The organism is Streptomyces africanus (genome assembly GCF_002150735.1).
Taxonomy (GTDB): domain Bacteria; phylum Actinomycetota; class Actinomycetes; order Streptomycetales; family Streptomycetaceae; genus Streptomyces; species Streptomyces africanus.
Window position 1 is genome coordinate 1 of sequence record NZ_MUKA01000067.1, and the last position, 51065, is coordinate 51065.

Genomic DNA, 51065 nt, shown 5'->3' on the forward strand with positions numbered 1-51065 from the left:
CCAGAGCCCGGGAGATGCCGCGCGCCGCCACCCGCACCGCCGGGACCAGCACCGGCACCTGGGCGTCGGCGCGCGGCATCTCCCGGGCTCTGGGGTGGCGGCCGGAGCGGGCCTGACCGGGCGGGATCAGCAGGCGCCCGGCAGCGGCTCGCCGGCGGATCGGCCGGTGACACTCAGGCCACGCAGAACTCGTTGCCCTCCGGGTCCCGCAGGACAACGCCGTAGTAGTCCATGTCCGGTTCGTCCATGACCCGCAGCACGGTCGCTCCGGCCGCGGTCAGCCGGTCCACCTTCGCCGTGACCCTCCGGGTGCGCTCCGGCAGGGCAACGCCTCTGCCGCCGCCGACCTTCAGGTCGAGATGCACCCGGTTCTTGACGCTCTTGCCCTCCGGCACCTGCTGGAACCAGACGCGGGGCCCCTGCCCCTCCGGGTCGACGATCGACTCGGGGGTCTCCCCCGACCCCTCGGGCAGTTCCTCCGCGGGCACCCCCATGTCCTCCCAGTAGGCCCGCCAGGTGGGGTGCCCGCCGGGGGGCGGTTCGGGCACGTATCCGAGGGCCTCGGCCCAGAAGGTCACGAGCTTCGCCGGGTCGGCGCAGTCGATGGTCAGCTGCAAGGTGACGTCCATACCGTGAGCATCGCAGCAGGGTCTGACAACGGCCCCCAACAACCCGGTCTCCAGCGACCGTTCAGAACGTGCACTCATCGGCCGCACCGCACTTTTTCCGGCTTCACCTCTTGACGGCCCGGGTGACGTGGAGCACATTGACGACACTCTGAGAGCGCTCTCAAGCTCCCCGCACCCGCACCCGAGAGGCATCCCCACATGCGTGACACCTCCGGCAGACCCCGTGCACGGCGCCCCTTCCGGCGGGCGCTCGTCGCCGTCGTCAGTACGCTCGGCCTCGCCGCGGTCGCCGCCACCGCCGCGACGCCCTCCGCGAGCGCCTCCGCGCCGCCGCCCCCGTCGGGTTGGAACCAGGTCTTCCTCGACGACTTCAACGGCCCGGCCGGCAGCGGCGTCAACACCTCCGACTGGCGGTACGCCACCGGCAAGGGCTATCCGGGCGGCCCCGCCAACTGGGGCACCGGCGAGATCGAGACGATGACGAGCAGCACCGACAACGTCGCGCTCGACGGCAACGGCAACCTCCGCATCACTCCCCGGCGGGACGGCGCCGGCAACTGGACCTCCGGCCGCATCGAGACCAACCGCACCGACTTCCAGCCCCCGGCCGGCGGCAAGCTCCGCGTCGAGTCGCGCATCCAGGTGCCGAACGTCACCGGGGCCGCGGCCAAGGGCTACTGGCCCGCGTTCTGGATGCTGGGCGCCCCCTACCGCGGCAACTACTGGAACTGGCCGGCCGTCGGCGAGCTGGACATCATGGAGAACACCCAGGGCCAGAACACGGTGTTCGCGACGATGCACTGCGGCACGTCGCCGGGCGGCCCCTGCAACGAGACCAGCGGCATCGGCAGTTCGACGACCTGCCAGGGCACCACCTGCCAGGCCGGCTTCCACACCTACCGGATGGAGTGGGACCGCTCGACGAGCGTCGAGGAGATCCGCTTCTACCTCGACGGCGTCAACTACCACACCGTGCGCGCCGACCAGGTCGACGCGACGACCTGGCGGAACGCCACGGACCACGGCTTCTTCGTCATCCTGAACGTCGCGATGGGCGGCGGCTTCCCGGACGCGTTCGGCGGCGGCCCGGACGCGGGGACGCAGCCCGGTCACGCGATGGTCGTCGACTACGTCCAGGTCCTGTCGTCCGGCGGCGGCACCACACCTCCCCCGACCGGCAACCGCGACGCCTACTCCACGATCCAGGCCGAGTCCTTCGACGGCCAGTCCGGTGTGACGACCGAGACGACGTCCGACTCCGGCGGCGGCCAGAACATCGGCTCCCTCGCCAACGGCGACTGGCTGCACTTCAAGGGCGTGAACTTCGGCTCCACCGCGGCCCGGCAGTTCAGCGCCCGGGTCGCGAGCGGTGCGGCGGGCGGCGTCAGCGGACTGGTCGAGGTGCGGCTGGACAGCCGGAGCAACGCGCCCGTCGGGAGTTTCGCCGTGGGCAACACCGGCGGCTGGCAGGCGTGGCGGACCGTTCCGGCGAACATCTCCTCCGTGACGGGCACGCACGACGTGTATCTGACCTTCACGAGCGGGCAGCCGGCGGACTTCGTGAACGTCAACTGGTTCACGTTCGGGCACTGACGCGTACGCGTCGGCAAGCGCCCCGTGTGCCTACCCGGGGCGCTTGTCCCGCGCGGCCGGCCCGTCGGCGTCGAGGCCGGCCTCCGGGATGTCGACGAGCCGGGTGGGATCGTCCCAGAAGAAGGCCAGGTGCTGGGCGATGAGGCGGTCACCGCCCTGACGGTAGGCCGTGTTCCTGAGCCGGTGGATAGCGGTGGGCAACTGCTCAGGCCTCTGCACCGCAGCGAAGATCTCGGTCAGCACTTCCCTCCGTTCTTGCAGGAAGACCCCTCGGCGGTCCCAGACCGCCAGCCCGATGCCCTCCGCGATGGCCGCCCTCAGGGCGTCCGAGGCGGCCGCGTGGGGCGCGTCGAGTACCGCTGCCGTGCAGCGGGGCTCCGCCGCCAGGGCGGCCCGCCACCGGGCCGGCCGGCCGGCGTCGGACTCCTGCCAGTCGTGCACCCTGACCCCTTGGGTCCGCAGGGTGCGCCACCGATCCTGCCACTGCCTCAGGACCAGGGGGTCGTTGGATCGCATGCGCTCCAGGCTGCGCAGGTGCACGGGGTACTGAAGACCGAGAGGCACCGGTGTGCCGTCTCCCGACCGGATCCTCAGGCCGGCCACGTCATGGTTGAGCAGGTCGTGCGGGAGAACGAATTCCACGTACGGCGGCGAATGTTCTTGCGTCGCGTGCGGTGGTGCCACAGGCCGTACCAGCTGCCGCAGTGCGGCTTCGACCACAGTACCGAGGCCGTCGAGAGTGGTCGTCACGATCTCGCCGGGCATGGGCTGCCAATGCCCCATGACGGTGTTGAACCACGGGCGGACCAAGATCTCCCCGGAGCCGTCGCGGGCGACGTCGACGACGACCACCAGACACCCGGGAATGGAGGGGTCGGATGGGACGTCGGCCCGATCGGCCCGCCGTCGTTCGAGTGCGGTCAGCAGCCCTGCCCGCTGCGCCCAGTCCCGTGCCCAACGGGCCAGTGCCACCCCGTGGTCCGGGTCCCAGGCCACCAACTGGGCGGCACAGTCCACAAGGAGAACTGCCGGAGGCAAGCCGTCCGGTTGCGTGTTGCTCTCCAGCAGGTGCACGAAGAGCTGAACAGGAGACAGACCCGTCGGAAGATCGAGGCCGCCCAGCTCGTCCACGAGCACGTCGCGCAGGCTGTTTCCCGGTGGGTTGCCCGCCGACTTGTCGAGCAGTGTCCGGGCCGATGCCTCGTCCTCGCGGGAGAGGAGACCGGACCGGACCGGCTGCGGAGCGGGAGGCCGGGCCAGCAACCGCTCCAACCTCTCGGCAGCAGCGGCACCTTCCAAGACGCTCACCGCCTGGACCAAGGCGTGTTCCCCGTCCGCCACGTTCAGTGCGGCACGGACCAGAGTGACGACGTCCTCACGGAGTCGGATGCCCCGCAGGTCGATCGGTCGGGCCAGTATGTTCCCGAGCACCTCGGCGAAATGGATCCGCCCTTGCGCATCCTCCATGCACGTCAGTTCGCTCATGGCATCGGTCAGGCGAAGGAGAAGCTCCATGTCCCTCGCAGATCCGAGGTCCCCACGCGCGGAGTCGACGACCCCGTCCGCGTCCATGCCGCACCGCGCCCAGCCGATCCCGAAACGGGCGCCGACCCGAACGGCCCGGCCGTCCGCCCGGACCGGCTTGACGACCGCGCTCGACAGCCGTTCCGCGAGCTCCTCGGCCTCGGCCTGGTCCAGCCCGTCGGCGAGTATCACGAACGCGTCGTCACCGAAGCGGGTCACGGTGTCGTCGTCGCGTACGGCGTCGCGCAACCGATGGGCGATCCCGACCAGCGCCGCGTCGCCTGCGGCGGGTCCGTAGACCCTGTTGACCTGCCCCATACCGTCGAGGGCGCAGAAGAGCACGGCCAGTCCCCGCCGGCCGGCCCCCGGATCCCGCGAGGGCACGCCCAGGTGCCTGTGCTGGGGGTCGTCGTCGGCCTGTGGATCGTCGCACAGCAGGCCGGAGAGCTGTTCACGGAGCGTTCGGCCGTTACGGAGGCCGGTGAGAACGTCGCACCGGACCCGGTATCCGGGCGTCAAGTCGTGCGATGCCGCCGCCCACGGCCACGCCTCATGGCGTGTCGTCACCAGTACCTGCCCGGATGCCGCCCCGATCCGGTTCACCAGCTGCGTCACCTCGGGGTCTTCGGTGGCGTGGTCGAGGATGAGGAGCCAACCGCCATGGGAGCGGAGCCACCGCAAGGCCCGCTCGGCGTCGGCGACGTGGTCCGGTCCGGCGGAGGAGGCGCCCGTGTGCACCTCCTGTGCGAGGCTCGCGAGGTCTCTCCTCATCGTGTCCGCGTTGCGCGCGTCCACCCACCACTCGAGGGCGTAGTCGTCCAGGCTGCGATAGGCGTACTCCAGCGCGACGGTGGTCTTGTCCGAACCCTCCGGCCCGTACAGCATCACGGGCAGGCCACCCGCGCGCGCCAGGCTTTCGCCGACCCAGGCCACGTCGTCCTCGAGGGCGGGCAGCCAGCGACTGACGCGGCGGGCAGGCAGGTTGTGGGTGCCCTGGAGCCGCGGCCGCCCGCCCGTGCGACCCCCGGGACCGTGCCCGGGCACGAGTTCCGCGAGCGGCTCGCCCCCTCGTGGGAGTGTCAGGGTTCCTGTCCTGTCCGCGATGGCCGCGGGGAAGTCCGGGGTACGGCCGAGGCGCGGCGCGATGAAGTCGCTCACGACGTCGACCGTGCGCTGGGCCGAACCGGATCTGATCACCGTACGGAGCACGCCGCGTACGTCCGGCGCGAAGGCGAAGACGTCCTGTCCCTCGAGCGAGTCCTCCACGTGCATGAGACCGCTCAGCAGGACCTCCGCCAGACTGACCGGGTTGCTGCCGGGCAGGGCGGCGGCCTGGACGAGCCGCATGACCGGAAGCGTCAGCGGATCGACGGCCGCCAAGTGGCGGGCCAGCTCGTAGGCGGGTGGCGAGGCCGTCGCGCGGAAGGCCCGCACGCGTTCCGCGGTGGTCTCCGGCCCGCCTGCCACGTCCGCGTCGAAGGGCACGGCGGCGGGAGGGTCTTCCGCGTCGATGACGCGCAGGACGGCCACGCCGCCGCGCGAGGCGATCAGATCGGCCCAGGAGCGCATGCTCCGCTCGTCGAGTTCGAGCACCGGTACGGGCAGGGCGGGCCGGGAGCGCGGTGAGGCCGGGAGCCACGGGTCGTGGGCGGTGAGGAGGCTGTTGGGTGGTGCGGGGCCGGTCGTACGGACGGTCATGGGTTCGGCCGCCAGCCCGGTGCCGCTCCACAGCCGGGTCGGAAACAGGTGGACCACGCCGGTCGGTGCTCTTCGGGCGAGGGCGGCCAGACGCGCGTGGGCAGCTCCGGTGTACCAGTGGTCGGCGACCCCATCCGTCACGGCCAGCACGACGGTCGGGCCGCCGGTGAGGGGAGCGGACGCGACGAGCGGGCGTACACGCACCGAGCGGAAGATGCCCGAGCCCCTGAGGGCGTCGGCCAGTTCACCGACGGTGTCGCGCCACACAGCCATGGACGGCCCGTCGTCGACGGCGAGCACGAGGTGCAGCCAGCGGTCCCCGGCCGGGCGCAGCACGGCGTCGAGGACCCCGCTGTCGGCGATGGCCTCCGCGGTGGCGCGCTCGTCCAGCTCGTACCGGTGCGCGGACGGCACACTTCGTTTCAGGGCGCGCAAGGCCCGTACGATGCCCAGCGGATGACGCAGGCCGCGGACTCCCGGGATGCGGACCGGCGCGCCCGGTGGTCCGCCGTCGCGGGTGCCGGTGAGCGCGTAGACCTGGCGCCGGGCCGAACTCGGCACGGGCTCGGCCGTGTCCCCTCGCGCGTGCTCCGGCCGCGGGAGCCCCGTGTCCGCAGGGCCGGGTGGGGGCACGACTGCGGGCTCGGGTACAGGGGGCGCGGCCCGGCCGGGCGGCGTGTGCAGGGCGAGCCACAAGGCGTCGCTGAGTTCCCGGGCGGAGAGGTCCGCCCCGGCGCCGCGGAGCGCGGTGTGCAGGCGGGCGATCAGGGACTCGTCCGGCTCACCGGGCACCGCCGCTCCTGAGCTCACGCAGCACCGCCTCCTTGAGGTGGTCGGCCTCGGGTGGGACGCCCTGACGCAGCAGATGGACGGCGTGCAGCAGCTGGTCGGTGGCCAGGCCGCCTTGGCTGCGCCGGTCGTCGAAGGTCCGGATGAGCTCCTGCACCCGCGGCCACTGTGTCTGAAGCTGCTGGAGGTCCTCGGCGAAGTGGGCGCGGACGATGTCCTCGAGCTGCTGCGGGCCGGGCTCCGGCAGTTCCAGCCGGACGCAGCGGCGCAGGAAGGCGGCCGGGAACTCCCGTTCGCCGTTGCTGGTGATCACGACGAAGGGGAAGTCCTGGCAGCGGACGGTGCCGTGCCGTACCCGCACCTTCTCCTGTGAGCCCTGCACATGGACGGCGACCTCGGTCTGCTCCTCGGGCAGGCGGGCCAGCTCGGGGATGGTGAACTCGCCCTCCTCCAGCACGAACAGCAGATCGTTGGGCAGGTCCAGGTCGCTTTTGTCGAGCTCGTCGATCAGGAGCAACCGCGGCCGGCCCCGGTGCCGGGTGGCCAGCGCGGTGCCCAGGGGACCCAGGCGCACGAAGCTGCCGATGTCGTCGGTGCCGTCCTGCTGTTCCCGCAGGCGGCCGATGGCGTCGTAGCGGTACAGGGCGTCGGTGAGGGTGGCGCGTGTGTTGACCGGCCAGACGAGGACCGGCCCGAGTCCGAGTTCGGCCGCCACGGCGTGGGCGAGCGACGACTTGCCGGTGCCGGGGGCGCCGGTGACCAGGAGGGGCCGACGCAGGCGCAGGGCCGCGTTGACCACCTCCACCTGTTGCTCGCCGATCAGGTACGGCCGCCGCCGTACGGCCTCGCCGGCCGGCCGCGGCCGGCGCCAGGGCGGGGGCTGGGGCAGCGGCACGGACTCGTCGTACGTTCCGCCGTCGCCCCGGAAGAGCCGTTCCTGCGGGCGTTCGCCGGTCATACGACGCCTCCTTTCCGCCTGGTCGGGTTGACCAGGCGCCGCTGGGGCGGTGCCCAGCTCGGGTCCTCCCACAACAGGGCCAGGCCGGCGCCCAGGTGGGTGTTGTCGTCCGCCGCTTCGGCGCGCCGCTGTGTGACTTCTTCGCGCAGGCCGCGCGGCCAGTCCTGGGGTACGACTTTCCGCAACTCCTCGGCCCTGTCCGGGCCGTGGGCGCCGCGGTGCCACAGGACCACGGGCACCCCCAGCCAACGGCACAGGGCCAGCGCGCCGTCGTGCTGGCCGGGCGGACAGCACGCGATGACGCAGGCGATGTCACGTCGGCTCGTCAGGAAACGGTCCGCCGTCCGCTGGTCCAGCAGCACATAGGGGCTCGCCGAGGAACTCCGCCCGTGCTCCCAGCGTGCCTTCCAGTCGCCGGAGCGAGGCACCTGCTGTCCGCGCACGACCACCACCCGGTCCCGCCCGACGGGCCGCGGCCCCAGCGGGCCGCGGGTGGGCAGCCGGTCGACGGCGAGTGAGAAGAAGCCTTCCTCCAGCAGGAACTCCACGCCGGCCCCGTCGTCGTACTGGTCGAGGTCCTCGACCGCGTCGGAGAGGTCGGCGCACAGTTCGTCGCGGCTGCGCAGGGTGTCCCCGTCCGTCCAGGTCCTGACCAGGTGTCCGTGCGTGTCGTAGAGGCGCATGACGTAGTGGAAGGACTCCGCGCCGGTCTCCGCCGCCCACAGCCACACCCGCAGGACCGGCTGGGAGGTCCGGGCCGAGGCGCGGGACTTGGCGGACCAGCGGCACTGCCGCACCGCCTCCGGGCTGACGCCCAGCCGTTCGGTCACGCGGTCCGACCACTCCCGCAGGGCGTCGCCGCCCTCCTGCCGGGCGGCGGCGACCTCCTCGACCACCTGGATCACGGGCGGTACGACGCCGGGTTCGCCGGCGCGGTCCTCCAGGTCCTCGATCAGCGTTCCGGCGGCGGGTGGGCCGGTGTCGGGAAGTGAGAAGTGCGGTACGGCGCGGCGGGCCGCCGCGCGCACCTCGGGATGCGCGGACGGACCGAGGAGCGTGGCGAGTTCGTCGTACTCGTGCTGGGTGAGCAGGCGCAGGGGCCCCAGCTTCGCCGCGGTGTCCCTGATCCGGCGCGCCACCGCCTCGTGTCCGATGAGGGTGTTGAGCAGGGCCGGGATGCCTCGCGGGTGGCGAAGGACCGCGTCGACGAGTTCCTCACAGGTGTCCGGGACCCGGTGCAGGCCGAGGGCGCGGCCGACACGTGTGGCGCATCGCTCCAGCTTCTGGTGGGGGAGCTCGTCGAGGGCGTCGACCAGCTCGTCCCGGCGGGCCCGGGTCCGGGGGTCGGGCTCCGGCGCCGGCACGGGCGGGTGCACACCGGTGCCGGCGAGCAGCTTCAGGATCTCGGAGGCCCTGATGGCGTAGGAGCGCGGGTTGTCGCGTTCGGTGGACACGACCAGGCCGGTCACGCAGGCGTTCTCGCGGTCCCACAGGGGTGCTCCGCTGTGGCCGTGCTGGATCCTCAGGGGGGCGTGGCCGGGGTCGAGGATGTACCAGGGGCCCATGTCCGCCTGGACGCGGACGTCCACGAGGGAGCGCGGGGCTCCGGAGGCGTACCAGGTCCACGGCGTTCGCGTGGCTGTCTCCCGGATGGGCACGGGAGTCACCTCCGAGGCACCTGGGTCGACCTTCAGCAGGGCGAGATCGCCGTCCCACCAGTGCTCGTGCTCCGCTCTGGGAGCCAGCCAGCTCGCCAGTTCCACGGCGTGGTGCTCGCTGCCGAGGCAGGGAAAGGAGACGGTGACCCGGCGCATGTCCTGCGGTGTCGGTTGCGCGGCGGCCAGCTTGGGCCGCCCCAGAGCCGCGTTGACCACATGGGCGCAGGTCAGCAGGAATCCGTCCGCGACGACCACGCCGGCGCCCAGACCCGCCCCCGCCGCGCGGTCGGCGTGCACGGTGACCCATGCTCTGCGGATACGGGCGTCCGGGTCATCGTCGTGGCGACGGCGCACGGCTACTCCGTCGGTACGGGCACATCGAGGTTCCAGGTCGCGGAGACCGTGAGGCTCGCCTCGCCCTTGTTGGCGACGATGCCGAGCGTCAGGTCGTTGCCGACCTTGACGCCCAGGTCGACGGTGAGCTGCTGGGGCCGTCCTTCCATGGCGGACACCGTGTCGTGTACCGACTGCAGGACCGGAACCAGCGGTTTCAGGACCTGCCGCAGTGCGCCGCGGGCCGCCCGTGTCACGCGTCCGTCACTTCCGCTCGCGACGGGCACGAGGGGTGCTGACCCAGGGGTCGCACCGCCCGCCGCGGAGTCGGCCAGCGGACTGGGAAAGACCTCGACCAGGACCGCTTGGCCGTCGTCGAAGGTGAACTCCACATATTCCCCCATGGCCCCAACTATGCCATTTCCGACGGCGCTTGGCCTGCCTCTGGATCAACTCCGGTCCGCCTCGCAGGCCGCGCCCGCTAGCGCAACTCCGCCCGGAACGCCGCCGGCGTCTGGTCCGTGTGCTGGTGGAAGAACTTGGAGAAGTTCGCGGCGTCGGGGAAGCCGACCGCCGCGCCGATCCGGCCGATCGGCAGGTCGGTGTGGGCGAGGAGCCGTTTGGCCTCCAGGACCACGCGCTTGTCGATGAAGGCCTTGGGGGTGTCGCCGGTCGCGCCTCGGACCGCGCGGACCAGGGTGCGGCGGGAGTAGCCGAGCGCGTCGGCGTAGGCGCTGACGCTGTGGTTGGTGGCGAAGTCCTTCTCCACCGCGTCCCGGAAGAGGGTGAAGGTGGAGTCGGACGTCTGCCGTACCGACTCCGCCGTACTGGCGGCGAGATGGGCGAGCCGCAGCAGGAACGCCGTCAGCGAGTGGCGCAGGACGGCGGTGTGCAGGCTCAGCGGCAGCGTCTCCGTGTCCTCGTACTCGCGTCGCAGTTGCCCGAGCGCGTCGCGCAGACCGGCGAGTTGGGCCGCGTCGGGGCGCAGCAGCGGCGGCAGGTCGTAGCGGTAGAGGCCAGTGGCCTCGACGGTCGCGCGGGGCAGGAAGCCCGGCTGCATGGTCAGCACGGTTCCGCGGTACTCGCTCGTGCGGGAGAAGCGGTGGACCTGCCCCGGGCGGATCCACAGCAGGTCCCCGGCCGTGGCCTCGTACTCGGTGAAGTCGACCATGTGCCGGACCGGGCCCTCGCCGAACAGCATCACGACGTGGAAGTCGATGCGGTGCACGCGTTCCAGGGGCGCGTCGGCGTGCCAGGTGCGGCCGGTGCCCATCGGGCCGACCTGCATGCCGACGCCGCCGACACTCAGTTCGACCGGGAAGGGGAACGTTCTGATCCCGTCGCCGCCTTGGGTGCCTCTGTCTGTCATATCTGCCATATCCGCCATGTCCGCCTCGTGCCGCCCCGTTCGCGCGCCGCGCTTCCTCGGGGTGTCCCACTTTCACCACAGGCTGGCACACGGCGACCTTCCGTCGAAAAAGTCAGACTTTTAGTTTTGAAGACGTCAGACCAGCCACTTCGCTCCTATCGAGGACTTCTTGAAGATGAGCACGCAGACAGCGGACAGCTTCGAATGGACCGAACTCGACCGGCGTGCCGTCGACACCGCCCGTCTGCTGGCGGCCGATGCCGTCCAGCGGGTCGGGAACGGCCATCCCGGCACCGCGATGAGCCTGGCGCCGGCCGCCTACACGATCTTTCAGAAGGTGATGCGGCACGACCCGGCCGATCCGGAGTGGACCGGCCGTGACCGCTTCGTCCTCTCCCCCGGTCACACGTCGCTGACCCTGTACACGCAGCTGTACCTGGCGGGCTACGAGCTGGAGCTGGACGACCTGAAGGCGTTCCGCACGCACGGCTCGAAGACGCCCGGCCACCCCGAGTACGGGCACACCGCGGGCGTGGAGACCACCACCGGCCCGCTCGGCCAGGGCGTCGCGAACGCGGTCGGCATGGCGATGGCCGCCCGCTACGAGCGCGGCCTGTTCGACCCCGAGGCCCCGGAGGGCGAGTCGCCCTTCGACCACACCGTCTGGGCCATCGTCTCCGACGGCGACCTCCAGGAGGGCGTCTCCGCCGAGGCCTCGTCGCTGGCCGGCCACCAGAAGCTCGGCAACCTGGTCTTCCTCTACGACGACAACCACATCTCCATCGAGGGCGACACCGCGACCGCGTTCTCCGAGGACGTGCTGAAGCGGTACGAGGCCTACGGCTGGCACGTCCAGCGGATCGAGCCGCGGGAGGACGGCGACGTCGACGTGCGCGCGCTGTACGCGGCGCTGAAGGAGGCTCAGGCCGAGACCGGGCGTCCCTCGATCATCGCGATGCGCACCATCATCGCCTGGCCCGCCCCGAACGCGCGGAACACCGAGGCCTCCCACGGCTCGGCGCTCGGCGAGGACGAGGTGGCCGCCACCAAGCGCCTCCTCGGCTTCGACCCGGACAAGACCTTCGAGGTCGCCGACGAGGTGCTGGCGCACACCCGTGGAGCCCTGGACCGGGGCGCCGAGGCGCACACCGCCTGGGACAAGCGGATCGCCGCCTGGCGCGGTGAGAACCCGGAGCGCGCCGCCACGTTCGACCGGGTCAGCAAGGGCGAGCTGCCCGCCGGCTGGGAGGACGCCCTGCCGGTGTTCGAGCCGGGCAAGGCGGTCGCCACCCGTGCCGCGTCCGGCAAGGTGCTCCAGTCCCTCGGCGCCGTTCTCCCCGAGCTGTGGGGCGGCTCGGCCGACCTGGCCGGTTCGAACAACACCACGATCGACAAGACGTCGTCCTTCCTGCCGGAGGGCAACCCGCTGCCGGAGGCCGACCCGTACGGCCGGACGATCCACTTCGGCATCCGCGAGTTCTCCATGGCCGCGGAGATGAACGGCATCGCGCTGCACGGCAACACGCGGATCTACGGCGGCACCTTCCTGGTGTTCTCCGACTACATGCGCAACGCCGTCCGGATGTCGGCCCTGATGCAGCTGCCGGTGACGTACGTGTGGACGCACGACTCCATCGGCCTCGGCGAGGACGGCCCGACCCACCAGCCGGTCGAGCACCTGGCCGCGCTGCGTGCCATCCCGGGCCTGAACGTCGTACGCCCGGCCGACGCCAACGAGACCGCGCTGGCCTGGGCCGAGATCCTGAAGCGGCACACCACCGACCCGGCCCCGCACGGCCTCGCGCTCACCCGCCAGGGCGTGCCCACGTACGAGCCGGATCCGGACGTGGCACGCGGCGGTTACGTGCGCGCCGAGGCGGAAGGCGGCGAGCCGCAGGTGATCCTCATCGCCACCGGTTCCGAGGTGCACCTCGCCGTCGAGGCCCGTGAGCGGCTCCAGGCCGCGGGCGTGCCCACGCGGGTCGTGTCCATGCCGTCCGTGGAGTGGTTCGAGGAGCAGCCCCGCGCGTACCGGGACAGCGTTCTGCCGCCGTCCGTGAAGGCCCGGGTCGCGGTCGAGGCCGGTATCGGCCTGACCTGGCACCGGTTCGTGGGGGACGCGGGACGCATCGTCTCCCTGGAGCACTTCGGCGCCTCCGCCGACGCCAAGACCCTGTTCGCCGAGTACGGCTTCACCCCCGAGAACGTCGTCGCCGCAGCCCGGGAATCCCTCGCCGCTGTGCGCGGTTGATCCGACCGCCCGAAAGAAGATGATCACTGTGACCGAAGCGACCGCGAGCGCGGGAGCACTCCAGCGCCTGTCCGACGAGGGCGTGTCGATCTGGCTGGACGACCTGTCCCGCCGGCGGATCGAGTCCGGCAACCTGGCCGGGCTCGTGGCGACGAGGAACGTCGTCGGCGTCACCACCAACCCGTCCATCTTCCAGGCCGCCATCGGCTCGGGCGAAGGCTACGAGGAGCAGCTCGCCGACCTGGCGGTGCGGGGCGTCACCGTCGACGAGGCCGTACGGATGATGACGACGGCCGATGTCCGGGCCGCCGCCGACGTCCTGCGGCCGGTGTACGACGCGACCGGCGGGCGGGACGGCCGGGTGTCCATCGAGGTCGATCCGCGGCTGGCCCACGACACGGCGGCGACGGTCGCCGAGGCCCGGCAGCTCGCCTGGCTGGTGGACCGCCCCAACGTGATGATCAAGATCCCGGCGACGAAGGCCGGCCTGCCCGCGATCACCGAGGTGATCGGCGCGGGCATCAGCGTGAACGTGACGCTGATCTTCTCCCTGGAGCGCTACCGCGAGGTGATGGACGCCTACCTCGCCGGCCTGGAGAAGGCACAGGCGGCCGGTCTCGACCTGGCGGCCATCCACTCGGTCGCATCCTTCTTCGTCTCCCGCGTCGACGCCGAGATCGACAAGCGGCTGACGCTGCTGGGCACGGACGAGGCCCTCGCCCTGAAGGGCAGGGCGGCCCTGGCCAACGCGCGGCTCGCCTACGAGGCGTACGAACAGGTCTTCGCCGGGCCGCGCTGGCAGGCCCTGGGCGGTGCCCGCGCGAACCGGCAGCGCCCCCTTTGGGCCTCCACCGGTGTGAAGGACCCCGCTTACAAGGACACCCTGTACGTGGACGAGCTGGTCGCCCCCGGCACGGTCAACACCATGCCGGAGGCCACGCTGAACGCCGTCGCCGACCACGGTGACGTCCAGGGCGACACCGTCAGCGGCGGTTACGCCCAGGCGCGTGCCGACCTGGCGGCCGTCGAGCGGCTCGGCATTTCCTACGACGAGGTGGTGCGGCAACTGGAGGACGAAGGCGTCGCCAAGTTCGAGGTGGCCTGGCAGGACCTGCTGGACGCGGTCACCAAGTCCTTGAACAGCAAGGGAGTTGACGCGTAATGACTGAGGGCATCCCCCAGACGGCCGAGCAGGAGACCATCGGAACCAAGGAGGACAAGGAGGCCCGGGCGGCGCAGGAGGCCGCCGGGGTCGAGCAGACCGGGGTGAGCGGCCGGGCCGCACCGCACCCGGAGTACGCCGGCACCGACTTCGCCAATCCCCTGCGCGACCCGCGCGACCGCCGTCTGCCCAGGATCGCGGGCCCGTCCGGGCTCGTCATCTTCGGTGTGACCGGTGACCTGTCCCGCAAGAAGCTGATGCCGGCCGTGTACGACCTGGCCAACCGCGGCCTGCTGCCGCCGGGCTTCTCGCTGGTGGGTTTCGCCCGCCGGGACTGGGAGGACCAGGACTTCGCGCAGGTGGTGCACGACGCGGTCCGTGAGCACGCGCGGACCCCCTTCCGCGAGGAGGTCTGGCAGCAGCTCGCCGAGGGCATGCGGTTCATCCCGGGCGACTTCGACGACGACACGGCGTTCAAGCAGCTGCGCTCGGCCGTCGAGGAGCTGGACGCCTCCCGGGGCACCAGCGGCAACTACGCCTTCTACCTCTCGGTGCCGCCGAAGTTCTTCCCGAAGGTCGTCCAGCAGCTGAAGAGGCACGGGCTGGCGAACGCCCCCGACGGCTCCTGGCGGCGCGCGGTCATCGAAAAGCCGTTCGGGCACGACCTGAGGTCGGCCGAGGAGCTCAACTCGATCGTGCACGACGTGTTCGACCCGGAGCAGGTCTTCCGTATCGACCACTACCTGGGCAAGGAAACCGTCCAGAACATCCTGGCGCTGCGCTTCGCCAACCAGATGTTCGAACCGATCTGGAACCGGTCGTACGTGGACCATGTGCAGATCACCATGGCCGAGGACATCGGCATCGGCGGCCGGGCCGGGTACTACGACGGCATCGGCGCCGCCCGTGACGTCATCCAGAACCACCTCCTGCAGCTGATGGCGCTCACCGCGATGGAGGAGCCCGCCGCCTTCGACGCGGCGTCGCTGCTCACCGAGAAGCTGAAGGTGCTGCGGGCCGTGCGGCTGCCGGAGGACCTGGGCCGGCACACCGTGCGCGGGCAGTACGCGGCGGCCTGGCAGGGCGGCACGAAGGTCCACGGCTACCTGGAGGAGGAGGGCATCGACCAGGCCTCCTCGACCGACACCTACGCCGCGATCAAGCTCCAGGTGGACAACCGGCGCTGGGCGGGTGTGCCGTTCTACCTGCGCACCGGCAAGCGGCTGGGCCGCCGGGTGACGGAGATCGCGGTGGTGTTCCAGCGGGCCCCGCACTCCCCCTTCGACTCCACGGCGACCGAGGAGCTGGGCCAGAACGCGATCGTCATCCGCGTCCAGCCGGACGAGGGCATGACGGTACGGTTCGGCTCCAAGGTGCCGGGTACGTCGATGGAGATCCGCGACGTGACGATGGACTTCGCCTACGGCGAGTCGTTCACCGAATCGAGCCCCGAGGCGTACGAACGGCTGATCCTGGACGTCCTCCTGGGCGACGCCAACCTGTTCCCCCGTCACCAGGAAGTGGAAGAGTCCTGGAAGATCCTCGACCCGATCGAGCAGTACTGGGCCACGCACGGCCGGCCCGCGCAGTACGTCTCGGGCAGTTGGGGACCCGCGGAAGCCGACGAGATGCTCGCACGAGACGGACGGAGCTGGCGCAGGCCATGAAGATCGACCTGACCGACACCACGGCAAGCAAGATCAACAAGGCGCTGGTGCAGGGCCGCCGCGCCATCGGCACGCCCGCCGTGGGCATGGTCCTGACGATGGTGATCGTCACGGACGAGGAGAACGCCTACGACGCGATCAAGGCGGCCGAGGAGGCCTCGCACGAGCACCCCTCGCGCACCCTGGTCGTCATCAAGCGGCACGCCCGCACCCCGCGCGACCGCACCCAGTCCCGGCTCGACGCCGAGGTCCGGGTGGGCGCCGACGCGGGAACCGGCGAGACCGTGGTGCTGCGGACCTACGGCGAGGTGTCCGACCACGCCGACTCGGTGGTGCTGCCGCTGCTGCTGCCGGACGCGCCGGTGGTGGTCTGGTGGCCGATGGAGGCGCCGGAGGTGCCCTCGAAGGACCCGCTCGGGGCACTGGCCCAGCGGCGCATCACCGACCTGTACGCGGTGGAGAACCCCCTGGAGATGCTGGAGACCCGGGTCCGCTCCTACGCGCCCGGCGACACCGACCTCGCCTGGACCCGGCTGACGCCCTGGCGTTCGATGCTGGCGGCGGCGCTGGACCAGGCCCGCGCGAAGGTGATCTCGGCGGCCGTGGAGGCCGAGGCCGAGAACCCGGCCGCCGAGCTGCTGGCCCGCTGGCTGGAGGCGCGGCTGCACGTCCGGGTCGACCGGGTGGTCACCGCCGGGCCGGTCGTGACGGCGGTCCGGCTGGGCACGGAGAACGGCGAGATCGTCATCGACCGCCCCGAGGGACCGCTGGCCACACTGACCCTGCCGGGCCAGCCGTCGCGCACCCTCGCGCTGAAGGTCCGTGCCACCTCCGAACTCATCGCCGAGGAGCTGCGGCGCCTCGACGCGGACGAGATGTACGCCATCGCCCTGAACGGCGAGGCAACCGAGGAGACCCCTGCTCATGTCTGACACCCCCTCCGGCTCCCCCAGGCTCACGCGGCGGCCCGAGTGGACCGCCCTGGAGGACCACCGCAAGGACGCCCTGCCGCAGCCGGACCTGCGTGAGCTGTTCGCAGCGGACCCGGGGCGCGCCGAGCGCTACGTCGTGCACGTGGGCGACCTGCGCATCGACTACTCCAAGCACCTGATCACCGACGAGACGCTGGCCCTGCTCCAGGAGCTGGCCACCGCCACCGACGTGTCCGGGCTGCGGGACGCCATGTTCCGCGGCGAGAAGATCAACGTCACCGAGAACCGGGCCGTGCTGCACACCGCACTGCGCGCCCCGCGGGACGCGGTGATCGAGGTCGACGGCGAGAACGTCGTCCCGGGCGTGCACGCCGTGCTCGACAAGATGGCCGACTTCGCGAACCGGGTGCGCTCGGGCGAGTGGACCGGACACACCGGCAGGCGGATCCGCAACGTCGTCAACATCGGCATCGGCGGCTCGGACCTGGGCCCGGCGATGGCCTACGAAGCGCTGCGGCCGTTCACCGCCCGGGAACTGACGTTCCGCTTCGTGTCGAACGTGGACGGCGCCGACCTGCACGAGGCGGTGCGCGATCTGGACCCGGCGGAGACGCTGTTCATCGTCGCGTCCAAGACCTTCACCACGATCGAGACCATCACGAACGCGACCTCGGCGCGCTCCTGGCTGCTGGACGGCCTGGGCGATGGGGGCACCTCCCGCTCGAGCGAAGCCGAGAGTGGGGGAGAGAAGGCGGTGGCCCAGCACTTCGTGGCGCTGTCCACGAACGCCGGGAAGGTCGCGGACTTCGGCATCGACGTCGACAACATGTTCGAGTTCTGGGACTGGGTCGGCGGCCGCTACTCCTACGACTCCGCGATCGGCCTGTCCCTGATGATCGCGATCGGGCCGGACCGCTTCCGGGAGATGCTCGACGGGTTCCGCATCGTCGATGAGCACTTCCGCAACGCGCCCGCGGAGGCCAACGCGCCGCTCATCATGGGCCTGCTCGGCATCTGGTACGGCAACTTCCACGACGCCCAGTCGCACGCCGTCCTGCCGTACAGCCACTACCTGTCGAAGTTCACCGCCTACCTCCAGCAGCTCGACATGGAGTCCAACGGCAAGTCGGTGGACCGCGACGGCCGTCCCGTTCAGTGGCAGACCGGTCCGGTCGTGTGGGGCACGCCCGGCACCAACGGGCAGCACGCCTACTACCAGTTGATCCACCAGGGCACCAAGCTGATCCCGGCCGACCTGATCGGCTTCGCGCGGCCCGTCGCCGAGCTCGGCGACGAACTGAAGGCGCAGCACGACCTGCTGATGGCCAACCTGTTCGCGCAGGGCCAGGCGCTCGCCTTCGGCAAGACCGCCGACGAGGTGCGGGCCGAGGGCGTGCCCGAGGAGCAGGTGCCGCACCGCACGTTCCAGGGCAACCACCCGACCACGACGATCCTGGCCACCGAACTGACCCCGTCGGTCCTCGGCCAGTTGGTCGCCCTCTACGAGCACAAGGTGTTCGTGCAGGGCGCCGTCTGGAACATCGACTCCTTCGACCAGTGGGGCGTCGAGCTCGGCAAGGTCCTCGCCAAGCGCGTCGAGCCCGCCCTGACCGAGGGCGCTGACGTCCCCGGTCTCGACCCGTCCACGGCCGCGCTGGTGGCCGCCTACCGCACTCTTCGGGAAGTGAACTGACATGCAGATCGGTCTTGTGGGTCTCGGCAAGATGGGCGGCAACATGCGCGAGCGCCTGCGCAACGCCGGCCACACCGTCATCGGCTACGACACCAACCCGGACAAGTCCGACGTGGCGAGTCTGGCCGACCTCGTCGACCAGCTGGAGGCGCCGCGCACGGTCTGGGTCATGGTCCCGGCCGGCGACCCCACCCAGCACGTCATCGACCGTCTGGGGGACCTCCTCAAGCCGTACGACACGGTGGTCGACGGCGGCAACTCCCGCTGGACGGACGACGAGAAGCACGCCGAGGAGCTGAGCAAGCGCGGCATCGGCTTCGTCGACGCGGGCGTCTCGGGCGGCGTGTGGGGCCTGAAGAACGGCTACGCCCTGATGGTCGGCGGCGAGAAGGAGTACGTCGACCGGCTGCGGCCGATCTTCGAGGCGCTCAAGCCGGAGGGCCCGTACGGCTTCGTCCACGCGGGCAGCGTGGGCGCCGGGCACTTCGCGAAGATGGTCCACAACGGCATCGAGTACGCGATGATGCAGGCCTACGCCGAGGGCTGGGAGCTGCTGGAGGCCGTGAACTCGGTGGACAACGTCCGCGAGGTGTTCCGCTCCTGGCAGGACGGCACGGTCATCCGCTCCTGGCTGCTGGACCTCGCGGTCAACGCACTCGACGAGGACGAGCACCTGGAGACCCTCCGGGGCTACGCCCAGGACTCCGGCGAGGGACGCTGGACCGTGGAGGCCGCGATCGACAACTCCGTGCCGCTGCCCGCGATCACCGCCTCCCTCTTCTCCCGGTTCGCCTCCCGGCAGGACGACTCCCCGCAGATGAAGATGATCGCGGCGCTGCGCAACCAGTTCGGCGGCCACGCCGTCGAGTCCGCGAAGAAGGCGTAGGACGTGGGAGATCTGCTGCTGGTCCGCCACGGCGAGACGGAGTGGAGCCGGAGCGGACAGCACACCAGCTTCACGGACCTGCCCCTCACCCCGAACGGTGAGGACCAGGCCAAGTCGCTGGCTCCGCTCCTGGCGGGCCGCTCCTTCGCACTGGTCCTCACCAGCCCGCTCGGCCGTGCGGTGCGCACCGCCGAACTCGCGGGCCTCACGGGGGCCGTGCGGGATGCGGACCTGCACGAGTGGTACTACGGCGCCTACGAGGGCGTCACCAGCGAGGAGATACACCGCACCCGCCCCGACTGGGACCTGTGGACCGACGGCGGCCCGCCCGGCCCCGACGGCAAGCCGGGCGAGTCCCCCGAGGAGGTCGGCGCGCGCGCCGACCGGGTGCTGTCCCGGGTGGCCGACGCGCTGCCCGAGGGCGATGTGCTGCTGGTGGCGCACGGCCACTTCCTCCGCGTCCTGACGGCTCGCCGGCTGGGCCTGCCGCCGTCGGAGGGGCGGCTGTTCCGGCTGGAGACGGGCACGGTCAGCCGGCTGTCGACCGAGCACGGACGGCCCGTGATCGCGGAGTGGAACGTCAGAGCGTAACCGACCCCGGCCGGAGGTGAGTTGACAGCCTCCGGCCGGGCGCGTCAGAGTCCCCGTCGATGCAGATCGACGACATGACGCCCGCCGAGGAGCGGGTGTGGCGGGCCTTTCCGCGCGGGGACGACGTGGACTTCCGGGGGTCGGCGGACGAGGACCCGGCGCGGGGCGCGGACTGGGGACCCGAACGGACCGTACGGGCGGCCGTGGTGCGGGCCCTGCTGCTGAGCGCCCCGCAGGAGGACGGGGAGACGGCCGCCCTCCGGCTGGCGGGCGCGCGGATCACGGGCGTGCTGGACCTCGAGTACGGAGAGGTCGACCATGCCGTGCGCCTCAGCGGCTGCTACTTCGAGAACGTCCCCGACCTGTACGGGGCGCGGCTGCGGCAGCTGAATCTGCGCGAATCCGCCCTGCCCGGGCTGCAGGCCGCCACCCTCCGCGTGGACGGCGTGCTGCGCATGTCGGACTGCCTGTTCGAGGGGCCCGTCCGGCTCGGCGGAGCGCAGATCTCCGGCGCGCTGTTCATGGACAGGGCCGAGATCGACGAGCGGCTCGTCGATCAGCCCGCGCTCCAGCTCAACCACGTGGCCATCGGCGACGGCCTGTCGGCGCAGGACCTGCGCGTCCGCGGCGAGGTGCGCCTGACGGGTGCCTCGGTCGCCGGGACGATCGACCTCAACCGGGCGCGGCTGGAGGCCGGCACCGGTGTGGCCGCCCTCGACGCGGAGACGCTCACGGTGGAGGGTGATGTCCTGCTGCGCGACGTGGACGTCCTCGGCTGGATCGGCCTGCGCGGCGCCCGGATCGCGGGCCGCCTCGACCTCTCCCACGCGCGGCTGGCGAACCCCGGTGACACGGCGCTGCGCGCCAGCAGTTGCACGGTAGGGGAACTCTGGCTGCGCAGGAGCCCGCCCATGACGGGCGCCCTCAACCTGCGCCGCGCCCAGCTGGACGTCCTGTTCCTCGAACCGGACGTGGTCCCCGGTGAGGTCCTGCTCAACAGCCTCGTCTACACCTCCCTCACCCCGCACGAGCCCGCCGAGCGGCGCCTGGCGATGCTGGAGCGGGACCGCGAGGGCTATGTCCCGCACGCCTACGAGCAGTTGACCGCGGCCTACCGCCGGATCGGTGACGACGACGCCGCCCGCGTCGTCCAGCTCGCCAAGCAGCGCCGCCGCCGCGGCACCCTGCCGTGGTACGGCCGGTTGTGGGGCTACGTCCAGGACGCGGCCGTCGGCTACGGCTTCCGGCCCCTGCGCGCCGCCGGCTGGCTGGTGTCCCTGCTGGTGATCGGCTCTCTGGCCTACGCGCTGCACCACCCTGAGCCGCTGAAGGCGGACGAGGCCCCGCAGTTCAACCCGGTGTTCTACACACTCGACCTGCTTCTGCCCGTGATCTCGTTCGGGCAGGAGGGCGCGTTCGCCCCCACCGACGGGTACCAGTGGCTCTCCTACGCCCTGGTGCTCACGGGCTGGATCCTCGCCACGACGGTCGTCACCGGCATCACCCGGTCGGTCAGCCGCCAGTGAGCGCCCGTGCCGTGTGCTGTGCCGCCAGCCGGACGGGGGCGTTCGCGGCGCCGTAGCCCCGGTATCCGTCGTCGCGCTGGACCAGTTCGAAGAAGACGCGGCCGACGGTGCGGGTGTAGCAGTGGCGGAAGACGCCATGGGCGTCGCGGTCGTAGAGGATGCCGAGGTCGCGGTAGGTCTCCAGCTCGCCGTCGGCGAACTCGAAGCGGGCGGCGAGATCGTCGTAGTAGTTCGCCGGGACGGGCAGCAGAGCGCCGCCGGCCTCCCGGAAGCGGCGGGCCGAGGCGACCACGTCGTCGGTGGCCAGGGCGATGTGCTGGGCGTGGACGGTGTCGTCCGTGGGCGCGGGGCCGACGGTGAGGGCGATCCGGACGCTGCCGTCGGCGTTGGTCACGGCACGGCTGCGCAGCAGCCCGTAGGGGTCGGCGACGTCCACGCTCCCCTGGGCGTGCAGGCCGAGCACACCGTGATGGAAGAGGGCCGCCTCGTCGAAGTGGTGCCAGGGCTGGGTGAGGGCGAGATGGTCGATGCCGCGGACACCCGCGGGCACGGGTGCCGGGGCGGTGTCCTCGAAGTCGGCCCGCCAGTCGGGCAGGCCCGCACGGCCCGTGGCGCAGAAGAAGAGCTCCGTGCCGTCGGGGGCGGCGACCGCGTCGAGCGGGGCGTCCTCGGGTGCCCGGCGGCGCGGCAGGACGGGAGCCAGCAGCGCCTCGGCACGCCGGGCCGCCGCGGCCGGATCCGGTGACTCCAGCCCGATGGCGGCGAGCTGAGTGCCGTCCCGGCGGACCGCCGGCCCGGTGTTGACGAGGATCCGGGCGTCCCCCTGCTCCCACAGGGCGACGGGCTTGCCGCGATGACGGGCGGTGCGGGCGAAGCCCAGGGCGCCGAGCAGGGCGGTGAGGGGTTCGGCGTCGGGCGTGACCAGCTCGGCGAAGGCGACGCCGGTGGGGACGACGGGCTCGGGCAGGGCGGCCCGGCCCACCGTCTCCTGAAGGACCAGCAGGGAACGCCGGGCGTCGACGGCGGTCGGACCGGCCTCGGCCTGCCGGAAGACGTCGTTGAAGACCTCCAGGGAGAGCGGCCCGTCGTAACCGGTGCGCAGCACGTGCCGCAGCAGACCGGCGACGTCGAAGCCGCCCTGGCCGGGGAAGCAGCGGTAGTGGCGGCTCCACTGGAGGACGTCCATGGCGAGCAGCGGGGCGTCGGCGAGCTGGAGGAAGAAGATCTTCTCGCCGGGGATGTTCCCGATGCCCTCGGGGTCCGAGCCGCGCGAGAGGATGTGGAAGCTGTCCAGGCAGGTGCCGAGTGCGGGATGCCCGGCCGACTCGACGATGCGCCAGGCGTGGTCGTAGGTGCTGACGTGCCGCCCCCAGGCGAGCGCCTCGTAGGCCACCCGGACGCCGAACTCCTGGGCGAGGTCGGCGAGCCGGCTCAGCTGCCCGGCGGCGAGGGCGTCGTCGTCCAGGGCCCGCGGTGAGACGCTGGAGCAGACGAGGACCGTGTCGGCGCCGAGCCCGCGCATCAGCTCGAACTTGTGCCGGGCCCGCCGCAGGTTCCGGGCGAACTCGTCCTCGGGGACGGCCTCGATGTCCCGCATCGGCTGGTACAGGTCGACGGAGAGGCCGAGGTCGGCGCAGCGAGCGCGGATCTCCTCGGGGGTGAGGGGGCTGGCCAGCAGGTCGTTCTCGAAGATCTCCACCCCGTCGAAACCGGCCCGGGCGGCGGCCGCGAGCTTCTCGGTGAGGGACCCGCTGAGGGAGACGGTGGCGATGGACGAACGCACGTCGGTACCTCTTTCTAGTTGCGTGCCCCGACGGCTCCGGCCAGTTCGGTCAGGTCCGCCAGCATCCGCGCGGCGTCGGGTTCCCGGCCGGTGAACAGGCGGAACGCGTCGGCCGCCTGGAAGGCGGCCATACCGCCGCCGTCGAGGGTGGCGCAGCCCAGCGCGCGGGCGGTGCGCAGCAGTTCGGTCTCCAGCGGGCGGTAGACCACCTCGGCGACCCACAGCCCGGGGTGGAGCAGCTCGGCGGGCAGGGGCAGGCCGGGGTGGGCCGCCATGCCGGTGGGCGTGGCGTGGACGATGCCGTCGGCGTGCGCGAGCAGCCGCGCCTGCCGGTCCGGGGTCGCGGCGGCCGCACGGCCCGGGCCGAAGGCGCGGTTCAGGGAGTCGGCCAGGGTTGCGGCGCGTTCGGGCAGGGCGTCGACGACGGTCACCCGCTCGGCGCCGAGGGTGAGCGTGGCGTGCGCGACGGCCGCGCCCGCGCCGCCGGCGCCCAGCTGCACGACCCGCTCCAGCCGCGCGTCGGGCAGCCCGCGTGCGAAGGACGCGGCGAAACCGGTGACGTCCGTGTTGTGGCCGACCGCGCGGCCGTCCTCGAAGACGACGGTGTTGACCGCGCCCAGCGCCTCGGCCTGCGGGTCGAGCGCGTCCAGGTGCTCGATGACGAGCTGCTTGCAGGGGTGCGTGATGTTGAGCCCGTCGAACCCGAGGTCGCGGGCGGCCCGCACCAGATCGCCCACCGCCTCGGGCGGCACCCCGAGCGGGTCGATGTCGATCAGCCGGTACAGCAGGCGCAGGCCCTGCCGGTCGCCCTCCCGCTCGTGCAGCGCCGGGCTGAGTGACGGGCCGATGCCGGAACCGATCAGTCCGACGAGATACGAGTCCTTGGGCACACGGGCCTCCCGAGCGGCTCACGAATGTACGAACTAGTACGTTAGCTATATCAGCCGAGCTCGACCACGGGAAGCCCCCGGCGGGACGAGGGCCCTGCTCCTAGAATCACCGGCACCGGCCCCTCCGCCCGAAGGAACCTGATGACCAGCGTCGAAGAACCGGCACGTCCTGGCGAGCGCGAGCGCGTCCGTGACGCCGCCCGCACCCAGGCCGAGATCCTCGACGTCGCCACGCAGGAGTTCGCCCGGGCCGGCTACGACGGGGCCCGGGTGGACGAGATCGCCGCCCGCACCCGCACCACGAAGCGGATGATCTACTACTACTTCGGCGGCAAGGAACAGCTGTTCACGGCCGTCCTGGAGCGGGCCTACGGCGTGATCCGGGAGGCCGAGCAGCAGCTCGACGTCGAGCACCTGGACCCGGTGGCGGCCATCCGGCGGCTGGCCGAGGTGACCTTCGACCACCACGAGCAGCACCCGGACTTCATCCGCCTGGTCAGCATCGAGAACATCCACGAGGCACAGCACATCGCCGCCTCCGAGAAGCTGGGGCGGATCGGCTCCCCCGCCCTGGACGTGATCCGCCGCATCCTGGAGGAAGGCCGCAGGTCAGGTCTGTTCACGGCGGACGTCGACGCCGTCGACCTGCACGCGATGATCTCCTCCTTCTGCTTCTTCCGGGTCTCCAACCGGCACACCTTCGGCGCGCTGTTCGGCCGCGACCTGGTCGCCCCGGCGCAGCGGGCGCACTACCGCACGATGCTGGGCGACATGGTGATCGCGTATCTGACGGCGGAGCGAGCGGCGGACTGAACGTCCGGCACCGACGGCCGGTGCATGACCCCTTGACACCGACGGCACACGGGCGCAGCATCCCTAGCCACCGCCTACTAACTACCCAGTGGGTTAATTAGAGCCGCGATCCGGCACTTCCCCTTCCCCCCTTCGCTCGTCCCTCTGTTCACTCCGCCTAGGGTGGAGCCCCCCAAAGGAGCCGCCGTGTCCGTCCCCGCCATGCCCAAAGGGGCCGCAGCCCCGCCCGGTCAGCCCAGGAAAGCCGCGACCGCCGCCTGGATCGGCAGCGCGCTGGAGTACTACGACTTCTTCATCTACGGCAGCGCCGCCGCGCTGATCTTCCCCGAGGTGTTCTTCGACGAGTCCGACCCGGCCACCGCGACGCTGCTGTCGCTGGCCACATTCGGTGTCGCGTACGCCGCCCGCCCGGTCGGCGCCCTGGTCCTCGGGCACTTCGGCGACAAACTCGGCCGCAAGAAGATCATGGTCTTCACGCTGATGCTGATGGGCCTGTCGACGTTCCTCATCGGCTGTCTGCCGACCCGGGACCAGGTCGGCACGCTCGCCCCGGTCCTGCTGGTGCTGTGCCGGGTGCTCCAGGGCATCTCGGCGGCGGGCGAACAGGCCAGCGCCAACTCCATGACGCTGGAACACGCGCCGCCGGACCGGCGCGGCTTCTTCACCAGCTTCACCCTCAGCGGCACGCAGGGCGGCCAGCTGCTGGCCACGCTGGTCTTCATCCCGGTCGCCGCGCTGCCCGAGGACCAGTTGCTGTCCTGGGGCTGGCGGGTGCCGTTCTGGCTGAGCGTCGTGGTCGCCGTCGTCGGCTGGGTCATCCGGCGCAGGCTGGACGAGACCCCGGCCTTCGCCCAGCAGGCCGCCGAGGAGGGCGTCGTCAAGCTGCCGCTGGTCGTGCTGCTGCGCGAGCACTGGGCGGACGTGCTGCGGGTGATCGCCGGCGCGCTCATCGCCTCGGTCAGCACCATCTTCACGGTGTGGGCACTGGCGTACGCCACGAGCGACGCGGTCGGCATGTCGCGTACCGCCATGCTGTGGGTGGGGGCCCTGGCCAACGTCGTGGCGCTCGCCGCGATCCCGCTGTGGGCCACGCTGTCCGACCGGATCGGCCGCCGCCCGGTGTACCTGATCGGCGCGGCCGGCAGCGCGGTGACGATGTTCCTGTACCTGTGGGCCGTCTCCACGGGCTCGTACCTGCTGACGTACCTGCTGGGCATCCTCTGCTTCGGCGTGGTCTACAGCGCCGCGAACGGTGTGTGGCCCGCCTTCTACGGCGAGATGTTCACGACCCGGGTCCGGCTGTCCGGCGTGGCCATCGGCACGCAGATCGGCTTCGCGGCGGCCGGCTTCGCGGTGACGTTCGCCGCGCGGATCGCCGGGCCGGGCGGCGACGACTGGTCGGCGGTGGCCCTGTTCACGGCGGCCCTGTGCGTGCCGCCGGTCATCGCCGCGCTGTCGGCCCGCGAGACGCACCGGGTTCCTACGGAGGCGCTGGGGGAACGCCCGGCGCGGGCGACCGCGGAGCCGGAGAAGGTGACGGCCTGAGCCCGCACACCACGCCCCGCCGTGTCCTCGCGGGCCCGGCGGGGTCTCGTCAGCTGTTGGACCAGGCCCTGCGGCACAGCACCAGGCGATAGCCGTCGGGGTCCTCGATGGTGACGCCCCATTCGTTCCAGTAGGGGTTGGGGGAGGTGACCCGCTTGCCGCCGTGCCGCTCCAGGCGGGCGACCAGGTCGTCCGGGACCGGGTCGTCGGCGTAGACGACCAGCAGGTCCTCCTCGGTGGGGCGGGGCTCCACCGGCCGGGCGGGCTCGTGCACGAGCTCCAGATGCCAGTCGGCGTCGGGCCAGCCCAGCATCAGCAGGTCGTGGTGGCCCGCTTCGGAGCCGCCCTCGGACCGCCACACGACACTCAGCCCGAGCCCCTCGCTCCAGAACCGCTCGGCCGCCGCGAGATCGCGGGAGGGACGGGCGATCCGGATGTGGCTGCGACCGTTCACGGGCATGGCGACCTCTTCTCGTGGCGTGCTGGTCTGCGGCGGCGATCCGCCTCCCAGCCTAGGGAGCCGGCCGCCGCCCGGCATCGGCCATCGGTCCTGCGCCCGGGAACCTGGGCCTCGGTGTGCACGAGTTGGCTCAGGTCCCCGTTCCTGTGTGATCAGGAATGGTTCCTGCACGAGGATGGGGTCTGAGGCGGTCCGGTCGGGGTATGCCGGATCTCACCTCGACGAGCGCGACGGAGGACGATCGATGGCACAGCTGCGACAAGATGTCGACCCGGATGAGGCCGGACTGGACCCGGAGGCGCTGGGCCGCCTGGACCGGCACTTCGCGGGTCTCGTCGAGGAGGGCCGGCTGCCGGGCTTCCTCGTGTCCGTCGCGCGGGGTGGACGCGTCGCCCACCTCACGACGCACGGCCTGCGCGACATCGCGGCCGGGCAGCCCGTCGAGCCGGACACGCTGTGGCGGGTCTACTCCATGACGAAACCGGTCACCGCGGTCGCCGCGCTGCTGCTGGTCGAGGAGGGCCGGCTGTCACTGGACGACCCGGTCGCCGACCACCTGCCGGCCTTCGCCGACCCCCGGGTCTACGTCGAGGGCTCCGGGGCCGACGTCAGAACCCGCCCGGCCACCGGCCCGATACTCGTCCGGCACCTGATGACCCACACCTCGGGCCTGACCTTCGGCTTCTACCACACCCACCCGGTGGACGCCCTGTACCGCGAGGCCGGCCTGGAGTCGTCGGTGCGGCCGGGCGCGGACCTGGCCGCGACGATCGAGGTGTACGCGAGCCTGCCGTTGCAGTTCGAGCCGGGCACGCAGTGGAACTACTCGGTGGCGAGCAACGTCCTGGGCCGGATCATCGAGGTCGTCTCGGGGCAGCCGCTCGACGTGTTCTGCGCCGAGCGGATCTTCCGTCCGCTCGGCATGACGGACGCGGGGTTCCACGTCACGGACGAGCAGGCGCCCCGGCTCTCCGAGATGTACGGGGAGAAGGAGGGCGGCGGCATCGAGCGGATCGCCGGGCTGCCGCTGCGGGGCGGCCGGCCGCGGTTCCTGTCCGGCAGTGGCGGCATGGTGGCCTCCGCCCACGACTACCACCGCTTCATGGAGGTGCTGCGCCGCCGGGGCGAGCTCGACGGCGTCCGGCTGCTCGCCCCTGAGACGGTGGACCTGATGACCCGCAACCATCTGCCCGGCGGCGCCGATCTGCGTGCCTTCGGCAGCCGCCCGGCCCACGACGAGCCCGGCAACGAGGGCGTCGGCTTCGGGCTCAACGTCTCCGTGGTGATCGACCCGTCCCGCACCCAGGCGCCCTCCGGGCTCGGCGCCTACGGCTGGAGCGGCGTGGCCACGACGACGTTCTGGGTCGACCCGGGCCGCGACCTGACGGTGCAGTTCATGACGCAGCTGCGGCCCAGGACGTCCCACACGGTGTTCCGCGACCTCAAGCGGTTCGTCCACGAGGCCGTGTCGGGCCGACCCGCCCCTGCCGGTCGACGCGGAGTGTGAACTCGACGCCGTCCCGCGCCAGTTCCCGCAACCACTGCTCGGACCGGGCCGCCGTCCCGGCGGCCCTGGTTCAGGCCCGGCGGCAGCGAGCCGTCCAGGACGTGACGAGGTCGCGGTTCGAAGGTCTCCCCGTAGTGAAGTCGTTCGGGACGGCCGGGACGCCGCCGCAGTACGACGTGAGGGTGTACGAGGCGGGCGTCTCGTCGCCGATGGCCTCCCGGACGGGGGCGACGACGGCGTGGGCGAAGAGGTGGTCGATGCCCGGGTCGAGCCCGGCCTCGGTGAGGACGACGACCCCGGCCCTCTCCGCGGCGGGCACCTGGTCGAGGACCGCCGGGGACACATAGCTGGAGCAGGCGAAGTGCGCCCCGCGCCGGACGCACTCGGCGAGCAGCGGCGCGTGCTCCGGCGCGGGCAGCATGGACACCACGACGTCGCCGGGCGCCAGTTCGGCGGCGAGGGCGGGCAGGGTGTAGGCGCGGGGCTCGGCCCGTCCGGCGAGACCGAGCCGGTCGAGGGCGCCGGCCGCGCGGCTCTCGGTGCGGTGTCAGAGCCGTACGCGCTCGGCGGTGTCGCACAGCGCCGCCAGACCGCTGCCCGTGGACAGACCGGCGCCGATCCAGTGGACGGTACCGCTCGTGCACAACAGGTCAGTGGTCATGGATCTCCCCGTGGTCCAGGCCGTGTTCACGGCAGGCCTGACGGAACCGCTCCAGACAGCGGCCCCAGGGCCCGGTGACGCCGAAGTCGAGCAGGTGGGGCAGGAGGGCGGCGGAGAAGTCGGCGCTGGACTCCAGCGGCAGCAGGGAGGGCAGGTTGTCGATGGCGATCAGGTCGAGCGGGGGCCGCGCGCGCAGCCGGCGGACGGGCGCGTCCCAGTCGGTGGTCTCGTCGTACACCGGGAGGACGTTGAGCGGGGAGCCGACGTCGCACGTCACGTCGCACAGGGTGCGCAGCCGGCGCTCCGGGGTGTCGAGGTCCTGCTCGCGGAGGAAGGGCGGGACCGGGCTGGTGGCGAGCACCGCGTTCACCATCACGTCGTGCTCCAGCAGGGCGCGGCGGTCCAGGTCGCGGGTCTCGGCGAGGTCCCAGCACGTCGGATCCGTACCAGCGGTGGCGAAGGCCGTCCGGGCACCGCGGCCGCTGCGTCCCAGGGCACCGATGACCAGGCCGGTGAACTCGGCGTCGTCCGCGGCGGGCTTCAGCGTCTCGTCCAGTGCCGCCTTCGTCGTGGGCGTCAGCGGTGCCCGCAGCCGGCCGCGGTGCTGGAGCACCGCGAGGGCCGCGCCCAGGTAGCCGGCCCAGAACCCGAACGCTGCCAGGCGCCGCCCGGTGTCGTCGACCAGGTACTCCAGGTCGAACAGCGCCCCGCCCCCGGCGGCGAACCGGCGCAGCAGGCCGGCCGCCCCGGGCTGTCCCTTGTAGGCGTGGCCGAAGAAGATGTGCCGGTGGGTCAGTTCGGCCGGCTGGTCGGGCAGTTCCTTCAGGCCGAGCACGACGGCGTCCGGCGGGGCCGACACCCAGGAGCCCGCGGGCGCGACCCGGCAGCCGGCCGCCTCGTACTCCTCGATCGGGAAGACCCGCTGCGGGGACTCCTCGACGGTCAGTGCCACTCCGTTCCCGACGAGCCGCCGGGCGTCGTCGGGCACGACCGGCGTGCGTCGCTCGGTCGTTCGGGCCTCGTGGCGCAGCCACAGATGGAGCTCGGTCATACCAGGTGGGCCTCCGGACAGGAGGCGTCGGCCGAGAGGACCGACGCTCGAGGGACGGACGTCCACGCAGCGTACGCGGCCCGCCCGGGGGTCGCGTACGCATGCGCCCAGGTCACGTCCGGGGGAACCCGAACCTGCTCCCGCGTCTCAGGAGGAGCTGACCACCGCGTCGAGGTGGGGCAGGTGGTGGTCGAGGCGCTCCCGCTTGGTGCGCAGATAGGTGATGTTGTTCTCGCACGGCGGTATCAGCAGGGGCACCTGCTCGGCGACCTCGATGCCGTGGTCCACCAGCGCCTCGCGCTTGCGCGGGTTGTTGGACATCAGGCGGACGGACCTGACGCCCAGGTCCTCCAGGATCCGGGCGGCCACGCCGTAGTCCCGGGCGTCCACCGGCAGGCCGAGGGCCAGGTTGGCCTCGACGGTGTCCAGACCCTCCGCCTGGAGGGCCATCGCGCGCAGCTTGGCGAGCAGGCCGATGCCGCGGCCTTCATGCCCTCTGAGGTAGACCACGACACCGGCGCCCTCGGCGACGACCGCGCGCAGGGCGGCGTCGAGCTGGTCCCCGCACTCGCAGTGCTGGGAGCCGAAGGCGTCGCCGGTCAGGCACTCCGAGTGCAGCCGGATGAGCACGTCGTCCGTGCCGAGGTCGCCGTAGACCAGCGCCACTTGTTCGTCGCCGCGGTCGTGGTCCAGGTAGCCGACCGCCTGGAATTTCCCGTACACGGTGGGCAAGGGCGCATTCACGACGCGTTCCACGCCGGTCCGCTGCGGTGCCTTCTTGCCGAGTACGCCAATTTTTTCTGTCATGATTCTCGAGTTCCTAAGCAGAGACGAAAGGCCGTGACGTTATGAGTGACTTGGTGCCGGCGGACACCACGGAAGACGTACGGACGCGGGGCGCCGGTGTCTCACGGCAGGTCGCGGTGCTTCCCGTGGGGAGCTTCGAGCAGCACGGTCCGTATCTCCCGCTGGCGACCGACACGCTCGTCGCCTGTGCCGTCGCGCGGGAGATAGCCGGCGCGTACCCGGTGCACCTCCTTCCTCCGGTGACGATCTCGTGCTCGCACGAGCACGCGGCCTGGCCGGGGACCGTGAGCATCTCCTCGGTGACCCTTCATGCGGTGGTACGGGACATAGCGGCTTCGCTGAGCCGGTCCGGCGTCGACGCCCTGGTGGTGGTCAACGGGCACGGCGGAAACTACGTACTGGGCAACGTCGTTCAGGAATCCTCCGCCCGCGGCGAGCGGATGGCGCTGTTCCCGGCCGCGGAGGACTGGGAGGCGGCGCGGGAGCGGGCGGGTGTGGTCGCCACGCTGCTCACCGACATGCACGCGGGGGAAATAGAGACCTCCATCCTTCTGCACGCTCATCCCGAAATGCTCCGACCCGGTTATGAGACATCCGATTTTGTCGCTGACGACCGGCGTCATCTGCTCACCCTCGGCATGTCCGGCTATACCGATTCCGGTGTAATCGGCCGTCCTTCGCTGGGTTCGGCGGAAAAGGGGAAGGAACTCCTGGCGAGCTTGGCGGATTCCTTCGGGGCGTATTTCTCGCTGCTGACCTCCGACGGGTAGTCGGGCACGGTCGCGGGACCGGGTCCAGGGTCCGGTGAGGCGGACCGGGACCCGGCACGCAGGCCCGCGTACCAGCGGGCGACCAGCACGATCAGGCCGGGCAGGCTCGCCACGAGGCTGAGCACCCCGTAGACGACCGCGACGGCGAGTCCCCGGCCGGCGCCCAGGCCCGCGGCGCCGAACGCCCAGGCGGTGACGCCCTCCCTCGGCCCCCAGCCGCCGACGTTCAGCGGCAGGCCCATGGCCAGCAGCGCGAGGACCGCCAGCGGCACCAGTACGGCCACGGAGGCGGCGGCTCCGGCGACGCGGGCGGCGAGGACGAACATGGCGACGTAGCCCGCCAGGACGACCGCGGAGGAGACGACGACTCCGGGCCCGTTGCGGCGGGACAGCAGCCCCTCACGGGCCTCGGCGAGCATGGCGCGCAGCGCCCGGCCCCGGCGGGAGGGCGCCGCGAGGTTCATCCGCAGGGCGAGGACGACGGCGACCGCGCCGAGTGCGGCCAGGACCACGAGCGGGGCGATGTGCCGGGCCCGGTCCAGCACCGGGGACGGCATGGTCAGCAGGACCACGGCCCCGACGGCGAGCAACGCGATCTGTCCGGCGGCGCGTTCGAGGACGACGGCTTTCACGCCCCGCCGCACGTCCCCCTCGCTCTGGCCGTGCCGTACCGCCCGGTGCACGTCGCCGAGCACACCGCCGGGCAGCGCCGCGTTCAGGAACAGCGCTCGGTAGTAGTCGGCGACGGCCGGCCCGAACGGCAGCCGGATCCTGAGGCTCCGGGCCACGAGCGCCCAGCGCCACGCGCTGAACACGGTGGTGACGAGCCCGATCCCGAGCGCGAGCAGCACCGACACGGTGTCGATCCGGGCCAGCCCGTCCAGGAAGACGCCGGTGCCCAGCCGCCACAGCAGTACGCCGAGGATGACGACGCCGGCGACGGTGCCGAGATGCGTACGGACCTTGGGGGAGCCGAGGCGGGCGAGGGCGGTACGGATCGGGCGACGGGGAGACGACGCGGCGTCGGCGTCGGCCGCGTCGCCGCAGGGTGTGGCCGGCTCGGTGGACGGACCCCGGGCATCGCCGGTTTCCGGCGGCCGCTGCGTGTCGACGGGCGCCGGTCGCTCGCACACGGCCGTCGGCGCACCCGGCGGCACCGCCGTCGTTCCCGTCGCCTGCGGGCTCATGACGCTCCGCCCGCCGGGCGGTTCAGGGCCAGGAGGTCGGTGTGGTGGACGGTGACGCGCAACTGGCCTGCGGCGCAGGCGGCGAGGCGCTCGGCCAGGTAGGCGTCGGCGCGGGCGCGCAGGTCGGGGCGCTGCTCGACGGCGGCGCCGACCCAGCCGCGCAGCCACTGCTCGGTGAGCGCGGCGTGCTCGGGGCCGAGCCGCCAGGGGCTCGGATGCAGCCGGACCGTCGCGCCGTGCTCGGAGAACGCCTCGGTCGCCGCCGTCACCGCGTCGGGACCGAGCAGACCGTCCCGGCGCTGGTGGGCGTTGAACGCCTGGGCGATCTCGGAGTCCAGCGGGTGGGACGGCGTCAGCTCCACGCGGCCGGCGACGGACAGCGTCAGCAGGGCGGGGCAGCCGGCTCCGGCGCAGGCGGCGGCGAGGGCGTCGATCTCCTCGCGGGTGAGGACGTCCAGCAGTGCGGACGCCGTCACCAGGGACGCGCCGTGCAGGGCGTCCGCGGTGAGGCGGGCGACGTCGCCGCGCCGCGTCTCCACGGTGACCCGGCTGCCGTCGGCGGCGGAGCGCGGGGAGGCGACGGCGGCGAAGTGCAGCAGATAGGGGTCGCGGTCGTGCAGGATCCAGTGCTGCGCGCCGTCCAGGCAGGGGGCGAGCCAGCGGCCCATCGAGCCGGTCCCGCAGCCGAGGTCGTGGATGACGACCCCGCCGGACTTGCCCGGCAGGTTGGCGAGCCGGATACGCAGGGGGTCGAGCAGATCGTGCGCCCGCGCGGCGGCATCGGCCGGCTCCCGCAACTGAAGCCACTCGGGCGCGTAACGGGGCGGATCGTCCGGGCCCGCCTCACGCAGTTTCACGGTGGGCCGCGCGCCGGGATTCCCACTGGGGCCGGCCCCCGGGATGACCGCGTCCGCGGCCTGCCCCGGCCGGCCGCTGCGGGCCGAGCCGACGACCACGGCGTCCGCCGCTCCGGCAGCCGGCCCGCCGGAGCCCACGCCCCCAGCCACGGCGTCCGCCGACCGGACGTCCTGCCCGCCGGGACCCACGTCCGGCACCACCGTGCCCGCCGTCCGGGCCGACTGCCCACCGGAACCCACACCCGGCGCCACCGCCCCCGCCGACCAGGCAGACGGTACGCCGGGGCCCACGCCCGGAGCGACGGCGTCCGCCGGCCGGGCCGACGGGGCGGGCCCGGGCTTCCCGTCCGGACCCGCGCCCGGAATCACGCCGTTCATCGACTCGGCGGCCGCCCTCGGTCCGGGCTGGGCCGGGATCGTCCCGCTCTGCTGGGTCGTCACCGGGTTCGTCATGCGGCCCTCCGGGGGTCGGTCGGGAGCCGGCGCAGTACCGCCGCCAGGCTCTGTGCGGTCGCCGCCCAGCCGCCGAGGGCGGCGCGGCGGCTGCGGGCGGCGCCCTTGAGGCGACGCCGTACGTCCGCCTCGCCGAACCAGCAGCGCAGCTCCGCGGCGATGGCGGCCGGGTTCTCCGGCGGGACGAAGATGCCGGGCACCCCGCCGTCGGGGGCGCGGCCGACCGCCTCGGGCAGTCCGCCGACGTCCGTGGCCATGACCGGGATGCCACGCGCGAGTGCCTCGGTGACGGCCATGCCGTACGTCTCGGCGTAGGAGGTGAGGACCATCAGGTCGGCGGTGGCGTAACTGGCGTCCAGCGCGGCGCCCGTCTGCGCTCCCGCCAGCTCCAGCCGGTCCTGAAGGCCGTGCTCGGCGATGAGGGACCGCAGATGGGCGACGTACTCCGGGTCCTGCGTGAGACTGCCGACGCACACGCAGCTCCACGGCAGGTCTCTCACCGTGGCCAGCGCCTCCACCAGCCGGTGCTGTCCCTTGCGCGGGGTCAAGGCGGCCACGCACAGCAGCCGTGAGACACCGTCGGTGCCGGGCGCGAGCGGCGCGATGTCGGCGCCGGGGGCGGCGACGTGCACCCGCTCCGGGGGAAGGCCGTGGTGGGCGACCAGACGGCGGACCGCCCAGTCGCTGGTGGCGACCACCGCCGGCACCGCCCGCAGCACCGCCCGCTCCCTGGCGTCGAGTTCCGCGGCCACGGCCGGGTCGAGCCCGGTCTCGTCGCCGAGCGGGAGGTGGACGAGGACGACCATGCGCAACCGTTCCGCCTCCGGCACGACGATCTCCGGGACGCCGCAGGCGACCAGCCCGTCGAGCAGGACGACGGCACCGTCGGGCAAGCCGCTCAGGGTATGGGCGAGTTCCGTACGGGCCGCCGCCCCGGGCCGGGGCCAGTCACCGGCCACGGCGTGCTTGGTCACCTGCCAGCCGAAGCCGGGCAGGTCCAGGCACACGCGCCGGTCGTAGGCGTTGCCGCCGCTCGGTGTCGCCGGGTCGTCGACGCCGCCGGGCAGCACGAAGTGCACGGTGCGCAGGGACATGGGGATGATCTCGGCGTTCTTCAGGGTGGCGTGCTGCACGGGAACATAATTCAGCCGCGCGGGCACCGGTCCGCTCTGCCCGGGCCGTTCGATCGTCGTGTCGGTCACAGCGCACGCTCGTAACTCGCCCAGGCGATGTGCGACTCGTGCAGGGTGACGGTCAGCCCCGCGATGCCCTTGGCACCCTCGCCCAGCGCGCCCTTGTGGATGCGCTCGGCGAGCCGGTCGGCGATGACCTTGGCGAGAAACTCCGTGGAGGTGTTGACACCCGCGAAGTCGGGCTCGTTGTCGAGGTTGCGGTAGTTCAGCTCGCTGACCACCGCCCCGAGTTCCTGGGTCGCCAGACCGATGTCGACGACGATGTTGTCCTCGTCCAGCTGTTCGCGCCGGAACGTGGCGTCCACGAGGAACGTGGCCCCGTGCAGGCGCTGCGCCGGTCCGAAGACCTCGCCACGGAAGCTGTGGGCGATCATGATGTGATCGCGGACGGTGATGCTGAACAACGGACGACCCTCCAGGTGCGGCGCGTCTGCTCCCCCGCGCATGTGCCGGGGATGCCGTGTATTACGGCTCCTTCCCTTCCCCTGTTCAGCCTCCGGTACGTCTTTTCTCAGGTCAGGCGCTCTGGTCGTAGCGGACGCGGTGGCACAGGGCGGGGATCTCGCCGGAGGCGAGCTTCGGCAGCACGTCCGGCAGGTCCTCGAAGGCGGACTCGCCGGTGACGAGGGCGTCGAGGGCCGGGTCGGCGAGCAGGTCGAGGGCGAGGGCGAGCCGGTCGGCGTAGGTGCGGTTCGGCCGGGCCGGGGAGACGGTGCCGACCTGACTGGAGCGGATGACGAGCCGCCGGGAGTGGAAGGCCTCGCCGAGCGGCAGGCTCACCTGCCGGTCGCCGTACCAGCTCAGTTCGAGCACGGTCCCTTCGGCGGTCAGGAGTTCCAGGGACCTGGCGAGGCCCTGCTCGGTGGCGCTGGCGTGGACGACCAGGTCGCAGTCACCGAGGGCGTCCTGCGGGAAGGCGAAGCCGACGCCCAGGGCCTTGGCGATCTCGGCCCGGCCCGGGTCGGCGTCGACCAACTGGACGCGGACGCCGGGGAACCGGGCGAGCAGCGCGGCCACCGAGGAGCCGACCATGCCCCCGCCGACCACGGCGATCCGGTCGCCGGCCAGGGGTGCGGCGTCCCACAGGGCGTTGACGGCGGTCTCCACGGTCCCCGCGAGCACGGCCCGTTCGGCCGGCACGGTGTCCGGTACGGGCGTGACGGCGCTCGCCGGGACGACGTAGCGGGTCTGGTGCGGGTAGAGGCAGAACACCGTACGGCCGACGAGGGTCTCGGGCCCCTCCTCCACCACGCCGACGTTGAGGTAGCCGTACTTCACCGGGCCGGGGAAATCGCCCTCCTGGAACGGCGCCCGCATGGCCGTGTGCTGACTCGCGGGCACGCCGCCGCGGAAGACCAGCGTCTCCGTGCCCCGGCTCACGCCGGAGAACAGCGTGCGGACCAGCACCTCGCCCTCGCCGGGGTCCGGCAGACCGACGTCCCGGATGCCGCCGTGCCCGGGCGAGTCGATCCAGAACGCACGTCCCGTGTGCTTCATCGAAGTCCTCCTGAACGATCGGGAAGCGGCTTGCGTACCGAGGGGTGCACAGGCCGCGCACAAGGTAGCGGCGTTGATCGACTCTGTCACACGGCCGGAGGGTGTTCGGTGGCCCTGAACAACACTTACGACGCGAGGCTCGTCCAGCAGGAGACCGCCGTGGGGGCGGGAGCGCAGATCCTGCTGCTGGCCCTGATCGGTACGGCGATCGGGATGGGCCCGGCGGGCTGGCTGACCGGCCTCGCGTTCGCTGTCGCCACCTGGGCGGTGCTCTCCCGGGCCCTGCACCGCTCCCGGTTGCGCTCGTTCGGCGCGGCGAACCGGGTCACCCTCGGCCGGGCCACCCTCGTCGGCGGGGTCACCGCGCTGGTCGCGGACTCCTTCCAGAGCTCGCCGCCCGTCTCGCTGTTCGTCGGCCTGACGGCGGTGGCCCTGATCCTCGACGGCGTCGACGGCAAGGTCGCCCGCCGCACGGGCACCTCGACGCCGCTGGGCGCGCGCTTCGACATGGAGGTCGACGCGTTCCTGATCCTGGTGCTGAGCGTGTACGTCTCGATGCAACTGGGTCCGTGGGTGCTGCTCATCGGCGGGATGCGGTACGTCTTCGTCGCCGCCGCCCGGGTCTGGCCCTGGCTGACGGCCGCCCTCCCGCCGAGCACCGCCCGCAAGACCGTCGCCGCGCTCCAGGGCGTGCTGCTCCTGCTGGCGGGCGCCGGCCTGCTGCCGTACGCGGCCACCTTCGGGGTCGCGGCCCTGGCCCTGGGCCTGCTGGTGTGGTCGTTCGGACGGGATGTGCTGTGGCTGTACCGGACCTCGCGGGTCGAGAAGGCCCCGGCCCCCCGGCAGGTGCGGGAACTGGTCGCGGGCTGACGCCCCGGCCGGTCAGGCGTCGAACCGGTCGCGGGCGGTCTCGATGTGCCCGAGGTACTGGTTGGTCCAGCCGCAGATCAGGTCGACCGTGGCGCGCAGGGCCCGGCCCGGTTCGGTGAGCGTGTACTCGACCTTCGGCGGCACGGTGGGGTGCACCTTCCGGTCGACCAGGCCGTTGCGCTCCAGCATCCGCAGGTTCTGCGTGAGCATCTTGTGGCTGACGCCCTCGACCTCGTTACGCAACTCGCTGAAGCGCAGGGTGCCTTCACCGAGGGCCTCGATGATCAGCAGCGCCCACTTGTTGGCCACGTCGGAGAAGATCTCCCGTGCCAGGGAGTCGGCCCGCCGCAGGTCGGCGTTCTCCGGCAGTTCGTCCCTCACCTGCTTGGTCACCATCTGGTTCCCCAGTCACTGAAAAGTGCGTTCTTCCAGGTCGCCACAGACTCTCCTACGGTTTCCGAGTAACCGCAAGAGAGCGTGACCGCGCGCTCCGCGGGAGGAACGGAAGGACGGCAACCATGACCACGATCGATGTCTACGACCACGGCATCCCGGCCGAGAACCACTTCGGCTACGCGCAGGCGATCAGGTCCGGCGATCTGATCCATGTCTCCGGACAGCTCTCGTTCGACGACGCGGGCGGCTTTGACCCCGAGGACGACGTCGCCGCTCAGCTGGCGGGGACCTACGCCAACATCGACAAGGTGCTGGCCCACTACGGCGTCACACGCCACCAGATCGTCTCCCAGACGCTGTACGTGGTGGACCTGGTGAAGAACGCCGACGCGGTGGCGGAGGGCAACCGGGCCTACTTCGGCGCCCATCGCCCGGTCAGCACGGCTCTGGGCGTCACGGAACTCACCTTCCCGGGACAGGCGGTCGAGATCAGCTGCGTGATCGACACGAAGCTGCCCGCCTGACCGGTCCCGGCGGGCAGCACTGGTCAGGCATCCGGACAGTGATCAATCCCATGGTGCCGCGAGCAGTTCCCCGAGCTTGCCGAGGCCCTGGCTCCAGCCTTCCTCGTGGAGAGCCCGGCGCCGCTCCGTGGCGAAGTCACCCTGGTCGAGGACCAGTTCGGACCGCGCGGTGTCGATGTCGTGAAGCGACAGCGTCACCACGGTCTCCCGGTCCTCGGGGTCGGGATCCTCCCAGCGGAAGGTGTACGACAGGCCCACCGGGGGCTCGACCTCGATGTACTCGCCCACCAGGTGGAACAGCTCACCTTCCGGGGGCTGCATCGCGATCCGGTAGGCACCACCCGGACGGAGGTCGCTCTCCACACTCGGGATGGTGAACCCGTCCGGCCCCCACCAGCGGGCCAGTTCCCGGGGGTCGGTCAGCTCGCGGAACACGACCGGGCACGATCCGTTCAGGGTGCGCTGCAGATGCAGTCGCAGCCGGCCGTCCTGTGTCATCGCGCATCACCTCCCACCGAAGGTGCCGGGCATGACCACCGTGCCCAGTCTACGTTTCCCGACCGCAGACGACGATCTCAGCGCCGCGTCCCGGTGCCCACCAGGGCCCGCTCGTACGGGTCGAGGACGACGCCCCGGACGTCGGTGGAGACGCCGGCGATGATCCGCTGGTGGGCCAGCGGCACGACCGCGTCCGTGCCGAGGACCGCGGCCTCGGCGGCCATGGCCGCGTCCTGCCGCTCGCCCGTGCCGTCGGTCCCGTCGGCCTTCGCGACGGCCCGGTCGACCTTCCGGTCGCACAGCAGGGCGAGGTTGTAGCCGCCGTCGCAGGTGTAGTCACTGGCGAGGATGCCGACGGGGTCGCCGGTGTCGAGCAGGCTGTTGCGGGCGCCGATGAAGGCGTCGAACTTCCCCTCCAGCGCGTCGCTCTCCAGCCGCGAGTACTCGCGCACCTGCAGCTTCACCTCGAATCCGGCCTTTTCGAGCTGCTGTTGCACGACCTGGGCGACCTCGGGGAGTTCGGGCCGGTTGTCGTAGGTGGCGAGGGTGATCCGTGTGCCGTCGGGCCGGGCGGCGGCCACGCGCCCCGTCGGCTTCACCCGCCTGCTCTCGGCCCAGGTGACCGCGGGTCCGTAGATGCCCGCGCCCGGGTCGGCGTACCCCTCGAAGACGCCCTTGACGATGACGGAGGAGTCGACCGCCGTGCGCGCGGCGGCGCGCACCTCCGGGTCCTTGAAGGGGCCGGTCCTGGTGTTGAGCTGGAGGCTGGTCGTCCGGGTGGTTCCGGCTTCCTTCAGGGTCTCCTTGTCGAGGGTGGCGGCCTGGGCGACCGGGATCGCCTCGGCGATGTCGACGTCGCCGCTGCGCACCGCGTTGGCGCGCGCGGTGCCGTCCTTGACGAATCGCGCGTCGATGCCGGAGGCGTGGGCGAGGCCGCCCCAGTAGTCGTCGAAGCGGTCGAGGGTGGCGGATCCGCCGCTGTCGGCCTTGGTGATCTCGAAGGGCCCGGTGGCGGTGCCGACGGGCGTGGGGGCGCCCTTCTTCCCGTACGCCTTCGGGGAGAGGACCGCCAGGGTCGGGCTGGACAGGCGCATGGGCAGGACGGGATCGGCCGCGCCGGTGGTGATCCGTACGCCGCGGCTGCCGTCGGCCTCGGCGTCGAGGGTGACACCGGCGAGGGCGGCGGGCACGGGCTTCGCCTTCGTGGCACGGTTGAGCGCTTCGGCCACGGCGGACGGGGTGACGTCCGTGCCGTCCTGGAAGGTGGCCTCGCGCAGGGTGAACCGCCAGGTGCGGTCGTTCTCGCGGCGCCAGGACTGGGCGAGCGCGGGGGTCGCGGCACCGTTGGCGTCCAGGGCGGTCAAACCCTCGGTGACGCCGAGCCGGCTGAGGAGCGTGGCATCGGCTCCGTACGGCGAGAAGTTCTCGGCGGGCGGGAAGGCGAGGGCGACGCGCAGCCGCGAGCCCGACGGCCCGCCGTCCGACGACGACTCCCCCGGCGGGGAGACGAAGCAGCCGGCCAGGCCCGGGAGGAGGACGAGGGCGGCGAGGAAACGGACGGGACGCTTGATGCTCTTGACACGCACTTGCACAGCATATGCATCAAGGCGTCTGCATCAAGGTGACCCCGAACGGCCCAAGCGATTTGACAGTGGTGACGATCACTCCCTAAACCTAACCACATGACATCCATTTTCAAAAAGGTGGGACGGTCATGAGGGTCGCGTTCGTCGGCAAGGGCGGCAGCGGCAAGACCACGCTGTCGGCGCTGTTCTCCCGCCACCTGGCGCGTTCCGGCGCCCCGGTCCTCGCCATCGACGGCGACATCAACCAGCACCTGGCCGAGGCGCTCGGTCCCGCGGAGGTGTCCGCCCCTCCCCTGGGCGAGCACCTGGACTCGATCAAGGACTACCTGCGCGGCACGAACCCACGCATCGCGTCCCCCGCGGCCATGATCAAGACGACCCCACCGGGACGCGGTTCCCGCCTCCTCCACCCGCTCGGTGACGACGAACTCCACACCCGGCACGTCGGCCGCGCGGGCGGCGTACCGCTGATGGTGACGGGCGAGTTCGACGAGTCCGACCTGGGCGTGGCCTGCTACCACTCCAAGCTGGGCGCGGTCGAGCTGTACCTCGGCCACCTGGCCGACGGCCCCGGCGAATACGTCGTGGTCGACATGACGGCGGGCGCGGACGCCTTCGCCTCGGGCCTGTTCACCCGCTTCGACCTCACCTTCCTGGTGGCGGAACCCACCCGCAAGGGCGTCTCCGTCTACCGCCAGTACCGCGACCACGCGGAACAGTTCGGCATCCGCATCGCGGTCATCGGCAACAAGGTGACCGGCGAGGACGACCTCCTCTTCCTCAAGGACCAGGTAGGGGACGACCTCCTGACCTACCTGGTCCACTCCCCCTGGGTCCGCGCGGCCGAACAGGGCCGCACCGAGGCCGGCCCGGACGCACTGGCGTCTCTGGAGCCCCACAACCTCCACGCCCTCCGCGTGCTGCGCGAGGCCGTCGACTCCCACCCCCGCGACTGGGACCGGCTCCACCGCCACGCCGTGGAATTCCACCTGCGCAACGCCCGAGCGTGGGCGGACGCCCGCACGGGAGAGGACCTGGCCGCCCAAGTGGACCCGGACTTCGCCCCGGGGCCGGCCACCCTGTCGTGAGGCGTGCTCTTCATGTCCCTTGATATCACTGGCTACTCGATCCCCGTGGCATCGAGTAGCCGGACCACATCCTTACGCCCATACCCGAGCAGTCGGGCGCGGTCAGCGGCCATCAGCACCAAGTGCGCGACGATCTCCGCTGCGTATCCGTTCTTGTCGTCCGCGTCGAACCATTCGTGGGGCTTCTCCACACCCAGGCTGTTCATCACCAGCCCGTGCTCTCGGCGAACCTCCGCGACGGTACCGGCGACCGCGTCCATGAGCGTCTTCCCTGGCCGCTGGCACTCCAGGGCGAAGCACCCCGAGTCGACCGGCACGCACCCCTCCGGCGGACGCGCCCGCAGCCCCGCATACCGTTCCTCCCCGAACCCGGAGGCCCGGAACTCGTCGTGCACCAACGAGAACCGATGGAAGCCAGGCGGAACCGGAGGGGGTGGAGGCGTGTACTCCCACCCGGCGTCCTCATACAACAGCCGCTTCACCTCTTCTTCTTCGGCATGCGTCACGGTGAAGCCGTTGGCCTCGTTGCGCCCGGTGGTCGTGCCGTCGGGGTTGCGGTGGAAGTGCAGGCCCATGGTGTGCTCCCGCTGCCGTGATGACAATGGACGAGAATTCCCCGTCACCAGCTCGAACGGCCCGCGAAGCCGGCCCGAGCCCGCTTCTCCGCAGCATCATCCGATCGTGTGAAACAGGTGACATGGGAAGGGCCGACCAAGCGGCATCGGCGGTTGTTACGCTCCTCCGGTGAGCATTCCGGGCCCCGCAGAGATCCAAGTGCTGCACGAGAAGCACGCACCCACCGCCGAGGCGTTCACGCTCGTCCACACGCACTGCGAGATCGTCTGGGGAATCGCCGAGCAACTCCTCTCCGCGCCCCACCTCGCTCACCTCGACGCCGAACTGGTCCGTGCCGGATGCCTCCTTCACGACATCGGCGTCTACCGCCTCTACGGGGCCGACGGACGGCTGGACCACGAGAACTACGTCCGACACGGACTGCTCGGCCACGAGATCCTCGAAGCGGAGGGATTCCCCGAGACCCTGCGCCGCTTCTGCTCCCACCACACCGGAGTGGGCCTCACGCGGCACGACATCGCGAGCCAAGGTCTGCCCCTCCCTCCCGCCGACTACCTGGCGGAGACGGAGGAGGAGAGGCTGGTGATGTACGCGGACAAGTTCCACACCAAGTCCAGGCCGTCGGCGTTCCTCTCCCCCGATGAATACGCCGCCCACGTCCGCCGCTTCGGTGAGGACAAGGTGACCGCCTTTCAGGCCTTGCGAGCGGAGTTCGGCGACCCGGACCTCACCGGTCCCCTGCCGAGCGGCGGGAGCGTCCAGCGGGTGGCCGGTACGTAGGTGACTCACGGCGTCGGCTAGTAAGAGGTGCCCGAAGGACGCCACGGCCGACCCGTCGTCGCCTCTCGCGCGGTCGAAGCTCGTGTCGGTGAACACGGCAAACCGTAGGTTGTTGACTGTTCACTCCGGAGAGGCTCAGGACTGCCGCCATGCCCCAGTCATCCGCGCAGGTGACCGCCGCCGAGATCTCCCGCATCGCGGGGGTCACGCGCGCCACGGTCAGCAGCTGGCGCCGCCGGCACGAGGACTTCCCCGCGCCGTCCGGCGGCACGGAGAGCAGTCCGCTGTACGACCTTGAGTCCGTCCGCGCCTGGCTGTCCGCGCGCGGTCACGTCTCGGCGGCGACCCCGTCGGAGGAGCTCCGTACGACGCTGCGTCTGCGCGCGCAGAGCGGTGGGAGCGGTGTGTCGCAGGGCCTGCTGCTCCTGGTCCTCGCGGCGGCGGGGCACTCACCCGAGACACTGACAGCCGTCACGGAATCGCCGGACACGGATCTCGTCGCGCACGCGCGGCGGGACGCCGAGACCGCGGCCGACGCCATGCCGGCCGCCGGTCCCGTCCGTTTCGGGGCGGGCGACTCGGCGGTGCTGCGCGCGTTGTACGCGTGTGTGCGTGACGAGGGAGGCCAGGCCGCCCTCGGCGTGCTCGCGGAGCGGGAGTTGGAGGACAGCGCCGCGTCCGGTGCGTATCTGACCCCCGCACCGCTCGCGGACCTGCTCGCCCGTCTGATTCCGGGGAGTCCGTCCAGCGTCCTCGACCCGGCCTGCGGCGGCGGCACCTTGCTCGCGGCAGCCGCCCGCCGAGGAGCGCGTGAGCTGTACGGCCAGGACAACCTGCCCGTGCAGGCCCTGCGCAGTGCCGTGAGCCTGATGCTGGCGGCTCCGGAGGCCGAGGTCACCGTGCGCGCCGCGGACAGCCTCCGCGCGGACGCCTTCCCGACCTGCTCGCCGACGCGGTGCTGTGCAACCCGCCGTACGGCGTGCGCGACTGGGCCACGACACGCTCGCGTACGACCCGCGCTGGGCGTACGGGGTCCCGGCGCGCCCCGAGTCGGCGCTTGCGTGGGTGCAGCACGCGCTCGCCCATCTCACTCCCGGCGGTCACGCCGCCCTGCTCCTGCCGCCCGCCACGGCGGGCCGCGCGTCGGAGCGCCGGGTACGGGCGGAGCTGGTACGCAGCGGAGCCCTGCGCGCGGTGATCGCCCTGCCGGCCGGCGCGTCGGTGCCGCTGCACGTCGGACTCCAGGTGTGGGTGCTGCAACGGCCCGAACCGGGCGGCCCCGCGCGCGAGTCGGTGCTGTTCGTGGACACGGCGGCGGACGTGGCCGGACCGGTCGCCACGGCAGGATGCGCCGGCACGGTGCCGAGCGCCGGCCTGCTCTCCCAGTGGAAGCAGCGCGAGGAGGACGCCGCCGGCATCGAGCGGCCCGAAGGCGCCCTGCCTGTCACCCCGCGCGCGGGCCTGCGAGCGCTGCGCCGCCCCTACTTCGCGGCTCGCTCGTACTTCACGATGGACGAGGAGCGGGCGGCGACCGGCGACGACGCCGTGACGTACGCCGCCCCCGAGTGGCGCGACCGCGTCCGCACGCTGAACGCGGAGGTGCTGCGCGCCCTCGGCTACGACGCCAAGCCGGGCACGCTGACGGTCGTCCGCGCCGAGCAGTCGTACGAGGTGACGGTCGCGCACGCGGAGAAGGACCTGGTCGCCCTGGACTGCGGCTGGTCCCCCGAGCCGGACGACGCCCTGGCCCCCGACGGCGCGGGACGCCTGCTGGACGAAGTGCGCCTGGACGGCCAGCACACGATCACCACCGGCTCGAAGCTGGCCTCGTTCCTGTTCGCCTGCGAAGACGCCCCGCGTTACGTCCTGCTGCTGGTCGGCGGCGTCGTCCTGCTTGCCGACCGGGCCGCGTGGGGTGAAGGCCGCTACCTAGCGGTGTCCCTGGATCGGGTGCTGGAACGCAACGGCACCAAGGCGGGCGGCGAACTCGACACGGTGGCCGCCCTGTTCGGCGCTGACTCGCTGCGCACGCCGGAGGAAGGCGGCGAGAATCCGCTCGCCACCCTCCTCGACAAGTCGACGAAGCACGCGGTGGGCGTCTCCAGCGAGCTGCGCGATGGCCTGCGGCTGAGCGTCGAACTGATCGCCAACGAGTCCTGGACCGGCTGCGCGAGGCCGGCGTCCGCCCGGAGGAGGTCAAGGAACTCCCCGAGCTGGGCCGCCGGTTGACCCGCGAGTCGCTGCGCTACCTGTACCGGATCCTGTTCCTGCTGTACGCGGAGCCCCGCCCGGAGCTGGGCATCCTGCCCTCGGACTACACCGAGTACCAGATGGGGTACGGGCTGGGCCGGCTGGGCGAGTTGATCGCCGAGCGGGATCTCGTCGACGAGAAGTCCCGCAAGGGGTTCTACCTGTACGAGTCGTTGGACTTGCTGTTCAGCAAGGTGCAGGAGGGCTACCAGCCGCGTCGCACGCACGGCGTGGACGCGGAGGCGGCCGAGGCCGTGACGGCGAAGACGTCGGAGGACGTGGGGCTGCGCTTCGAGCCGCTGCACTCCAAGCTGTTCGAGCCGGGCGCGATCCGGCTGATCGGCCGGTACGCCGTCGCCGACCCGCGCGCCGACGCCGAGGGGGAGCCCGCCGGTACCGAGGGCGGAGAGCGCTTCATCGACACCCGGCTGCGCAACGAGACGCTGTACCGGGTGCTGCGCCTGCTGATGCTGACCCGCGGCAAGAAGCGCGAGCGCGGCGGCTTCATCTCCTACGCCCAGCTCGGCATCAACCAACTCGGCGCGGTGTACGAGGGCCTGATGTCGTACTCCGGTTTCGTCGCGGGCGAGGAGCTGTACGAGGTCGCGAAGAACGGCGACCCGAAGGACGGCTCCTGGCTTATCCCGGCGACGAAGGCCGACGAGTACCCCGACAGCGTGTTCGTCCGGCACAAGGACGAGGACACCGGCGAGGAGCGGCGCGTGCGGTACGCGCCGGGCGCGTGCGGTACGCGCCGGGCGCGTTCGTGTACCGCCTGTCGGGGCGCGACCGCCAGACGTCGGCTTCCTACTACACCCCGGAGTCGCTGACCCGGGCGACGGTCCAACTCGCCTTGCAGCACCGCCTGGACCAGGACGACACCGTCACCGAGGCGCGCGAGCTGCTGGAATGGAAGATCTGCGAGCCGGCGCTCGGCTCGGGCGCGTTCCTCAACGAGGCGATCAACCAGGTCGCGGCGGAGTATCTGCGGCGGCGGCAGGACGAGTTGGGCGTCGCCATCGACACGGAGAAGTACGCGGTCGAGTTGCAGAAGGCCAAGGCGTACATCGCGCTGCACAACTCCTACGGCGTGAACCTCGACGACACGGCGGTGGAGCTGGCGGAGGTGTCGCTAGGGCTCAACACGATGCACCCCGGCATGGGGGCGCCGTGGTTCGGGCTGCACCTGCGGCGTGGCAACTCGCTGATCGGTGGGCGTCGGGAGGTGTACTCCGCCGAGCATCTGAAGAAGGGCGGCTGGCTGGGGACGACTCCGGAACGCTTCCCGCTGTCAGAGGCGCTGGCGGGGGCGCCGCTGCCTGAGGGGGCGGTGCATCACTTCCTGCTCCCGGCGAAGGAGTGGGGCGCGGTCGCGGCCGAGAAGGAGGCCAAGGCGCTGGCCCCGGCGGAGGCGAAGGCGCTGGCCGCCTGGCGCAAGGCGATCACCAAGTCGCCCAACGCCACGCAGACCAAGCGGTTGCAGGGTTTGGCGCGGCGGGCGGAGTACCTGTGGGGGCTGGTCGTGCGCCGGCTGGAGGTCTCCGAGCGCGAGATTTCGCGACGGATTGAAGTGTGGGGCGCGGAGGATGGTTGGCTGCGGTCGCCTGAGGTCGCGGTGCCGAGGGAGAAGGTCAAGTCCGACCTGGAGGCGGTCGACACGCCGTACTGGCGACTGAAGACGCTGATGGACGCGCGGTGCGCGCTGTGGTTCTGGCCAGTTCAGGAGGCTGCACTGCTGGACGGCTCGCACGAGGCGTACGTGCGGGCGCCGGAGGTTGCTTCGCAGTCGGCGGGGTGGACTGTGACGGCGGCCTCGGCCTCAGCCCCGGTTCCAGCTCAGTCGGGTGTACCTGCGCGGGAGACGTACGAGTCGGAGGACCTGTTCGGTGACGTCCAGGTCGTCGAGGTCAAGTCGAAGGGCACGCGGGGCGGCAGCCGCAAGGAGCAGATCCGGGGCGAGCGGCGACCGGTGATCGCGCTGGCCTCGCTGGACGACTGGCTGGACTTCGCGGAGTCGCTGTTGGGTACGCAGGACGTGGCGGCAGACTCGCTGGTGGCCCAGTTCGACACGCTGATGAGCTGGAGCGGTACGAGGACGAGTTGCCCGAGTGGATGGGCATGGAGCGGTTCACTTCGCTGGAGTCGCGGTATTCGTGGGCGGGGGTTGCTCGGGATGTGGCTGAGCGGCAGGGGTTCTTCCATTGGGAGTTGGAGTTCGGGCAGGTGTTTGCCCGGGGCGGGTATGACTTGCAGGTGGGGAACCCGCCTTGGGTTCGGCCGGACTGGAATGAGGACGCCATTCTGGCCGAGTTGAAGCCGTGGTTCAAACTGTCAGAGACGCCAAATGCTGAAGCATGGCGTGTACGCAAAGCACCTCCCGGAAGAACGCCGGATACCGTGCCCGCGCAACCTCCTCCTTCATAACCGTCAGCAGCCCACCGGCCTCCAAAATCGCATCCGCCCGGTCGATGAACTCCGGTCTCGGGATGCGCCGCCCCAACTCCACCGACGTGACCATGTCCTCGCCATACCCGAGCTTCGCGCCCAACTCCGCCCGCGTCAGCCCCCTGCTCGTCCGCAGCAACCGCAACTGCTGCCCGAAGCACCGCAGGATGCCCGTCTCGCCCTCACTGCCCTGAGCCGTCACCGGTGACCTCACCTCACCCACCCGCACAGTGGCACCCACCCCTCAACCCGCCGCAGGCACCACACCGGACCGTCACTCACCACTCACTGTAAGGACACGCAACGTTCGCGCCACTTGGGTCCGCTTCCCCCGTACCGGGGACGAACGCCCGCCCTCCCCGTACAACACCCCCCGTACATACACATCCGCGTGGCTCACCGCCACTCCAGGAACACCGTGCCGTTGGTCGGGGAATCGTCGGAGGAACGGGCCGCCTCCCCTCTCCTGAAGTCACCCTGATCACCCCACCCCACGTCCCGTACCGCTCGTTGGACAGGTAGACGGAGACGATAAGCGGATGATCCGGCCGGACGATGATCAGCGGGGTGCTGGATCGGCTCGAACGAGGGCCAACGGAGTTGAGATAGAGGGAGTTCGGCTCTCAGCGGCGCCGGAATGGTTAGCATCTCCTGAGCCTCAGCGGGGGAGGGCATTGTGGCAGACGCATCCGATGATCATTCCACTGCCAAGTTATGGGCGCTGGCAGGCGGGATCGCATCCGTCCTGTCGATCCTGACTTGGCTGGGCGTGAGCAACGCGGGGGAGCTGAAGGACCTGGTGTCCGACTCGCCCCCCTCCAGTTCCAGCCCGGCCCCGTACACGCCTTCTCCGACCGTCCGCGCCCCCGATGCCCCCGACACCGGTGAGAGGAGCACCGACGAGCCCGACCCCGAGCCGTCGACACCCGCTCCGGATCCCACCGAAGAGGCGTTCGAGGCCATCTCGGTCGGCGACTGCCTGGCGGTCCACGACACGGGCCGCGGGGGCACCACCAGCGTCGACTGGAGCGTCGGTGCTCCGCCGGACCCCGTGTCCTGCGCCGGCGAGCAGGCGCAGGTCCAGGTGACCGCCATCAACACGGCCTGCCCCACCGGCTATGGGAAGTCGTACTGGGGCTACCGGTCCGCCACCACCGGCGACACCACGAAGCTCTGCCTCACCCGCGTCTACCACACCGGCTACTGCATTCTCGGCCGGCAGTCCGGCCACTCGATCTCCCTCGCCCTGATGACGGCCGTGGCCTGCCGACGCGAGCCGGTACCCGTCCCGTACAACCAGATCATGCACATCACAGGCGTCTACCGCGCCCCGGCGGGCGCCGACGCAAACAACTGCCGCCGGGCGGCAGGCGACCAAACGCGCTACTGGGCCGCCCGGGTGGACGACGGCGCCACGCTGCTGTGCACCACGATCTACCAGGGCAGCTGACCGACAGCTCAATTCCCCCCGCCGGCCAGGTACGCTCGCGAAAGGGCCGGTTCAGACCCGTCTCCGTCGTCGTGACGGCCGTCAAGCCCGGGTTCACCGAAACGGACGGCGTTGTCACCCGGAAGCCCTCACCCTGTGCGATTTCATCCCCCTTCACCCCTGTGCCGCATACCGTGAACCCGCCGCCCGAACACATCTCGGCACAACAGGAAGCGGCGGTGACACGCAGGTCATGGGAGACGGAGGAAGAACGGGATGACACAGGCCGCCGCAGGGAGCGAGCTGGACGAACGGGTGCCGGGGCGCCGGTGGACCGTGCGTCTGGACCCCGTCGGCCGAGGCAGCTCGGAGGTGCGCGTCTCGTGCAGCCGACCCGCCTGTGCCGAGCGGCGTCTGCCCTCCGCGGCGGCAGGCCGTACGGCCGCGGTCGCCCACCTGAAGGCGCACCTGCGCGCCACCCCCGCCCCCAGAGCCGACACCTACTGCGCCTGCCGGGCCGACGGCTGCCGCGCCCACCTCCCCGACACCGGCAGGCATGCGCGTACCGAACAACCCTGGCGATGCGGCGGACCGGTCGTCCTGACCGTGATCACCGACCGGGCAGGACGCTGGTGGCAGGCCCTGGAGTGTTGTTCACGGTGTGCCGCCGCCACTCCCGGGGCCCGGACCGCGGCCACCTCCCATCCGGCCGCACCCCGGACCGCCGGCCGCTCGACCCCCGCGGCGGCGGGCACCGGCGCGGGCACGCCGCAGTTCTCCGACCAGCAGGTCACCACCCGGACGGGATGTCCGGCGCCCCTCCCCGTACCCGCACCCCTCCCCGTACCCGCGCGGCGCCGCCGCCCGCCGGAGGCGAGGATCGGCCGGCGTGTCATTCCGCGCGACCTGCGGCCCGTGTCCCTGCGGGACGAACTCACCGAGCTCGGTGACCTCTTCCGCGCCTACCAGAAGCGCCCCGAGCCCGACCTGGCGCTGCTGGCCGATCTCCAGGAACGCAAGGCCCGCGCCTTCCTCACCTGGTCCGACGTCAGTTGCGACGTCACCCTGCGGCTGGAGGCCCAGCGTGCCGAGCAGGCCGCCGCCGTCATCCGACGCCAGCACCAGCACCGCACCGGCCGTGTCCCGGACGGCGAGGAACCGGGCGTGGTGCGCCTGCTGACCGTGCCGACGCAGTGGGAGTACGCGCGCTCCGTCCTCGCGCACGTGGCCGGCCACACGCCGCTGCCCGGAGCGGAAGCACGGCTGCTGGTGCTGATGCTGACCTTGCGCACGGCGCACACCGGCACCGGCAACCTCGTCGGCCAGGACGTCAACGCGCTGGGCCTGACCGACCCGGAGGACCTGGTCGAGCAGCTGACCGGCTGCGGCTGGCTGTCCCTCCCCGGCACCGTCTGCGACCTGCTCGCATCCCGGCCGGAGAACCCCACCCCGGTCACCGTCCCCTCCCTGGTGCCCGACGAGGGCGGGACGGGCCCGTTCACGTTCGGCAGGAAGACACGGCCCAAGCTCTCCGGCTGGGCCCAGAGAGTCGTCTCGGACAAGAAGCTCCGCAAGGCCAAGGCACCCGCCGGCGCCCGGCTGTTCGCCGTGACGCTGGCCACGTGGACGGACGACGTGGGGCGCCTCGGACCCGGCGGCCAGGGCGTCACCCTGAACGCACTCGCCACCCGGGTCCCGGTCGGCTCCGGCGAACTGCGGGACCTGATCGACCGGCTGACCGCAGCGGACTGGCTCACCGACGCCGCCCTCACCGACACCCACCTCACCGGCCGGCTGACCGAACGTGTCCTCCCCCTCACCTGCCCCCTGCTGGATTGAGCTCCCGCCCGCCCGAGTCCGCGACCGCGTCCGTGGGCGGGGCGCCGTCAC

At 71.8% G+C, this 51065-nt stretch carries 39 protein-coding genes and 4 pseudogenes; 20 read left to right on the plus strand and 23 right to left on the minus strand.

Going from position 1 to position 51065, the window contains the following annotated elements; all coding sequences use genetic code 11:
• Positions 1-79, minus strand: a pseudogene (locus CCL05_RS47420) (IclR family transcriptional regulator); the annotation flags it as partial.
• Between the two features lie 94 nt (positions 80-173).
• Positions 174-629 carry a VOC family protein gene (locus CCL05_RS10120; protein WP_086560180.1) on the minus strand — a complete coding sequence of 152 codons (456 nt, stop codon included), beginning with the start codon at positions 627-629 and terminating at the stop codon, positions 174-176.
• Between the two features lie 198 nt (positions 630-827).
• Between CCL05_RS10120 and CCL05_RS10125 the strand changes: the two genes are divergently transcribed.
• A complete protein-coding gene (locus CCL05_RS10125) occupies positions 828-2222 on the plus strand; it encodes a glycoside hydrolase family 16 protein (protein WP_086560181.1) in 1395 nt (464 codons plus the stop codon).
• Positions 2223-2252: 30 nt separating this feature from the next.
• Here CCL05_RS10125 and CCL05_RS10130 read toward each other — a convergent pair whose 3' ends face one another.
• The 5 genes from CCL05_RS10130 to CCL05_RS10150 all read right to left on the minus strand — a co-directional run bounded on the left by CCL05_RS10130 (position 2253) and on the right by CCL05_RS10150 (position 10551).
• The gene (locus CCL05_RS10130) at positions 2253-6254 is read right to left on the minus strand and encodes an SAV_2336 N-terminal domain-related protein (protein WP_143589864.1); all 4002 of its coding nucleotides are present in this window, start codon (positions 6252-6254) and stop codon (positions 2253-2255) included.
• A complete protein-coding gene (locus CCL05_RS10135; protein WP_086560183.1) occupies positions 6226-7191 on the minus strand; it encodes an AAA family ATPase in 966 nt (321 codons plus the stop codon). Before CCL05_RS10135 ends, CCL05_RS10130 begins: the two co-directional genes overlap by 29 nt.
• On the minus strand, positions 7188-9203 hold the full coding sequence (locus tag CCL05_RS10140; RefSeq protein ID WP_107400443.1) for a VMAP-C domain-containing protein: 2016 nt from the start codon (positions 9201-9203) through the stop codon (positions 7188-7190). The genes CCL05_RS10135 and CCL05_RS10140 overlap by 4 nt, the downstream gene beginning before the upstream one ends.
• A 2-nt stretch (positions 9204-9205) precedes the next feature.
• Positions 9206-9586, minus strand: coding sequence for a CU044_2847 family protein (locus CCL05_RS10145; RefSeq protein WP_143589865.1), 381 nt, complete (start codon positions 9584-9586; stop codon positions 9206-9208).
• Between the two features lie 77 nt (positions 9587-9663).
• The gene (locus CCL05_RS10150; protein ID WP_425275902.1) at positions 9664-10551 is read right to left on the minus strand and encodes a helix-turn-helix domain-containing protein; all 888 of its coding nucleotides are present in this window, start codon (positions 10549-10551) and stop codon (positions 9664-9666) included.
• A gap of 175 nt (positions 10552-10726) precedes the next feature.
• Here CCL05_RS10150 and tkt point away from each other — a divergent pair, with 175 nt between their 5' ends.
• The 8 genes from tkt to CCL05_RS10190 are packed head-to-tail and all read left to right on the plus strand — an operon-like array spanning position 10727 to position 21259.
• On the plus strand, positions 10727-12802 hold the full coding sequence (gene tkt / locus CCL05_RS10155) for a transketolase (protein ID WP_086560187.1): 2076 nt from the start codon (positions 10727-10729) through the stop codon (positions 12800-12802).
• Between the two features lie 19 nt (positions 12803-12821).
• Positions 12822-13964 (plus strand): transaldolase, encoded by a 1143-nt coding sequence (gene tal, locus CCL05_RS10160; RefSeq protein WP_086560188.1) that lies wholly within the window; start codon positions 12822-12824, stop codon positions 13962-13964.
• Entirely contained in the window at positions 13964-15631 is a 1668-nt protein-coding gene (gene zwf / locus CCL05_RS10165) for a glucose-6-phosphate dehydrogenase (protein ID WP_086560189.1), read from the plus strand. Before tal ends, zwf begins: the two co-directional genes overlap by 1 nt.
• Positions 15628-16563: a glucose-6-phosphate dehydrogenase assembly protein OpcA gene (opcA, locus tag CCL05_RS10170; RefSeq protein WP_086560190.1), complete on the plus strand. Its 936-nt coding sequence runs from the start codon at positions 15628-15630 to the stop codon at positions 16561-16563. The genes zwf and opcA overlap by 4 nt, the downstream gene beginning before the upstream one ends.
• Positions 16556-18256 (plus strand): glucose-6-phosphate isomerase, encoded by a 1701-nt coding sequence (gene pgi / locus CCL05_RS10175; RefSeq protein ID WP_086560191.1) that lies wholly within the window; start codon positions 16556-16558, stop codon positions 18254-18256. Before opcA ends, pgi begins: the two co-directional genes overlap by 8 nt.
• A gap of 1 nt (position 18257) precedes the next feature.
• A complete protein-coding gene (gnd, locus tag CCL05_RS10180; protein ID WP_086560192.1) occupies positions 18258-19142 on the plus strand; it encodes a phosphogluconate dehydrogenase (NAD(+)-dependent, decarboxylating) in 885 nt (294 codons plus the stop codon).
• Positions 19143-19145: 3 nt separating this feature from the next.
• The gene (locus tag CCL05_RS10185; protein WP_086560193.1) at positions 19146-19733 is read left to right on the plus strand and encodes a histidine phosphatase family protein; all 588 of its coding nucleotides are present in this window, start codon (positions 19146-19148) and stop codon (positions 19731-19733) included.
• A 59-nt stretch (positions 19734-19792) separates the two neighbouring features.
• Complete coding sequence (locus CCL05_RS10190) at positions 19793-21259, plus strand: membrane-associated oxidoreductase (RefSeq protein ID WP_086560194.1); 1467 nt, start codon at positions 19793-19795, stop codon at positions 21257-21259.
• Here the strand turns inward: CCL05_RS10190 and CCL05_RS10195 are convergent.
• Both CCL05_RS10195 and CCL05_RS10200 read right to left on the minus strand, forming a co-directional pair.
• A complete protein-coding gene (locus CCL05_RS10195; RefSeq protein ID WP_086560195.1) occupies positions 21246-23042 on the minus strand; it encodes a bifunctional sugar phosphate isomerase/epimerase/4-hydroxyphenylpyruvate dioxygenase family protein in 1797 nt (598 codons plus the stop codon). The two genes, CCL05_RS10190 and CCL05_RS10195, sit on opposite strands and share 14 nt — an antisense overlap.
• Before the next feature lie 14 nt (positions 23043-23056).
• Positions 23057-23932, minus strand: a complete 876-nt coding sequence (locus tag CCL05_RS10200; RefSeq protein ID WP_086560196.1) for a shikimate dehydrogenase — start codon at positions 23930-23932, stop codon at positions 23057-23059.
• Between the two features lie 141 nt (positions 23933-24073).
• Between CCL05_RS10200 and CCL05_RS10205 the strand changes: the two genes are divergently transcribed.
• Both CCL05_RS10205 and CCL05_RS10210 read left to right on the plus strand, forming a co-directional pair.
• Positions 24074-24745 (plus strand): TetR/AcrR family transcriptional regulator, encoded by a 672-nt coding sequence (locus CCL05_RS10205; protein WP_086560197.1) that lies wholly within the window; start codon positions 24074-24076, stop codon positions 24743-24745.
• Between the two features lie 186 nt (positions 24746-24931).
• On the plus strand, positions 24932-26290 hold the full coding sequence (locus CCL05_RS10210) for an MFS transporter (protein WP_086560198.1): 1359 nt from the start codon (positions 24932-24934) through the stop codon (positions 26288-26290).
• A 49-nt stretch (positions 26291-26339) separates the two neighbouring features.
• On the opposite strand, the gene CCL05_RS10215 is transcribed toward CCL05_RS10210, so the two are convergent.
• Complete coding sequence (locus CCL05_RS10215; protein WP_086560199.1) at positions 26340-26750, minus strand: VOC family protein; 411 nt, start codon at positions 26748-26750, stop codon at positions 26340-26342.
• Between the two features lie 244 nt (positions 26751-26994).
• Here CCL05_RS10215 and CCL05_RS10220 point away from each other — a divergent pair, with 244 nt between their 5' ends.
• Positions 26995-28257 carry a serine hydrolase domain-containing protein gene (locus CCL05_RS10220; RefSeq protein WP_086560200.1) on the plus strand — a complete coding sequence of 421 codons (1263 nt, stop codon included), beginning with the start codon at positions 26995-26997 and terminating at the stop codon, positions 28255-28257.
• 136 nt (positions 28258-28393) lie between these two features.
• Here CCL05_RS10220 and CCL05_RS10225 read toward each other — a convergent pair.
• From CCL05_RS10225 to ribA, 3 genes and pseudogenes are all read right to left on the minus strand, one after another.
• Positions 28394-28918, minus strand: a pseudogene (locus CCL05_RS10225) (saccharopine dehydrogenase NADP-binding domain-containing protein); the annotation flags it as partial.
• Positions 28908-29969: a saccharopine dehydrogenase gene (locus CCL05_RS10230; RefSeq protein WP_086560201.1), complete on the minus strand. Its 1062-nt coding sequence runs from the start codon at positions 29967-29969 to the stop codon at positions 28908-28910. The pseudogene CCL05_RS10225 and the gene CCL05_RS10230, both read right to left, overlap by 11 nt.
• Before the next feature lie 147 nt (positions 29970-30116).
• Entirely contained in the window at positions 30117-30776 is a 660-nt protein-coding gene (ribA, locus tag CCL05_RS10235) for a GTP cyclohydrolase II (protein WP_086560202.1), read from the minus strand.
• A 41-nt stretch (positions 30777-30817) separates the two neighbouring features.
• Here ribA and CCL05_RS10240 point away from each other — a divergent pair.
• Positions 30818-31540, plus strand: a pseudogene (locus tag CCL05_RS10240) (creatininase family protein); the annotation flags it as partial.
• On the opposite strand, the gene CCL05_RS46035 reads toward CCL05_RS10240, so the two are convergent.
• The 5 genes from CCL05_RS46035 to CCL05_RS10265 form a co-directional block, all read right to left on the minus strand.
• A complete protein-coding gene (locus CCL05_RS46035; protein ID WP_086560204.1) occupies positions 31423-32733 on the minus strand; it encodes a lysylphosphatidylglycerol synthase transmembrane domain-containing protein in 1311 nt (436 codons plus the stop codon). The pseudogene CCL05_RS10240 and the gene CCL05_RS46035 overlap by 118 nt on opposite strands.
• Complete coding sequence (locus CCL05_RS10250) at positions 32730-33689, minus strand: class I SAM-dependent methyltransferase (RefSeq protein WP_208641445.1); 960 nt, start codon at positions 33687-33689, stop codon at positions 32730-32732. The genes CCL05_RS46035 and CCL05_RS10250 overlap by 4 nt, the downstream gene beginning before the upstream one ends.
• A gap of 350 nt (positions 33690-34039) precedes the next feature.
• Positions 34040-35245: a glycosyltransferase family 4 protein gene (locus CCL05_RS10255; RefSeq protein ID WP_086560205.1), complete on the minus strand. Its 1206-nt coding sequence runs from the start codon at positions 35243-35245 to the stop codon at positions 34040-34042.
• Positions 35242-35640 carry a 6-pyruvoyl trahydropterin synthase family protein gene (locus CCL05_RS10260; RefSeq protein WP_010043117.1) on the minus strand — a complete coding sequence of 133 codons (399 nt, stop codon included), beginning with the start codon at positions 35638-35640 and terminating at the stop codon, positions 35242-35244. The genes CCL05_RS10255 and CCL05_RS10260 overlap by 4 nt, the downstream gene beginning before the upstream one ends.
• A 112-nt stretch (positions 35641-35752) precedes the next feature.
• Complete coding sequence (locus CCL05_RS10265; RefSeq protein WP_086560206.1) at positions 35753-36733, minus strand: zinc-dependent alcohol dehydrogenase; 981 nt, start codon at positions 36731-36733, stop codon at positions 35753-35755.
• Between the two features lie 108 nt (positions 36734-36841).
• Here CCL05_RS10265 and CCL05_RS10270 point away from each other — a divergent pair, with 108 nt between their 5' ends.
• A complete protein-coding gene (locus CCL05_RS10270; protein ID WP_086560207.1) occupies positions 36842-37603 on the plus strand; it encodes a CDP-alcohol phosphatidyltransferase family protein in 762 nt (253 codons plus the stop codon).
• Positions 37604-37615: 12 nt separating this feature from the next.
• Here the strand turns inward: CCL05_RS10270 and CCL05_RS10275 are convergent, their stop codons facing one another.
• Positions 37616-37999 (minus strand): winged helix-turn-helix transcriptional regulator, encoded by a 384-nt coding sequence (locus CCL05_RS10275; protein ID WP_086560208.1) that lies wholly within the window; start codon positions 37997-37999, stop codon positions 37616-37618.
• A gap of 122 nt (positions 38000-38121) precedes the next feature.
• Here CCL05_RS10275 and CCL05_RS10280 point away from each other — a divergent pair, with 122 nt between their 5' ends.
• Entirely contained in the window at positions 38122-38523 is a 402-nt protein-coding gene (locus CCL05_RS10280; protein WP_086560209.1) for a RidA family protein, read from the plus strand.
• 42 nt (positions 38524-38565) lie between these two features.
• Here the strand turns inward: CCL05_RS10280 and CCL05_RS10285 are convergent, their stop codons facing one another.
• Positions 38566-39021, minus strand: a complete 456-nt coding sequence (locus CCL05_RS10285; RefSeq protein WP_086560210.1) for an SRPBCC family protein — start codon at positions 39019-39021, stop codon at positions 38566-38568.
• 77 nt (positions 39022-39098) lie between these two features.
• On the minus strand, positions 39099-40613 hold the full coding sequence (locus tag CCL05_RS10290) for an ABC transporter substrate-binding protein (RefSeq protein WP_086560211.1): 1515 nt from the start codon (positions 40611-40613) through the stop codon (positions 39099-39101).
• Positions 40614-40735: 122 nt separating this feature from the next.
• Here CCL05_RS10290 and CCL05_RS10295 point away from each other — a divergent pair, with 122 nt between their 5' ends.
• Entirely contained in the window at positions 40736-41695 is a 960-nt protein-coding gene (locus CCL05_RS10295; RefSeq protein WP_086560212.1) for an ATP-binding protein, read from the plus strand.
• 32 nt (positions 41696-41727) lie between these two features.
• On the opposite strand, the gene CCL05_RS10300 is transcribed toward CCL05_RS10295, so the two are convergent.
• A complete protein-coding gene (locus tag CCL05_RS10300; protein ID WP_086560213.1) occupies positions 41728-42270 on the minus strand; it encodes a hypothetical protein in 543 nt (180 codons plus the stop codon).
• Between the two features lie 169 nt (positions 42271-42439).
• Here CCL05_RS10300 and CCL05_RS10305 point away from each other — a divergent pair, with 169 nt between their 5' ends.
• Entirely contained in the window at positions 42440-43051 is a 612-nt protein-coding gene (locus tag CCL05_RS10305) for an HD domain-containing protein (RefSeq protein WP_086560214.1), read from the plus strand.
• A 149-nt stretch (positions 43052-43200) separates the two neighbouring features.
• Positions 43201-47671, plus strand: a pseudogene (locus tag CCL05_RS47425) (N-6 DNA methylase); the annotation flags it as partial.
• On the opposite strand, the gene CCL05_RS10320 reads toward CCL05_RS47425, so the two are convergent.
• Positions 47625-47987 carry a helix-turn-helix domain-containing protein gene (locus tag CCL05_RS10320; RefSeq protein ID WP_425275903.1) on the minus strand — a complete coding sequence of 121 codons (363 nt, stop codon included), beginning with the start codon at positions 47985-47987 and terminating at the stop codon, positions 47625-47627. The pseudogene CCL05_RS47425 and the gene CCL05_RS10320 overlap by 47 nt on opposite strands.
• A 528-nt stretch (positions 47988-48515) precedes the next feature.
• Here CCL05_RS10320 and CCL05_RS10325 point away from each other — a divergent pair.
• Both CCL05_RS10325 and CCL05_RS10330 read left to right on the plus strand, forming a co-directional pair.
• Positions 48516-49196 (plus strand): LppU/SCO3897 family protein, encoded by a 681-nt coding sequence (locus tag CCL05_RS10325; protein ID WP_086560215.1) that lies wholly within the window; start codon positions 48516-48518, stop codon positions 49194-49196.
• 255 nt (positions 49197-49451) lie between these two features.
• Positions 49452-51014 carry a hypothetical protein gene (locus CCL05_RS10330; RefSeq protein WP_086560216.1) on the plus strand — a complete coding sequence of 521 codons (1563 nt, stop codon included), beginning with the start codon at positions 49452-49454 and terminating at the stop codon, positions 51012-51014.
• Positions 51015-51065: the final 51 nt, after the last annotated feature.

Bases quoted from the DNA above. Each gene is read 5' to 3' on its own strand.
- zwf (WP_086560189.1), top strand. From the start codon at position 13,964: ATGACTGAGGGCATCCCCCAGACGGCCGAGCAGGAGACCATCGGAACC.
- CCL05_RS10220 (WP_086560200.1), top strand. From the start codon at position 26,995: ATGGCACAGCTGCGACAAGATGTCGACCCGGATGAGGCCGGACTGGAC.
- CCL05_RS10205 (WP_086560197.1), top strand. From the start codon at position 24,074: ATGACCAGCGTCGAAGAACCGGCACGTCCTGGCGAGCGCGAGCGCGTC.
- CCL05_RS10135 (WP_086560183.1), bottom strand. From the start codon at position 7,191: ATGACCGGCGAACGCCCGCAGGAACGGCTCTTCCGGGGCGACGGCGGA.
- CCL05_RS10145 (WP_143589865.1), bottom strand. From the start codon at position 9,586: ATGGGGGAATATGTGGAGTTCACCTTCGACGACGGCCAAGCGGTCCTG.
- pgi (WP_086560191.1), top strand. From the start codon at position 16,556: ATGTCTGACACCCCCTCCGGCTCCCCCAGGCTCACGCGGCGGCCCGAG.
- CCL05_RS10280 (WP_086560209.1), top strand. From the start codon at position 38,122: ATGACCACGATCGATGTCTACGACCACGGCATCCCGGCCGAGAACCAC.
- CCL05_RS10150 (WP_425275902.1), bottom strand. From the start codon at position 10,551: ATGACAGACAGAGGCACCCAAGGCGGCGACGGGATCAGAACGTTCCCC.
- CCL05_RS46035 (WP_086560204.1), bottom strand. From the start codon at position 32,733: ATGAGCCCGCAGGCGACGGGAACGACGGCGGTGCCGCCGGGTGCGCCG.
- CCL05_RS10285 (WP_086560210.1), bottom strand. From the start codon at position 39,021: ATGACACAGGACGGCCGGCTGCGACTGCATCTGCAGCGCACCCTGAAC.
- CCL05_RS10275 (WP_086560208.1), bottom strand. From the start codon at position 37,999: ATGGTGACCAAGCAGGTGAGGGACGAACTGCCGGAGAACGCCGACCTG.
- CCL05_RS10215 (WP_086560199.1), bottom strand. From the start codon at position 26,750: ATGCCCGTGAACGGTCGCAGCCACATCCGGATCGCCCGTCCCTCCCGC.
- gnd (WP_086560192.1), top strand. From the start codon at position 18,258: ATGCAGATCGGTCTTGTGGGTCTCGGCAAGATGGGCGGCAACATGCGC.
- tkt (WP_086560187.1), top strand. From the start codon at position 10,727: ATGAGCACGCAGACAGCGGACAGCTTCGAATGGACCGAACTCGACCGG.
- CCL05_RS10330 (WP_086560216.1), top strand. From the start codon at position 49,452: ATGACACAGGCCGCCGCAGGGAGCGAGCTGGACGAACGGGTGCCGGGG.
- CCL05_RS10295 (WP_086560212.1), top strand. From the start codon at position 40,736: ATGAGGGTCGCGTTCGTCGGCAAGGGCGGCAGCGGCAAGACCACGCTG.
- CCL05_RS10265 (WP_086560206.1), bottom strand. From the start codon at position 36,733: ATGAAGCACACGGGACGTGCGTTCTGGATCGACTCGCCCGGGCACGGC.
- CCL05_RS10300 (WP_086560213.1), bottom strand. From the start codon at position 42,270: ATGGGCCTGCACTTCCACCGCAACCCCGACGGCACGACCACCGGGCGC.
- CCL05_RS10120 (WP_086560180.1), bottom strand. From the start codon at position 629: ATGGACGTCACCTTGCAGCTGACCATCGACTGCGCCGACCCGGCGAAG.
- CCL05_RS10190 (WP_086560194.1), top strand. From the start codon at position 19,793: ATGCAGATCGACGACATGACGCCCGCCGAGGAGCGGGTGTGGCGGGCC.
- tal (WP_086560188.1), top strand. From the start codon at position 12,822: ATGATCACTGTGACCGAAGCGACCGCGAGCGCGGGAGCACTCCAGCGC.
- opcA (WP_086560190.1), top strand. From the start codon at position 15,628: ATGAAGATCGACCTGACCGACACCACGGCAAGCAAGATCAACAAGGCG.
- CCL05_RS10230 (WP_086560201.1), bottom strand. From the start codon at position 29,969: ATGACCGAGCTCCATCTGTGGCTGCGCCACGAGGCCCGAACGACCGAG.
- ribA (WP_086560202.1), bottom strand. From the start codon at position 30,776: ATGACAGAAAAAATTGGCGTACTCGGCAAGAAGGCACCGCAGCGGACC.
- CCL05_RS10125 (WP_086560181.1), top strand. From the start codon at position 828: ATGCGTGACACCTCCGGCAGACCCCGTGCACGGCGCCCCTTCCGGCGG.